This window comes from Pseudomonas sp. TKO26, from assembly GCF_003225665.1.
Taxonomy (GTDB): Bacteria; Pseudomonadota; Gammaproteobacteria; order Pseudomonadales; family Pseudomonadaceae; genus Aquipseudomonas; species Aquipseudomonas saponiphila.
Map to the genome: position 1 here is coordinate 1 of NZ_QKLN01000010.1, position 53632 is coordinate 53632.

General features: G+C 65.0%; 62 protein-coding genes and 1 pseudogene (1 of these 63 cut by a window edge). 32 read left to right on the forward strand and 31 right to left on the reverse strand.

From position 1 onward, the window contains the following. On the reverse strand, positions 1 to 789 hold a 789-nt coding region (locus DNK59_RS15950), incomplete at its 3' end, for a hypothetical protein (RefSeq protein ID WP_256596404.1). A 207-nt stretch (positions 790 to 996) separates the two neighbouring features. On the opposite strand from DNK59_RS15950, the gene DNK59_RS15955 reads away from it, so the two are divergent. Then, positions 997 to 1371: a DUF2784 domain-containing protein gene (locus DNK59_RS15955; RefSeq protein ID WP_092315625.1), complete on the forward strand. Its 375-nt coding sequence runs from the start codon at positions 997 to 999 to the stop codon at positions 1369 to 1371. A gap of 14 nt (positions 1372 to 1385) precedes the next feature. Here DNK59_RS15955 and DNK59_RS15960 read toward each other — a convergent pair whose 3' ends face one another. Together DNK59_RS15960 and DNK59_RS32115 are read right to left on the reverse strand one after the other, a co-directional pair. Next, positions 1386 to 2231 carry a helix-turn-helix domain-containing protein gene (locus tag DNK59_RS15960; protein WP_110723816.1) on the reverse strand — a complete coding sequence of 282 codons (846 nt, stop codon included), beginning with the start codon at positions 2229 to 2231 and terminating at the stop codon, positions 1386 to 1388. A 49-nt stretch (positions 2232 to 2280) separates the two neighbouring features. Continuing rightward, a complete protein-coding gene (locus DNK59_RS32115) occupies positions 2281 to 2457 on the reverse strand; it encodes a hypothetical protein (RefSeq protein WP_256596407.1) in 177 nt (58 codons plus the stop codon). 148 nt (positions 2458 to 2605) lie between these two features. Between DNK59_RS32115 and DNK59_RS15970 the strand changes: the two genes are divergently transcribed. Beyond that, a complete protein-coding gene (locus DNK59_RS15970) occupies positions 2606 to 2995 on the forward strand; it encodes a DUF6713 family protein (RefSeq protein WP_110723817.1) in 390 nt (129 codons plus the stop codon). 26 nt (positions 2996 to 3021) lie between these two features. Next, positions 3022 to 3342 carry a DUF2834 domain-containing protein gene (locus DNK59_RS15975; protein ID WP_092315631.1) on the forward strand — a complete coding sequence of 107 codons (321 nt, stop codon included), beginning with the start codon at positions 3022 to 3024 and terminating at the stop codon, positions 3340 to 3342. A 12-nt stretch (positions 3343 to 3354) separates the two neighbouring features. Here the strand turns inward: DNK59_RS15975 and DNK59_RS15980 are convergent, their stop codons facing one another. Continuing rightward, positions 3355 to 4710, reverse strand: coding sequence for an MATE family efflux transporter (locus DNK59_RS15980; protein WP_110723818.1), 1356 nt, complete (start codon positions 4708 to 4710; stop codon positions 3355 to 3357). Between the two features lie 294 nt (positions 4711 to 5004). On the opposite strand from DNK59_RS15980, the gene DNK59_RS15985 reads away from it, so the two are divergent. The 3 genes from DNK59_RS15985 to DNK59_RS15990 all read left to right on the forward strand — a co-directional run bounded on the left by DNK59_RS15985 (position 5005) and on the right by DNK59_RS15990 (position 7170). Further along, positions 5005 to 5940 (forward strand): ankyrin repeat domain-containing protein, encoded by a 936-nt coding sequence (locus DNK59_RS15985; RefSeq protein WP_110723819.1) that lies wholly within the window; start codon positions 5005 to 5007, stop codon positions 5938 to 5940. 83 nt (positions 5941 to 6023) lie between these two features. Continuing rightward, positions 6024 to 6146, forward strand: a complete 123-nt coding sequence (locus DNK59_RS32120) for a hypothetical protein (RefSeq protein ID WP_256596410.1) — start codon at positions 6024 to 6026, stop codon at positions 6144 to 6146. 82 nt (positions 6147 to 6228) lie between these two features. Next, on the forward strand, positions 6229 to 7170 hold the full coding sequence (locus DNK59_RS15990) for a class I SAM-dependent methyltransferase (protein ID WP_110723820.1): 942 nt from the start codon (positions 6229 to 6231) through the stop codon (positions 7168 to 7170). Positions 7171 to 7331: 161 nt separating this feature from the next. Here DNK59_RS15990 and DNK59_RS15995 read toward each other — a convergent pair whose 3' ends face one another. The 5 genes from DNK59_RS15995 to DNK59_RS16015 all read right to left on the reverse strand — a co-directional run bounded on the left by DNK59_RS15995 (position 7332) and on the right by DNK59_RS16015 (position 12249). Further along, entirely contained in the window at positions 7332 to 7790 is a 459-nt protein-coding gene (locus tag DNK59_RS15995) for a GNAT family N-acetyltransferase (protein ID WP_110723821.1), read from the reverse strand. A gap of 129 nt (positions 7791 to 7919) precedes the next feature. Continuing rightward, positions 7920 to 9038 (reverse strand): agmatine/peptidylarginine deiminase, encoded by a 1119-nt coding sequence (locus tag DNK59_RS16000; protein ID WP_110723822.1) that lies wholly within the window; start codon positions 9036 to 9038, stop codon positions 7920 to 7922. Positions 9039 to 9162: 124 nt separating this feature from the next. Then, a complete protein-coding gene (locus DNK59_RS16005; RefSeq protein ID WP_110723823.1) occupies positions 9163 to 10284 on the reverse strand; it encodes an extracellular solute-binding protein in 1122 nt (373 codons plus the stop codon). A gap of 1 nt (position 10285) precedes the next feature. Continuing rightward, positions 10286 to 11194 (reverse strand): N-carbamoylputrescine amidase, encoded by a 909-nt coding sequence (gene aguB, locus DNK59_RS16010; RefSeq protein ID WP_092315643.1) that lies wholly within the window; start codon positions 11192 to 11194, stop codon positions 10286 to 10288. Beyond that, a complete protein-coding gene (locus DNK59_RS16015; protein WP_110723824.1) occupies positions 11191 to 12249 on the reverse strand; it encodes an agmatine/peptidylarginine deiminase in 1059 nt (352 codons plus the stop codon). The genes aguB and DNK59_RS16015 overlap by 4 nt, the downstream gene beginning before the upstream one ends. A gap of 136 nt (positions 12250 to 12385) precedes the next feature. On the opposite strand from DNK59_RS16015, the gene DNK59_RS16020 reads away from it, so the two are divergent. Both DNK59_RS16020 and DNK59_RS16025 read left to right on the forward strand, forming a co-directional pair. Then, on the forward strand, positions 12386 to 13255 hold the full coding sequence (locus tag DNK59_RS16020; RefSeq protein ID WP_110723825.1) for a LysR family transcriptional regulator: 870 nt from the start codon (positions 12386 to 12388) through the stop codon (positions 13253 to 13255). 103 nt (positions 13256 to 13358) lie between these two features. Then, complete coding sequence (locus DNK59_RS16025; RefSeq protein ID WP_110723826.1) at positions 13359 to 13973, forward strand: LysE family translocator; 615 nt, start codon at positions 13359 to 13361, stop codon at positions 13971 to 13973. A gap of 11 nt (positions 13974 to 13984) precedes the next feature. Here the strand turns inward: DNK59_RS16025 and DNK59_RS16030 are convergent, their stop codons facing one another. After that, a complete protein-coding gene (locus DNK59_RS16030; protein WP_110723827.1) occupies positions 13985 to 14866 on the reverse strand; it encodes a LysR family transcriptional regulator in 882 nt (293 codons plus the stop codon). A gap of 124 nt (positions 14867 to 14990) precedes the next feature. Here DNK59_RS16030 and DNK59_RS16035 point away from each other — a divergent pair, with 124 nt between their 5' ends. The 4 genes from DNK59_RS16035 to DNK59_RS16050 all read left to right on the forward strand — a co-directional run bounded on the left by DNK59_RS16035 (position 14991) and on the right by DNK59_RS16050 (position 19096). Beyond that, the gene (locus DNK59_RS16035) at positions 14991 to 15518 is read left to right on the forward strand and encodes a GNAT family N-acetyltransferase (protein WP_110723828.1); all 528 of its coding nucleotides are present in this window, start codon (positions 14991 to 14993) and stop codon (positions 15516 to 15518) included. A gap of 109 nt (positions 15519 to 15627) precedes the next feature. Further along, entirely contained in the window at positions 15628 to 16338 is a 711-nt protein-coding gene (locus DNK59_RS16040; RefSeq protein ID WP_047303688.1) for a FadR/GntR family transcriptional regulator, read from the forward strand. A 115-nt stretch (positions 16339 to 16453) separates the two neighbouring features. Further along, a complete protein-coding gene (lhgO, locus tag DNK59_RS16045; RefSeq protein ID WP_092315655.1) occupies positions 16454 to 17647 on the forward strand; it encodes an L-2-hydroxyglutarate oxidase in 1194 nt (397 codons plus the stop codon). Positions 17648 to 17767: 120 nt separating this feature from the next. Then, positions 17768 to 19096, forward strand: a complete 1329-nt coding sequence (locus DNK59_RS16050) for an MFS transporter (protein WP_110723829.1) — start codon at positions 17768 to 17770, stop codon at positions 19094 to 19096. A gap of 106 nt (positions 19097 to 19202) precedes the next feature. Here the strand turns inward: DNK59_RS16050 and DNK59_RS16055 are convergent, their stop codons facing one another. The 4 genes from DNK59_RS16055 to mqo form a co-directional block, all read right to left on the reverse strand. Beyond that, the gene (locus DNK59_RS16055; RefSeq protein ID WP_110723830.1) at positions 19203 to 19985 is read right to left on the reverse strand and encodes a DeoR/GlpR family DNA-binding transcription regulator; all 783 of its coding nucleotides are present in this window, start codon (positions 19983 to 19985) and stop codon (positions 19203 to 19205) included. A gap of 215 nt (positions 19986 to 20200) precedes the next feature. Further along, a complete protein-coding gene (locus tag DNK59_RS16060; RefSeq protein ID WP_110723831.1) occupies positions 20201 to 21454 on the reverse strand; it encodes an MFS transporter in 1254 nt (417 codons plus the stop codon). 427 nt (positions 21455 to 21881) lie between these two features. Further along, complete coding sequence (locus DNK59_RS16065; RefSeq protein ID WP_110723979.1) at positions 21882 to 22604, reverse strand: GNAT family N-acetyltransferase; 723 nt, start codon at positions 22602 to 22604, stop codon at positions 21882 to 21884. Positions 22605 to 22873: 269 nt separating this feature from the next. Beyond that, a complete protein-coding gene (gene mqo / locus DNK59_RS16070; protein ID WP_092315665.1) occupies positions 22874 to 24511 on the reverse strand; it encodes a malate dehydrogenase (quinone) in 1638 nt (545 codons plus the stop codon). A 725-nt stretch (positions 24512 to 25236) separates the two neighbouring features. Between mqo and DNK59_RS16080 the strand changes: the two genes are divergently transcribed. Then, positions 25237 to 25731 carry a PaaI family thioesterase gene (locus tag DNK59_RS16080; RefSeq protein ID WP_110723833.1) on the forward strand — a complete coding sequence of 165 codons (495 nt, stop codon included), beginning with the start codon at positions 25237 to 25239 and terminating at the stop codon, positions 25729 to 25731. Positions 25732 to 25751: 20 nt separating this feature from the next. Here DNK59_RS16080 and DNK59_RS16085 read toward each other — a convergent pair whose 3' ends face one another. Then, the gene (locus DNK59_RS16085) at positions 25752 to 26207 is read right to left on the reverse strand and encodes a tautomerase family protein (RefSeq protein WP_177431258.1); all 456 of its coding nucleotides are present in this window, start codon (positions 26205 to 26207) and stop codon (positions 25752 to 25754) included. Between the two features lie 98 nt (positions 26208 to 26305). Here DNK59_RS16085 and DNK59_RS16090 point away from each other — a divergent pair, with 98 nt between their 5' ends. The 3 genes from DNK59_RS16090 to DNK59_RS16100 all read left to right on the forward strand — a co-directional run bounded on the left by DNK59_RS16090 (position 26306) and on the right by DNK59_RS16100 (position 28982). Next, positions 26306 to 27265, forward strand: a complete 960-nt coding sequence (locus DNK59_RS16090) for a GlxA family transcriptional regulator (protein WP_110723834.1) — start codon at positions 26306 to 26308, stop codon at positions 27263 to 27265. A 78-nt stretch (positions 27266 to 27343) separates the two neighbouring features. Continuing rightward, a complete protein-coding gene (locus tag DNK59_RS16095; RefSeq protein ID WP_110723835.1) occupies positions 27344 to 28039 on the forward strand; it encodes a DUF1963 domain-containing protein in 696 nt (231 codons plus the stop codon). A 94-nt stretch (positions 28040 to 28133) separates the two neighbouring features. Further along, complete coding sequence (locus DNK59_RS16100; protein ID WP_110723836.1) at positions 28134 to 28982, forward strand: CAP domain-containing protein; 849 nt, start codon at positions 28134 to 28136, stop codon at positions 28980 to 28982. A 117-nt stretch (positions 28983 to 29099) separates the two neighbouring features. Here the strand turns inward: DNK59_RS16100 and DNK59_RS16105 are convergent, their stop codons facing one another. After that, entirely contained in the window at positions 29100 to 29774 is a 675-nt protein-coding gene (locus DNK59_RS16105) for an ATPase (protein WP_110723837.1), read from the reverse strand. Positions 29775 to 30020: 246 nt separating this feature from the next. Here DNK59_RS16105 and DNK59_RS16110 point away from each other — a divergent pair, with 246 nt between their 5' ends. Continuing rightward, complete coding sequence (locus DNK59_RS16110) at positions 30021 to 30662, forward strand: LysE family translocator (protein WP_110723838.1); 642 nt, start codon at positions 30021 to 30023, stop codon at positions 30660 to 30662. Positions 30663 to 30713: 51 nt separating this feature from the next. Here the strand turns inward: DNK59_RS16110 and DNK59_RS16115 are convergent, their stop codons facing one another. Together DNK59_RS16115 and DNK59_RS16120 are read right to left on the reverse strand one after the other, a co-directional pair. Continuing rightward, positions 30714 to 30896: a DUF1289 domain-containing protein gene (locus DNK59_RS16115; protein WP_060838734.1), complete on the reverse strand. Its 183-nt coding sequence runs from the start codon at positions 30894 to 30896 to the stop codon at positions 30714 to 30716. Positions 30897 to 30899: 3 nt separating this feature from the next. Beyond that, positions 30900 to 31271: a hypothetical protein gene (locus DNK59_RS16120; RefSeq protein ID WP_110723839.1), complete on the reverse strand. Its 372-nt coding sequence runs from the start codon at positions 31269 to 31271 to the stop codon at positions 30900 to 30902. A 113-nt stretch (positions 31272 to 31384) separates the two neighbouring features. Here DNK59_RS16120 and DNK59_RS16125 point away from each other — a divergent pair, with 113 nt between their 5' ends. Next, a complete protein-coding gene (locus DNK59_RS16125) occupies positions 31385 to 33268 on the forward strand; it encodes an amidohydrolase (RefSeq protein ID WP_110723840.1) in 1884 nt (627 codons plus the stop codon). A gap of 181 nt (positions 33269 to 33449) precedes the next feature. Here DNK59_RS16125 and DNK59_RS16130 read toward each other — a convergent pair whose 3' ends face one another. After that, complete coding sequence (locus DNK59_RS16130) at positions 33450 to 35018, reverse strand: murein L,D-transpeptidase (protein WP_110723841.1); 1569 nt, start codon at positions 35016 to 35018, stop codon at positions 33450 to 33452. 153 nt (positions 35019 to 35171) lie between these two features. On the opposite strand from DNK59_RS16130, the gene DNK59_RS16135 reads away from it, so the two are divergent. The 6 genes and pseudogenes from DNK59_RS16135 (at position 35172) to DNK59_RS32510 (ending at position 39731) form a co-directional block, all read left to right on the forward strand. Then, entirely contained in the window at positions 35172 to 35897 is a 726-nt protein-coding gene (locus DNK59_RS16135) for a murein L,D-transpeptidase catalytic domain family protein (RefSeq protein ID WP_110723842.1), read from the forward strand. Positions 35898 to 36003: 106 nt separating this feature from the next. Continuing rightward, on the forward strand, positions 36004 to 36321 hold the full coding sequence (locus DNK59_RS16140; RefSeq protein ID WP_110723843.1) for a hypothetical protein: 318 nt from the start codon (positions 36004 to 36006) through the stop codon (positions 36319 to 36321). A gap of 43 nt (positions 36322 to 36364) precedes the next feature. Further along, positions 36365 to 36886: an alpha-ketoglutarate-dependent dioxygenase AlkB gene (locus DNK59_RS16145; protein WP_092315702.1), complete on the forward strand. Its 522-nt coding sequence runs from the start codon at positions 36365 to 36367 to the stop codon at positions 36884 to 36886. Positions 36887 to 36973: 87 nt separating this feature from the next. Next, positions 36974 to 37855 (forward strand): alpha/beta fold hydrolase, encoded by an 882-nt coding sequence (locus tag DNK59_RS16150; protein WP_110723844.1) that lies wholly within the window; start codon positions 36974 to 36976, stop codon positions 37853 to 37855. Positions 37856 to 38117: 262 nt separating this feature from the next. Further along, positions 38118 to 38873, forward strand: a pseudogene (locus DNK59_RS32505) (MCP four helix bundle domain-containing protein); the annotation flags it as partial. Continuing rightward, positions 38868 to 39731 carry a methyl-accepting chemotaxis protein gene (locus tag DNK59_RS32510; RefSeq protein WP_371920294.1) on the forward strand — a complete coding sequence of 288 codons (864 nt, stop codon included), beginning with the start codon at positions 38868 to 38870 and terminating at the stop codon, positions 39729 to 39731. The pseudogene DNK59_RS32505 and the gene DNK59_RS32510, both read left to right, overlap by 6 nt. Positions 39732 to 39797: 66 nt before the next feature. Here DNK59_RS32510 and DNK59_RS16160 read toward each other — a convergent pair whose 3' ends face one another. Further along, positions 39798 to 41132, reverse strand: coding sequence for a PLP-dependent aminotransferase family protein (locus DNK59_RS16160; RefSeq protein WP_110723846.1), 1335 nt, complete (start codon positions 41130 to 41132; stop codon positions 39798 to 39800). A 108-nt stretch (positions 41133 to 41240) separates the two neighbouring features. Between DNK59_RS16160 and DNK59_RS16165 the strand changes: the two genes are divergently transcribed. Further along, positions 41241 to 42137, forward strand: coding sequence for a DMT family transporter (locus DNK59_RS16165; RefSeq protein ID WP_110723847.1), 897 nt, complete (start codon positions 41241 to 41243; stop codon positions 42135 to 42137). 344 nt (positions 42138 to 42481) lie between these two features. Here the strand turns inward: DNK59_RS16165 and DNK59_RS16170 are convergent, their stop codons facing one another. After that, the gene (locus DNK59_RS16170; RefSeq protein ID WP_110723848.1) at positions 42482 to 42811 is read right to left on the reverse strand and encodes a hypothetical protein; all 330 of its coding nucleotides are present in this window, start codon (positions 42809 to 42811) and stop codon (positions 42482 to 42484) included. A 322-nt stretch (positions 42812 to 43133) separates the two neighbouring features. Between DNK59_RS16170 and yfcF the strand changes: the two genes are divergently transcribed. Next, positions 43134 to 43766, forward strand: a complete 633-nt coding sequence (gene yfcF, locus DNK59_RS16175; protein ID WP_110723849.1) for a glutathione transferase — start codon at positions 43134 to 43136, stop codon at positions 43764 to 43766. A gap of 87 nt (positions 43767 to 43853) precedes the next feature. On the opposite strand, the gene DNK59_RS16180 is transcribed toward yfcF, so the two are convergent. Beyond that, positions 43854 to 44201: a darcynin family protein gene (locus DNK59_RS16180; protein WP_256596414.1), complete on the reverse strand. Its 348-nt coding sequence runs from the start codon at positions 44199 to 44201 to the stop codon at positions 43854 to 43856. 93 nt (positions 44202 to 44294) lie between these two features. On the opposite strand from DNK59_RS16180, the gene DNK59_RS16185 reads away from it, so the two are divergent. Continuing rightward, positions 44295 to 44915 carry a TetR/AcrR family transcriptional regulator gene (locus DNK59_RS16185; RefSeq protein WP_110723982.1) on the forward strand — a complete coding sequence of 207 codons (621 nt, stop codon included), beginning with the start codon at positions 44295 to 44297 and terminating at the stop codon, positions 44913 to 44915. Between the two features lie 22 nt (positions 44916 to 44937). On the opposite strand, the gene DNK59_RS16190 is transcribed toward DNK59_RS16185, so the two are convergent. After that, complete coding sequence (locus tag DNK59_RS16190; protein WP_110723850.1) at positions 44938 to 45459, reverse strand: DUF1993 family protein; 522 nt, start codon at positions 45457 to 45459, stop codon at positions 44938 to 44940. Between the two features lie 210 nt (positions 45460 to 45669). On the opposite strand from DNK59_RS16190, the gene DNK59_RS16195 reads away from it, so the two are divergent. Together DNK59_RS16195 and DNK59_RS16200 are read left to right on the forward strand one after the other, a co-directional pair. Next, positions 45670 to 46083, forward strand: coding sequence for a hypothetical protein (locus DNK59_RS16195; RefSeq protein ID WP_371920295.1), 414 nt, complete (start codon positions 45670 to 45672; stop codon positions 46081 to 46083). A gap of 110 nt (positions 46084 to 46193) precedes the next feature. Then, positions 46194 to 47363, forward strand: coding sequence for a hypothetical protein (locus DNK59_RS16200; RefSeq protein WP_110723851.1), 1170 nt, complete (start codon positions 46194 to 46196; stop codon positions 47361 to 47363). Between the two features lie 38 nt (positions 47364 to 47401). On the opposite strand, the gene DNK59_RS16205 is transcribed toward DNK59_RS16200, so the two are convergent. Together DNK59_RS16205 and DNK59_RS16210 are read right to left on the reverse strand one after the other, a co-directional pair. Beyond that, positions 47402 to 47641 carry a hypothetical protein gene (locus tag DNK59_RS16205; protein ID WP_177431257.1) on the reverse strand — a complete coding sequence of 80 codons (240 nt, stop codon included), beginning with the start codon at positions 47639 to 47641 and terminating at the stop codon, positions 47402 to 47404. Between the two features lie 127 nt (positions 47642 to 47768). Then, entirely contained in the window at positions 47769 to 48230 is a 462-nt protein-coding gene (locus DNK59_RS16210; RefSeq protein ID WP_110723853.1) for an isoprenylcysteine carboxylmethyltransferase family protein, read from the reverse strand. A 288-nt stretch (positions 48231 to 48518) separates the two neighbouring features. On the opposite strand from DNK59_RS16210, the gene DNK59_RS16215 reads away from it, so the two are divergent. Then, on the forward strand, positions 48519 to 48920 hold the full coding sequence (locus DNK59_RS16215) for a GFA family protein (RefSeq protein ID WP_110723854.1): 402 nt from the start codon (positions 48519 to 48521) through the stop codon (positions 48918 to 48920). A gap of 43 nt (positions 48921 to 48963) precedes the next feature. Further along, positions 48964 to 49305 (forward strand): hypothetical protein, encoded by a 342-nt coding sequence (locus DNK59_RS16220; protein WP_110723855.1) that lies wholly within the window; start codon positions 48964 to 48966, stop codon positions 49303 to 49305. Positions 49306 to 49326: 21 nt separating this feature from the next. On the opposite strand, the gene DNK59_RS16225 is transcribed toward DNK59_RS16220, so the two are convergent. The 5 genes from DNK59_RS16225 to DNK59_RS16245 form a co-directional block, all read right to left on the reverse strand. Then, on the reverse strand, positions 49327 to 49950 hold the full coding sequence (locus tag DNK59_RS16225) for a cell wall hydrolase (protein ID WP_110723856.1): 624 nt from the start codon (positions 49948 to 49950) through the stop codon (positions 49327 to 49329). Positions 49951 to 50172: 222 nt separating this feature from the next. Next, a complete protein-coding gene (locus DNK59_RS16230) occupies positions 50173 to 50868 on the reverse strand; it encodes an OmpW family protein (protein ID WP_092315726.1) in 696 nt (231 codons plus the stop codon). Between the two features lie 198 nt (positions 50869 to 51066). Then, positions 51067 to 51513 carry an NUDIX hydrolase gene (locus tag DNK59_RS16235; RefSeq protein WP_177431259.1) on the reverse strand — a complete coding sequence of 149 codons (447 nt, stop codon included), beginning with the start codon at positions 51511 to 51513 and terminating at the stop codon, positions 51067 to 51069. A gap of 57 nt (positions 51514 to 51570) precedes the next feature. Next, positions 51571 to 52200, reverse strand: coding sequence for a DUF4375 domain-containing protein (locus DNK59_RS16240; protein ID WP_110723858.1), 630 nt, complete (start codon positions 52198 to 52200; stop codon positions 51571 to 51573). A 47-nt stretch (positions 52201 to 52247) separates the two neighbouring features. Then, positions 52248 to 53036, reverse strand: a complete 789-nt coding sequence (locus tag DNK59_RS16245; RefSeq protein ID WP_110723859.1) for a hypothetical protein — start codon at positions 53034 to 53036, stop codon at positions 52248 to 52250. A 106-nt stretch (positions 53037 to 53142) separates the two neighbouring features. On the opposite strand from DNK59_RS16245, the gene DNK59_RS16250 reads away from it, so the two are divergent. Further along, positions 53143 to 53454 (forward strand): cyclic-phosphate processing receiver domain-containing protein, encoded by a 312-nt coding sequence (locus DNK59_RS16250; RefSeq protein ID WP_256596434.1) that lies wholly within the window; start codon positions 53143 to 53145, stop codon positions 53452 to 53454. Between the two features lie 36 nt (positions 53455 to 53490). Here DNK59_RS16250 and DNK59_RS16255 read toward each other — a convergent pair whose 3' ends face one another. Beyond that, positions 53491 to 53632: the 3' end of a GNAT family N-acetyltransferase gene (locus tag DNK59_RS16255; RefSeq protein WP_110723861.1), read on the reverse strand. The gene runs 434 nt beyond the window's last position; only the last 142 of its 576 coding nucleotides appear in the window; its start codon lies off the right edge, out of view; the stop codon is at positions 53491 to 53493.

Sequence of the window (53632 nt, forward strand, 5' to 3'; positions counted from 1 at the left end):
GTTCGCTACCCGCGGTGTCGCCGCCGCCACCGCACCGGCGACACCGCGGGTAGCGAACTGGGCCTGGAGTTTGTCGCTGGTCACCTGCGCCACCTGGGCCACCCCGGGGGCCGGCGAGTCCCGCTCGGTCGCCGCTGCTCCACGAAGCTGCTGCAACAGCGGCCCGTAGGCGGGCAAGCGGGCAATGGGCTCGACCCGCAGCAGTTGGGCCAAAGAGGCGCGCTGTTCGGCGGCCGGCCCCAGGTCGATGGCCTGGACTTGCCCCAGGTGCTGGTCCAACTGCGGCGCCGGCAGCTGGTAGCGGTTGCCGATCTGCACCAGTTGCTGGCGCAGCAACTGCACATAGAACTCCATGGCCTCGCCGGCGATCTCGTCGGCATCGATCTCCAGCGCCACCGGCGCCAGCACCCGCTCCTGATACTGCTCCTGCAGGTATTCGGCCAGACGCCGGGAGGACTGCCCGGCATCGCCCCGATTGTTCAGTGAATACCAGCCGACCTTCAGCGACAGCCATTCCTGGGTCCAGTAACCGCTGAACCAGGGAATGAATTGCTCGTCGGTCTGCTGGTAGACCCGGGTGCGCCAGTGCTCCATGGAGCCCTGGGCGTAGACTTCGGCCTGTCGCGTGGCGCTGCGGGAAGCATCGAGCAACTGGTTGTCGACCTGACGCCAAGTGGCCGGGCTGACCGGCGCCACTGCGACAGGCGCGGGGGCCCGGTGGACGCAGCCGGCGAACACCAGCAGCACGGCCAGCAGCCAATGGCGACAGCAGAGCATCGATGGCCGCAAGACAGATCCCTCCCGCAGAAGCTGCATCGGGCCCAACAGACTGCCCCGACGTTCCAGCAGTATAGGTAGCGCCGCTGCCGCGGCCGCGGGCCAAAGCATCACCGCGCACCGGGCTGTTTCCCGCGCCCGCAAGAAACCACTGCCCGTGCCCGCTGGCCCCGGGTATATTGCCCGCGCCACGGACCAGCCCCTGAACAAGGAACCCCCATGCTCTACCGCATCGCCGCCGACAGCCTGGTGCTGTTTCACCTGACATTCATCGTCTTCGTGCTACTGGGCGGCCTGCTGGTGCTGCGCCACCCACGGCTGATGCTGCTGCACCTGCCCGCCGCGGCCTGGGGCGTGGCGGTGGAAGTGCTGCACCTGGAATGCCCACTGACCCGCTGGGAAAACCTGCTGCGCCACGCCGCCGGCCAGGACGGCTACGGCGCCGGGTTCATCGAGCACTACCTGATCCCGCTGATCTACCCCGCCGGCCTGACCCCGGGCATCCAGCTGTGGCTGGGCAGCCTGGTGCTGCTGATCAACCTTTCGGTCTACGGCTATCTGGCACGGCGCTGGATCCGCACTCGCCACGCCTGAAGCCTCTGCCCTGATTACCCCTGCGGCCCGTCGGCCCCTGGCTTGGCGATCCGGGACGGCTCGGCCTCGCAGGCCTGGGTCAGCGCCTGCCAGGTGGCCTGATCAGCGGGGATCAGATGCTCGATGCGCAATGACGCCACAGTGATGTCCTGGGGCATGCCGAAAGTGGTGAAGGTGGAAAGAAAACGCAGCTCGCCCGCAGGCCCGCGCACCCGGGTCAGCAGCAACGGCGCGTTCAGGCTGGCGCCACCCGCTGACTCGCCGGGGCACGGCAGGCTCGCCAGCAGTGCCGCCAGCCCTGGCTGTTCCGTCGCTTCCCGGGCCGCTCGCTGCCATGCCACCTGACGGATCTCCTCGGCGTTGATCAGGCAATCGCCAAAACCGCCGGGCAGCAGCAAGCTCGCCAACAGATTGAATCCTTGCTCAACCGCCGCCAGCGGCAGCCCCAAGAGCCCGAACAAGGCGACGGTGGCGCGGTTGGCGGCCAGTACCTGCCAGCCGCTGTCGATGACAATCGCCGGCGCCGGGTTGTTGGCCTGGAGCAGGTGCAGCAGCGCCGCGCGCACCGGTTCCAGGCCCGGATCGTGCAATGGCAAGGCGGCATAACGGGGGGCGTAGCCGGCGGCGAGATACACCCGGTTACGTGTTTCCAAGGGGGTATCCAGGGTACTCAGCACGCTGTGCAGCAGCGCCGGGCTGGGCTGCGCCCGCCCCGTCTCGACACAGCTCAAGTGGCGCTGCGACATGCCCGCCTGCAACGCCAGGTCCAACTGGCTCAAGCGCGCCTGGCGCCGCAACTGGCGTAGCTGCGCACCGACCGACAGCGTTGGTGCCGGAACGCGTTCAAGGGGCTCGACCATCGGTTTTTGTCGTCCTCTGGGGGTGTAGGTGGAGGAGCTGGCGCGCCGCTCAGCGCACAGGCTTGAAAAAGATCAGTTCGGGGTCGCCCTCGTCCAGGTTCTCGACCACCCCGCTGGGCTGAAAGCCGGCTTTGGCCAGCAACCCCCGGGCCGGCACATCGTCGGGCCGAGCCTCACGAATCAACCGCGGGATACCTGGCGGGGGAAGCTGTTGCCGGTCGCTCATTGCTACTCATTCCTTGAAGCTGATTGTCGTCCTGCGCCGCCTAGCTGAGCGCTTGTGCCCCACGCCTGTCTATGACCTGAGAGGTCATTGAGTGGCCCAGGGGGTGCCACTTAGCCTGTTCGCTCCGCGTAGTTCAAGGAGTTTAACGATGAGCAATATCCTCTGGCGCCTATGCCTGGCGTTGTTTGCCGGCCATGAACTGGACGCCGTGGCCCAGGCCGAGTGGCGCCTGCTGTATGGCTTGCGCGACCTCGATCCGACGCTGGGCCCGCCGTGGTTCATTGCCCTGCATGTGCCCCTGTGCGTCGCCCTGATGTGGCTGGCCGGACACCCGCGCCAGGCCATACGCCGCACCAGCCGGCAGCTGTTCGCGGCCTTTGCCGTGGTTCACGCCGGGCTGCACTACAACCTTCAGCAGCACCCGCTGTACCTCTTCGACTCGCTGCTGTCGCAAACGCTGATCTTCGCCTGCGGCGCCACCGGCCTGCTCTACCTGATGCCGGGCCTGGGTCGGCAACGCCCAACATGCAGCGCCTGATCCCCTCCCCGCTCAAGGAACCCGCCATGTCCCGTCCCTACCTGGCCCTGATGGCCCTGCTGACCTTCAGTGCCTACACCCTGTTCACCCTGCTCCAGGCCGAGCAGTCGCTGCTGCAATTTGGCCTGCAACTGCTGGCGCAACCGGACACCGCACAGGTGGTCATCGACCTGTACCTGATGGCATGGCTGGCGGGGCTGTGGATGCTGCAAGACGCCCGAGCCCGCGGCCGTTCGGCGCGGTCGGTGCTGCCCTACCTGCTGCTCACGGCGGTCTTCGTGTCCATCGGCCCGTTGCTCTATCTGGTGGTCAACGGCTTTGGCCGAGGCGCGCCGCAGCGCGCCTGAGCGGCGACGGTTTCAAATCAGCCGCTGGATCTGCTTGTGCCGCCAGACCAGCTTGAAGTAGCCAACCTGCAGCACCAGCATGCTCAGGTAGGCCACCGGGAACGCCATCCACACCCCTTGCAGGCCGAAGTGCGCATCCAGCAGATAGGCCATCGGCACCTGCACCCCAAGGATGCAGAAAATCGAGATCGCCACCGGCATCAGCACCGTACCGCTGGCGCGCATGATGCCGCCCACCACCGCCTGGAAGCCGAACACCAGGATGCTCCAGAGCATGATGTGCAGCAGGTGTTCGGCCTGCATCAGGGCCGCCGGATCAATGATGAACAGCCCCAGCAGCCAATGGGAAATCAGGTAGCCGAGCAGCACCAGGGCTCCGGTCAGGCACAGGTTGATCGCCAGCCCCGTGCGCAGGATCGGGGTGATGCGTTCCAGGCGCCCGGCGCCGATGGCCTGGGCCCCGAGGATCGAGGCGGTGATGGCGATCGACAGTGCCGGGAACTGCACATAGTTGACGATCTGGGTCACCGCGCCATAGGCCGCCGTGGCCTGGGAGCCGTGGCGATTGACCAGGGCCAGGATCACCAGCTCGGACAGCGAGATCACCACCATCTGCACCCCGGTGGGCAAGCCGATGCGCAGCACCTTGCCGAGGATCGCCCGGTCCAGCTTCATTGCAGCGAACAGCGCCCGGTCCGGCGCCAGCGGGTGCGCCCGGCCGCTAAGGCGCCAGACCAGAAAGCCCATGGCCAGGACATTGCCCGCCAGCCCGGCGAATGCCGCACTCTGGATGCCCATCGGCGGCAACCCCAGCCAGCCGCGAATCAGCGCCGGGGTCAGGAGCAGGCCCGCCAGGGTCGAGACAATCAGCGCCAGCAGCGGCGACAGGGTATCGCTGACGCCACGCAGCAGCTGGGTATAGAGCACGAACACCAGCAGCAACGGCATGATCAGCATCATCACCCGGGCATAGCCCACGGCGGCGTCCAGCACATCCAGGGGCGTCCCCAACCCCTGCAAGGCCGGCCGCGCAAACAGCGTGCCCAGCACCGCCCCCAGCAACCCGATCAACGCCCCGAGCAACAGGCTACTGCCGGCCACCGCCTTGACCGTGCCCAGCTCCCGAGCGCCCCAGGCCTGGCCGATCAGCACCGAGGCGCCGGCCCCCAGGCCGATCACTAGGGCAATGAAGAAGAACACGATGGGAAACATCCCCGACACCGCGGCCAACGCCTGGGTCCCCAGCATCTGGCCGATGTAGATGCCGTTGAGGGTGCCGGAAAACGACTGCAGGAAGTTCGACAGCACCATGGGCAAGAGGAAGATCAGGTACACCTGCCAGAGTGGACGCTGAGCGGGAATGGACATGGGAACAGGCAACCTCGGATCAAGACGACAAAATGCCGCGACGCCCCCTGCAGCGCGGAGCTCGCGTCGGTCATGGACAGTACCGCGAAGAAGGCCGCCCGGGGTATTCCGGCTGTGCGGCGGCCTGAGGGTTATATCAGCGGTTGACGTCGACTACCACCTGCCCGCGCACCTTGCCTTCAAGCAGCTCGGCGGCCCAGGCGTGCCCTGGCATGTACCCGCTCAGGGTGCAGCCCCTGCCCTGCAGCGTTACCATTGGCCGCCGTTCCACCCTCACCGAATGGATTCCCGACCGTGTCCCACCTCCTGGAAAAAGCTGCCGCACGTGGCGATCTCATTGCACTCAAGCGCCTGCTGGACGCTGGCGCGGACCTTGAATGGCAGCACAAGGGCACCGGGCGCACCGCCCTGCTGGCCGCTACTATCGCCGGGCACCCGGCCGCCGTGGCACTGCTGCTGGAGCGCGGCGCGAATGTGCTGCAACAGTGCAAGGCCCTGGGTTACAGCTCGCTGGCCTGGGCCGCGAGCAATGGCGACCTGGCCTGTGCCGAGCTGCTGATTGCCCATGGCGCCGAGCTCGAACAAGCCTCCCCCGACCTGCGACGCACGGCCCTGATGCACGCCGCCCAAGCCGGCCACGAGGCGATGGTGGCCTTGCTGCTGAACGCTGGCGCCGATCCCCGGCCGCTGGACTTTCAGCAGCGCAACGCCTGGTCCCTGGCCCAAGAGCGGTTCCATGCCAGGGTCATGCAACTGCTCGAACAAGCCGGTGCCGGAGCACCACCGACCTCCACCCCAGCCCCTGGCCTGGCCTGGCCGGAGCCGCCGGAGGGAGGCGACTGCAGTGTCGACCCGGTCACCCAGGTGCGCGCCTATACCCTGGCCGTGGCCGCCTGGGAACAACGTGGCAACGCGGCGGGCCATGAGGCGCTCGATGCCGGCTTCTGGGCCGAACCGCAACAGCTCATCGAACGTTTCTGCACCCGGCGCCCACGAGCCTATCCGCGCGCGTCCTATGGTTTTCCCACGACCTATTCACCAGACGATGAGCTGCTCGGCAGCGAACGGCTCAAGCCCGCCCAGGCGCAAGTGCTGATGCGCGACCCGGCCGTTCGGGCACTGTGCTACGAGCACCGCTTCCTGCTCAAGCGGGTCGCCGGACAATGGCGGATCGACAGCGTCAAACGCCGCCTGGCCGGTACCCAGAAATGGGCCAGCGCCATCCTCTGACGAAAAACTCAGTGACCAGGACTGCAACGACCAAGGCAACACCTTTGCCCTGGCCTGCTACCAGGGCCGGGACGACAGCCGCTTTGCCTGCGAACGCCGTCTACCGGGTGGAAAACCGCTGGCACAACCATGACCGGACGGCCGCGTTGCTGATCCTGCGGCTGGCGATTTGGCGCGCCGCGGGCCAGCCGCAGGACATCGACTGAGCACGAAGGGCCGGGCCCGTGGTTGGCGAATACTGCCCCGCCCGTGGTTAAATGCCGCCCCGAAAAATGACCGGCCCTGCTGATGACACCTCTCGCCCTTGCCACCCTCAACCAGCACTTGCTGACCGCCCTGGCCGCCGCGCCCACCGAGACCCGGCGCCTGTTCCATGGCCGCGGCCGCTGCTGGCCGGGCCTGGAACAACTGACCGTGGACTGGTTGCAGGGCGTTCTGCTGGTGTCGCTGTTCAAGGAACCCGAGGCCGAGCAACTGGCCGCCTTGCGGCAACTGCTGACAGACCTGGGCTCGACCCCGCAGTGGGCCGCCAGTGGCGCCCGCAGCCTGATGCTGCAACACCGCTACCTGCCCGACAGCCATGGCGAGTGGCTGCTGGGCCAGCCGGTGGATTCCTGCACCATCACCGAGGAGGGCCTGCGCTACCAGGTGGACCTGGGCAGCAAGCAGAACAACGGGCTGTTTCTCGACATGCGCTATGGACGCAACTGGGTACGGGCCAACGCTCGGGGCAAGAACATCCTGAACCTGTTTGCCTACACCTGCGGTTTTTCCGTGGCGGCGATCGCTGGCGGTGCCGAACGCGTGGTGAACCTCGACATGTCCCGGGCGGCCCTGAGCCGTGGCCGCGACAACCACCGGCTCAATGGCCATGACACCAGTCGGGTAAGTTTCCTCGGGCATGACCTGTTCAAGTCCTGGAGCAAGGTCAAGCAAGGCGGGCCTTACGACCTGGTGATCATCGATCCGCCGTCGTTCCAGAAAGGCAGTTTTGTCCTCGGCAAGGACTATGCGCGGGTGCTGCGGCGCCTGCCGGAACTGCTGACGACCAATGGCTGCGTATTGGCGTGCATGAATGACCCGGCGTTCAGCGTGGACTTTCTTTTGCAAGGGGTGACGCAGGAGGCGCCGGGGCTGCGCTTTGAACAGCGCTTGGAGAATCCGCCGGAGTTTCCGGATGCCGATCCGCAGTGTGGGTTGAAGGCTTTGGTGTTTCGGCAGGGGGATTAGGGTTGGATTGGGCGCATGCCCCTGCGTAGGAGCTGGCTTGCCAGCGAAGACGTCCGCCCAAGCGCTGCATGCCTCGCGGGCCTCTTCGCCGGCAAGCCGGCTCCTACGAACAGCGCGTAAACGCGCTTGGCTTTGTGCAGGGGGCAGTCACCACTCCCGCCTTACAACTCCATCCGATACTCGATAACCCCCGGCTTGTACGCCACCCAGTCATACAGCCGCTGCGCCCGCTCGTTGCTTTCCTGGGTGTGCCAATACAAGCGCCCGCAGCGCCGTTCCCTGGCCTGCGCCTGCACCCACTCGATCAACAGCTTCCCCGCTCCGCTGCCGCGAATCGATGGGGCCACGTACAGGTCTTCCAGGTAGCAGAAGTCGCTGACGGCCCAGGTCGAACGGTGCAGCACCAGGTTGACGAAGCCGATCACTTCATCGCCCTGCACCGCCACCGCCGAATACATCGGTTCCTGGGCATCAAGGAAACGCTGGAACGTGGTGCGACTGATCTCTTCGCTCAACGTCACCTGATAGAAATCCTGATAGGCCAGCCACAGCGGCAGCCATTGCTGGTAATCCCCTGGCTGAATCGCCCGTACCGTCACCGCAGGTTGTTGATCGCTCATTGCGCGCTCCTCTTGATCATCCACACCGGGATCAGCCCCGGTCTTTGAAGAGCGCGCAGGTTAGCCCCAGAGTGGCTGGCTGTATCAGGCCAATTCAATGATCATCGCCAGACCACTTAATGGGCTGCCTCAAACCTCGGGCAGTTGATGGGTCACGCAATGAATCCCGCCGCCACCTGCGGCGATCGCATCGATGTCCAGCGCGATGACCTGCCGCCCGGGGTACAGGCCGGCGAGCAGGCTGTGGGCCTTGGCGTCGGCTGCCCGGTCGCCGAACTGTGGAGCGATCACCGCGCCATTGATCACGAAGTAGTTGATGTAGCCGGCGGCGAAATCCGGGTTGTCGCGGCTGAAGCGGTTCTGCCGCGGGTTCAGTGGTGGCGACAGGGTGTGCACCTGCAGCGCGCGGCCATCGGCGTCGCGGGCGGAACGGAGGATCTCCAGGTGCTTGAGGGTCACTTGGTGGTCGTAGGATTCAGGATCGTTGTCCAGGTTGGCCACGACCACCCCCGGTTTGACGAAGCGCGCGTAGAAGTCGACGTGGGCGTCGGTGATGTCGTGGCCCTTGATCCCCGGTAGCCAGATGATCTTGCGCAGGCCGAGGCAAGCCTTGAGTTCCTCTTCGACCTCGGCCTTGCTCCAGCCAGGATTGCGGTTGTCGTTGATCCAGCTGCTTTCGGTCATGATCCCGGTGCCGCGCCCGTCGACCTCGATGCCGCCACCCTCGCCCACCAGTTCGCTGCGCCAGTAGCGGGCACCGGCGGCGTCGGCCATCTGCCGCGCCAGCCGGGCGTCCTTGGCGTGGCGCTGTTTGTTGCCCCAGCCATTGAAGTTGAAATCCACCGCGCCCAATCCACCTTGCGCATCAACGATGAAGTTGGCGCCGATGTCGCGCATCCAGATGTCGTCCAGTTCGGTGCTGACAAAGGTGATGTTGTGCGAGCCGCAGAGTTGCTCCGCCAGGCCCCGCTCCTGCGCCCGGCAGAACAAGGTCAAGGGTTGATAGGCGGCAATCGCCCGGGCAATGCGCCCCTGGGCTTGCTGCACGTCGCCGGTGAAGTCCTCCCAGATGGCGTCCTGGGCACCGAAGGCCATGAAGGCCCGCTGCTGGGGCTCGCCTTCATCGGGCAGGTAACCGTTGTCCTGCTCGCGGGCCCGGGCATTGCGCGGTCCCAGGCCGAGGGTGGTCATGGCGGCGACACCGGCCAGCAGCGAGGCCTGTTTGATCAGTTGACGTCGGGTGGGCATGGGGCGGTTCTCTTGTCGAAGGCGTTGCTGGAAAAGATTCGGGGTGGCGCGGGCCTTCGCCGGCAAGCCGGCTCCTACGTGGCAGTGTAGGGGCCGGCTGGCCGGCGAACCGCATCGCGCGCGGTCAGTGGCGGGCGGCGGTGGCGGTCTTGAACTGGGTCCAGGTGCGCATGCGCGCGCGCATGTCGGCCTGGGGGATATCGCGGCCGGGAATCAGGCGTTCGAAGGTGGCGTCATCCGGGTAGATATCCGGGTTGTTGCGCATCTGCGGATCGACCGCCGGCCGCGCCTTGGCATTGGCCGTGGGGTAGCCGGTGAAGTTGCTGATGGCCGCCATGTTCTCTGGCCGCGTGACAAAGTTGATGAAGGCATAGGCGTATTCCGGGTGCCGGGCATCCTTGGGGATCGCCAGGGTGTCCATCCACACCGTGGTGCCCTCACGGGGAATGCGGTACTGGAACTCGACCTGCTTGCCCGCGGCATCGGCCGCGCGCTGGGCCTGGGTCATGTCGCCGCTGTAGCCCAGGGACAGGCACAGGTTGCCATTGACCAGGTCGGTCACCGGCTGCGACTGGAACTTGCGGATGTACGGCCGCAACTTGCCCAGCAGTTGGCTGGCCGCCTGCAGGTCCTCGGGCCTGGCGCTGCGCGGATCGCGTCCCAGGTAGTTGAGCGCCACCGCCAGCACTTCGTCCGGCGAATCGATCAGCGAGATCCCGCAATCGGCAAAGCGCGCCGCCAGCTCCGGCTTGAACAGCAGGTCCAGGCTGTTGACCGGCGCATCGGGCAGGCGCTCGGCGATCTGCCGGGCGTTGTAGGTCAGGCCGATGGTGCCCCAGGTATAGGGCACCGTGGCCTGGCTGGCGCGCGGGTACTGGGCCCGCAGGCGCTTGAGGCCGGGCTCGATGTCGTCCTGCCCGGTCAGCTTGCTTGGGTCCAGTTGCTGCAGGCTGCCAGCACGCATCAGGCGCTCGGCCACGGTATCGCCGGGGAAGATCAGGTCGTAGCCGCTGCCGCCGGTCATCAGCTTGGCCTCCAGCACCTCGCTGCCCTCCATCACGTCGTAGATCACCTTGATCCCGGTTTCGGCGGTGAAGCGCGCCAGGGTGTCTGCGGCGAAATAGTCGGCCCAGTTGTACAGGCGCAGGGTCTGGTCCTCGGGTTCGGCCTGGGCCTGGAGCGCGACCAGGGCCAGGGCCAGCCAGCTGGCGCAATGGCGTTTCCAGCGTTTGCCTATGATTCGCATGTCATGCCTCCCGGCCGTTCCAGCGTGAATGAAGGTGTTGCCCGTCAAGACTCAGCAGCGGCCCGTACATCTCGGGCCGCCGGTCGCGGAAGATGCCCCAGGTGCGGCGCTCTTCGGCCATGGCGGCCAGATCCAGAGACTGCAACAGGACCCCGCTGCTGTCGCGGTCGGCCTCGGCCAAGAGCCGGCCCTTGTGGTCGCAGATGAACGACGAGCCATAGAAATCCATGTGCAGGGCCGGGTCGCTGGTAGCCACTTCATGGCCGACGCGGTTGGCCGCCACCACCGGCAGCAGGTTGGCCGCGGCATGCCCGCGCATGGTCATCTGCCAGTGATCCCGCGAGTCCAGATCGGCACTGCCCGGTTCACTGCCGATGGCGGTGGGGAACAGCAACACTTCGGCGCCCTGCAAGGCCAGGCAGCGGGCAGTCTCGGGGAACCACTGGTCCCAGCAGATGCCAATGCCCAGGCGGCCGAAGGCCGTGTCCCAGACCCGGAAACCGGTGTCGCCGGGGCTGAAGTATTCCTTCTCCTGATAGCCCACGGCGTTGGGAATATGGGTCTTGCGGTACACCCCCAGCAGGCGGCCGTCGGCATCGGCGACGCTCAGGGAGTTGAAATAGGCGGTGCCGGCCCGTTCGAACCAGCTCAGGGGCAGAACCACCCCCAGCTCCCCGGCCAGGGCGGCGAAGCGCTGGAGCACCCGGCTCTGGGCATACTCCTCGGCCAGGGCCAGGTGCTGGTGCTGCTGCTCGATGCAGAAGTACGGGGTAGCGAACAGCTCCTGCAGCAGGATCACCTGGGCGCCGCGGGCCGCTGCTTCGCGCACCAGCTGTTCGGCGCGTTCCAGGTTGCCGGGCAGGTCCCAGGTGCAGGGCATCTGGGTGGTGGCGACGATCAACCGGCTCATGCCTGCACCTCCAGCGGCCAGCGCGGCTGCTGCTGGGTGATGCAATGCACACCGCCGCCGCCATGGGCCAGGTGGTTGATCCGCACCGGCACCACTTGCCGCCCGGGGAAGGCCCGGGCCAGCACCTGGGCCGCTTCCTGGTCGGCGGCGATGCCATAGGCCGGCATGATCACCGCGCCATTGGCCAGGTAGAAGTTGGTGTAGGAGGCGCAGAACACCTCGGCCTGGCTGTCCACCGCGGCGCTGGCCTCGAACAGCTCGATCAGCTCGAAACGACGGCCCTGGGCATCCCGGGCCAGCTCCAGCGCACGGCGGTTCTCGCGCACCACTTCGGCGTAGGCCGAGCCCTGGTCGTGGGTCGCGTCCACCAGCAAGACACCCGGGCGGGCAAAGGCGCAGATCCCGTCGACATGGCCATCCGTCATGTCGCCGGTGACATGGTCCGGGTCCCCGGGCAGCCAGATGGTCTTGCGCACCCCCAGCAGGCGCTGGAAGATCGCCTCGATCTCGGCCTTGCTCAGGCCCGGGTTGCGATTGCGGTTGAGCAGCACCGATTCGGTGGTGATCAGGGTGCCCTCGCCGTCCACATGGATGGCCCCGCCTTCATTGGCCAGGGGCGTGCCGAAACAGTCCAGCCCCAGGTCGTCGAGCAGGCGTCGGGCCAGGCTGCGGTCCAGGTCGTGGGCCGATTTGTCGCCCCAGGCGTTGAAGCGCCAGCTGACACCGGCCAGCCCATGCTGCGGATGGCCGATGAAGGTCGGGCCGGAGTCGCGGCACCAGCTGTCGTTCACCGGCTGCACCAGCAAATGCACAGCCTCGGTGCACAGCGCCCGGGCGCTGTCCAGGGCCGAGGGGTCCACCACCAGCTTTACCGGTTCGAAGCGCGCAATGGCATTGGCCACCCGGGCGAAATCCGCTTGCACCTCGGCCAGGGTCACGCCCCAGACCGACTCCCACAACCCCTGGTTGTGCGGCCAGACCATCCAGGTCGCGGCGTGGGCAACCCACTCGGCGGGCATCTTCCAACCCGGGTATTGACTGTCATTGCTAAGCATGGCGCTGCACCTCTGAAGTAAGGTTTTGTTATCAATCGACCGAGCCGGCCGAACCATGGCGCCCATGCTATGGCTTTGAAAAAACCGCAACAAACGATAGATTTAGCCCATTTCTGATTAGCTGGACTTATCAATCATGTTGAAACACTGGCCTCCCCTGAATGCCCTGCGCGGCTTCGAAGCCGCCGCGCGCCTGGGCAGCTTTCACCAGGCGGCGCAGGAACTGCACCTCACGCAATCGGCCATCAGCCAGCAGATCCGCAGCCTGGAAAACTTTCTCGAACAACCGCTGTTCTACCGCAGCGGGCGCAGCGTGACCCTGACCGACGCCGGCCACGATCTGCGCAGCACCACCCAGTCGCTGCTGCAGCAACTGGCGGTGGGCATCCGCCGCCTGGAGCAGTACCGCAAGCCCAACCAACTGGTGGTCAACACCAGCCCGGCCTTCGCCCGCCACTGGCTGCTGCCGCGCCTGGGGGAGTTCCATCGCCTGCACCCGGAAGTCGACCTGTGGCTGTTCACCAGCTTCGAGCCGCCAGACATGAGCACCCAGACCATCGACCTGACCCTGCGCGACGACCTGAGCGCCCAGGCCGAATGCAGCTACCTGGAGCTGTACAGCGATCGCCTGTACCCGGCCTGCCACCCCAGCGTGCTGGAGCAGCCCGAAGCGCTGCGCACCACCTTGCATGGCGAACGGGAGATGGACTGGAGCCATTGGCTGGTGGAAGGCGGCGCGGACATTGGCCAGCGCAACAACGGCCTGAACTTCTCCGACCCGGGCCTGTTGCTGGACGCCGCCTGCGCGGGCCACGGCATTGCCCTGGTCAGCCAGTTGCTGACCCAGCAGGCCCGGGCCCAGGGCTTGCTGGCCCCGTTGTGTGAACAGAGCGTGCGCGGCCCGACCTGGGCCTGGCTGATTCACCGCGACAGCGAAGGCAGCCCGCTGACCCGCAGCTTCTGCGAGTGGTTGCTGGGCGCCTTGCAAGTCCCGGCCGAGCCATGAGCGGCGGGCGCAAAACCGTTTTCCATTCCTGGTGGTAACCCCGCGCAAGGCGGCGCCTTAAGCTGGCGCCGGTGCAATCCGCATCGCCTTCCAGGAGCCGCCCGTGCCCCCGACCCACGACATCAACTGGCCGTTGTGGCTGTCCACCATGCTGCCCATGGCCCTGAGCGCCGGGCCCGGCAACCTGATGGTGGCCAGCTCCGGCGCCCGCAGCGGCGTGCGCCGCTCGCTGCGCTTCATCCTCGGCCTCGATGTGACTTACTGGCTGCTGGCCCTGCTGGTGGGGCTGGGGCTGTATCACAACCTGGCGGCGCAACCGCAATGGCTCTGGGGCCTGCGGCTGGCCGGCAGCCTGTACATTTTCTGGCGCGGCCTGCGCCTGTTGCTGCGCTCGCGGGGCTTGTCCGCCGTGCCGGACGCGCCCCTGGGCTTTCGCGATGGCGTGCTGCTGCAATTGGGCAATGTGCAGGGCCTGGTGATGTTGCTGGTGATGTTCTCGACCTTCAGCCCCGGCACCGACGCCGGCAGCGCCGTGGTGCTGGTGCTCAGCGCCGCACTGATCGCGGTCAATCTGTTCGGCCACCTGCTCTGGGCCGGCCTGGGCTCCAGCCTGCAGGTGTTGATGCGCGACCGACCGGGGTTGCTGGTGGCGCAGAACGCCCTGTTCGGCTTGCTGTTGATGGCGGTGGCCGTGTGGATCTTCCTGCGCGGCGCCTAGCTCGCCCCCCCTCACCCGCCCTGCAGCCCGTGACGCGCCAGCAGCTCACAGAGAAACGCCACCACCCGGTCGACCCGCTCCTGACCCTGGGTCGCCTGGTTGCGCAACAGCCAGATATCGGCACGGTGAACCGGGGTCTGGGGCAACACCCGGAGCAGGCCCAAAGGCTCGGCAATATAGACCGGCAAGGCGGCGATCCCCAGCCCCGCCTGCACCGCCTTGAGCTGCGCTTCCAGGTTGCCGGTGCGCATCCACAGCGGCTGGCCGCCGCTGAGCTGGTCCAGCCAGCGAGCCAGGGGCAGGTGCTCCAGTGTCTGGTTCCAGCCAATCAGCGAATGCTGGCCCAGGTCCGCCGGTTGCTCGGGGCAACCCTGGGCCGAGGCATAACCTGGGGAACAGAACAGGGCCTGGGTCAGCTCGCCAACCCGACGCAGGGTGAAGTTTCCGGCCTCCGGCCGCTGCAGGCGCAGCAGCAGATCACTGTGGCTCTGAGTGAGCTTGACCGAGCGCGCGGCATTGACGAAATCGAAGCTGATCTGCGGGTGCTGCAGGCGAAACTGCGCCAGCGCGGGAATGATCAGGTGGCTGCCCATCAGCTCCGGGCAGTCAATGCGCACCACGCCCGCCATGCGCGCACCGGGCTGGGACATCTGCCGTGCCATCAGCTGGAAACGCTCTTGCGCCTCCAGGGCCATGGGCAACAAGGCCTGGCCGGCCTCGGTGAGGAAATAGCCCTGGGTGGTCTTCATGAACAACAGCACGTTCAAGGCCTGCTCCAGCACCAGGATCTTGCGTGAAACCGTCGACGCGGACACCTTCAGCGCCTGCCCGGCGTCGGTGATGTTGCTGGCATTGGCCACAGCGATGAAAAACCGCAGATCGTCCCAGTTCACCTTTACCTGCCCTGTCCCTGAAAACCCTGGCCCGGGATCTTATGCGATATTGCCGGGACGGCGTTCAGACTTTTCTCCGTTAAAGTACGCCAGATCTTTACTGCCCATGGATCAGGGACCTCTCATGCTGGAACTGCACACCACCCGCCTGCACCTGCGCCCCTTGAGCGCCCATGACTGGGAGCTGTTTCTGAGCCTGCACAGCGACCCGGACAACCTGCGCTATGTCTGCGACCCGCTGTCCCGTGACCAGATCGAGGAACGCTTCACCTCGCGCCTGCCGCGCTGGGACTTCGACTCGACACACTGGCTGTGCCTGGTGATCCGCGACCGCCAGAGCGGCGAGGACCTGGGCCTCACCGGCCTGCGAATCAGCGACCGAGACGCCGCCGAAGCCGAGGTCGGCTACCTCCTGGCCCGCCATCACCAAGGCCGGGGCGTGGCCGCGGAGTCGCTGCGCGGGCTGATGGAACACGCCCGCCAGCACCTGGGCATCAAGCGCCTGGTGGCCACCGTCACCGACGGCAATGCCGCCTCCTGCCAGGTCCTGGAAAAGTGCGGTTTCGTCTTCCTGCGCCGCGACGAGCGGGCCTTCCGCCAGGGCGGCGAAGACTTCGACGACCTGATTTTCAGCTGCCACCTGACGGCCTGAACCCGGATTGGCCACGACGGCACCACCCTTGCACCGTGGTTTTTTCTTGACAGCAAAAAATCTCAACGGCTATTGTCTGACAACCTGACTGCCACGGTTTTTCCTTCCCATGCTCGAACTCCAGCGACCTGACTCCCTCGTTGTCCGCGTGGTCAATGCGATCCGCAGCGAGATCGATTCCGGCCGCTTGGCCCCCGAATCACGCCTGCCGACCGAGCAGCAACTGGCCGAGCAGTTGAACGTCAGCCGCTCGGTGATTCGCGAAGCCATCGCCCAGCTCAAGGCCGACGGTGTGCTGATCGCCCGGCGGGGCCTGGGTTCGTATATTTCCAAGACCCCGGCTGGCACCGTGTTCCGTTTTCCCCAGGGCAACGGGCGCTTGCCGGACCTGGCGCAGATGTTCGAGATGCGCTTGTGGATCGAAACCCAGGCGGCGTCGATCGCCGCCCAGCGCCGTGACGCCGCCGACCTGCAACGGATGCAGCAGGCCCTGCAGGAAATGCACGACAAGCGCAGTGATTTCGAAGCCGCGGGGCTGGCCGACGTGGAGTTTCACCGGGCCATCGCCGAGGCCAGCAAGAACGACTATTTCGTGGCCTTCCATGATTTTCTGCGCAGCCAGCTAACCAGTGCCCGCAAGGCCGCCTGGGAGAACTCGGCGCTGCGCATGGTCGGCGGTTCCGCCGATGCCACCCAGGAACACCAGGCGCTGTACCAGGCGATTGCCGCCGGCGACCGCCAGGCCGCGGCCGGCTGCGCCGATGCCCACTTGCGCGCCGCGGCCAAGCGCCTGGGCCTGGAGCTGCCCACTATCGATTAAGCACAGCGGCACGCTTGAGGCTTCAAGCGCTGCAGCGCGGGATTTTGTCGGATTAGTTAGTCTGACAACCTGATAACCAGACCTAAACAGATCAGAGCCAAGGTATCCAAGAACAATGACTTACGACTTTTGCATCATCGGCGGCGGCATCGTCGGCCTGGCCACGGCGATGGAGATCCTCAAGCGCCAGCCCGGCGCTTCGCTGGTGATCCTGGAAAAGGAAAACGTCCTGGCCAGGCACCAGACCGGGCACAACAGCGGGGTGATCCACGCCGGCATCTACTACGCGCCGGGCAGCCTCAAGGCCGACCTGTGCAAGCGCGGGGCCGAGGCCACCAAGCAGTTCTGCCGCGAACACGGGATCAAGTTCGAGGTCTGCGGCAAGGTGCTGGTGGCGTCCAATGCCTTGGAAATGGAACGCATGGAGGCCTTGTACCAGCGCTCGCAACAGAACGGCCTGAAGGTCGAGCGCCTGGATGCCGAGCAACTGCGCCAGCGCGAACCGAACATCGTCGGCCTCGGCGGGCTGTTCCTCGACGCCACCGGCATCGTCGACTACCGCGAAGTCTGCGAAACCATGGCCCGGGTGATCCGCCGCGAGGGCGGCGAGATCTGCCTCAGCCAGACCGTCACCGCCATCCAGGAAAGCGCCGACAGCGTCACGGTCAGCAGCCATGGCGGCAGCTGGCGGGCGAAGAAACTGGTGGCCTGCGCCGGCCTGCAATCGGACCGCCTGGCGGTGATGGCCGGGGTGAAGATCGACCACCAGATCATCCCCTTCCGTGGCGAGTACTTCCGTCTGCCGGCGGCGAAGAACAACATCGTCAATCACCTGATCTACCCGATCCCCGACCCGGAGCTGCCGTTCCTCGGCGTGCACCTGACCCGCATGATCGACGGCAGCGTCACCGTCGGCCCCAACGCGGTACTGGGCCTGGGCCGGGAGAACTACCGCAAGTTCTCCATCAACTGGCGCGACGTGGCGCAGTACGCCAGCTTCCCCGGGTTCTGGAAAACCATCTGGCAGAACCTGGGCTCCGGCACCACCGAGATGAAGAACTCGCTGTTCAAGTCCGGCTACCTGGAGCAGTGCCGCAAGTACTGCCCGTCCCTGCAGATCGAGGACCTGCTGCCCTATGAGGCAGGCATTCGCGCCCAGGCGGTGATGCGTGACGGCAGCCTGGTGCACGATTTCCTGTTCGCCCAGACCCCGCGCATGTTGCACGTGTGCAACGCGCCCTCGCCCGCCGCCACCTCGGCGATTCCCATTGGCTCGATGATCGCCGACAAGATTTTCCAGGCCGACTGAAACACAGGCGCGGCACGCCTTGTGCCGCCCGGATTTACCTCGACATGCCCTTTTGGGCGCGCCGAGCACGACTCGCGTCAACTCGACAATAAATACAATGATTCATGAGGAAGTACGGAAATGACCGCAGTTGAAACCAGCAGTACTGCAGCGCAAACCCCACAACAAACCCAGAAACGCCTGCGCAAGGTCGCGGCGGCCACCATCTTCGGCTCAATGCTGGAGTGGTACGACTTCTACCTCTACGCCACCATGGCGGCCATCGTCTTCTCGAAGATCTTCTTCGATAACAGCAACCCGAAAAACGCCACGCTGATGGCCTTCTCGACCTTTGCCATCGGTTTCATTGCCCGGCCCTTCGGCGGCATCCTGTTCGGCTACCTGGGCGACACGTTCGGCCGCAAGCAGGTGCTGGTGCTGACCTTCTGCCTGATGGGCGTATGCACCGCGCTGATCGGCCTGATCCCCAGCTACGCCTCGATCGGCATCTGGGCGCCGATCCTGCTGGTGGCGATCCGCATCATCCAGGGCCTGGGCGCCGGTGCCGAACTGTCCGGCGCGGCGGTCACCTCCTACGAACACGCCAGCGAAGGCAAGCGCGGCAGCCAGGGCGCCTGGCCGGCACTGGGGCTGAACCTGGGCCTTTTGCTGTCGTCGCTGACCATCTACCTGCTGACCATCAACGGCAACGAGTTCCTGCTGGCCGGCGGGTGGCGCATTCCGTTCGTCTGCAGCATCGTCCTGGTGGCGGTCGGCCTGTGGGTGCGCAACAGCATTCCGGAAACCCCGGAGTTCAAGGAGCTGAGCAAAGAGAGTCAGAAAGCCAAGGTCTCGCCGCTCAAGGCACTGTTCAAGAACGACCTCAAGGGCCTGGCCGTGGTGTTCTTCGTCGCCATTGGCTACAACGCCCTGAGCTACATCTTCAAGACCTTCTCCCTGGCCTACCTGACCCAGTACAAGAACGTCGATGTGCACGTCACTTCGCTGTCGGTGACCATCGCCAGCCTGATCGCCATCGTCGCCGTACCGTTCTTCGGCTGGCTGTGCGACAAGTGGAGCAGCAAAACCGTACTGATCCTCGGCGGGGTGTTCTCGGTGCTGTTCGCCTACCCGTTCCTGGCCCTGCTCAACACCGGTGAAAGCCTGATGATCTACATCGCCATCGGCGTCGGCACCGGCATCCTGGCGCCGATGATGTTCGCGCCACAAGGCTCGTTCCTCAGCCGCCAGTTCCCTACCGCCACCCGCTCCTCGGGCTTTGGCACCGGGCGCGAAATCGGCACCGCGATTGCCGGCGGCCTGGCGCCGCTGGGGGCTCTGTCCCTGGTCACCGCCTCGGCCACTCACTCCACCGACGGCGTGGTGATCATCCTCGCGGTCGCCGCCGTGCTGGTGGTGGTGTTCGCCCTGTGCGACCAGGGCCACAAGCACTCGGCGTTCAAGAACTGACGCGGTGTTGAACCCTCCACAGCGCCGCTGGCGGCCTGTGGAGCCCCGCCAGAGTTGCCGTCACATTCGATGAGGCCAGCGCACCAACCTGATGCGGCCATCCTCCTCAGGCCAGCAGCACCTCGATCCCCAACTGCCGATAGCCCTGGATATCCGCCTCAGGCACTTCATGCTCGGTGACCAGTCGCCGCAAGCGCTGGCACGGCACCACCACAAAGGGCTCCATGGCGCCGAGCTTGTCGGCGGTGGTCACGGCAATCACCTCGGCGGCACTGTCGAACATCGCCTGCTTGATCGGCACCTCATCAAAATGCAGGGAGCTGAGGCCGATCTCCGGGTGAATCGCACAGACCCCGGTGAACATAAGGTCGGCCTTGATCCCCTGGATCATCCGCAGTGCTTCATGGCCACTGGCGGACAGGGTGGCCGGATTGAGCTGGCCGCCCACCAGAATCACCTTGATCCCGGGGTATTCGGCCAGGGCCACGGCAATCATCGGCGCGGCGGTGACCGCGGTCAGGCGGATGTCGGCCGGCAGGGACTGGGCGATATGCAAGGTGGTGGAACCGGAGTCGAACAGCACCGTCTGGCCGTCCTGCACCCATTGCACGGCATATTGCGCCAGACGCAGTTTCGCCTCGTTGACTTCACCCACCCGGGTGAAATAGTCCTTGCCGCTGTCCTTGGGCCTTGGCAGCGCGCCGCCGTGGACCCGCTGCACCAGCCCGGCAGCATCCAGTTCGGCGAGGTCGCGGCGGATGGTGTCTTCGGACACCGCGAAGTGCCGGCTCAGCTCGGCGGCCATGACCTTGCCGTCACGTTCCAGGAGCAGGAGGATCTTTTGCCGACGCAGGGATGGCAGCTCGGCTGCCGGGTGCTGGTTTTGCATGTTTATGCCCGATCTTGCAGGTTTGTGCGAGATTAACCAGGCCATGGGGCAAAAACAAGCTTGCCCAGCGCTTTGGCGCGGGCTCTCGCCGGGCAGCTCAGCCTGTGCTTGGTCAACAGGCAGGCACTGCCAAGAAGCATTGCCAGCAGCTCATCCGCGGCCTGGACAACGATGCCGAAGACCGACTGGCGCGCGCCAGGGACCGCGCTGCAGGCTCAGGAGCGCGACGAGGCGGCCGCTGCGGGCAACTGCACACCCTGGCGACCGGCAATCAGGATCAGGACCACCGACAGCAACGCACAGGCCGCCCCCAGCAGGATCGACGCGGCATACCCCTGATACAGGTCGAACAGCAGCCCCCCCAGGCTGCCGCCCACCAGCGCGGCAATACCTACCGAGACGTACAGCGCACCCAGGATCGCCCCCAGGTGCCTGGTGCCAAACCAGGTGGCGGCAACCGAGGGGTAGAGCGCAATGCATCCGCCATTCGCCACGCCAAAGAGCACGGCAAACAGCGCAAGCGTCACGAAACCCTGGGCACCGACCCAGAACAGGTTGAGAGCGACCAGAGCGCCGGTCAGTAGCAACAGCAGGCGGCGCGCGCCCAGGCGGTCGCCGAGGGTGCCGAGAAAAAGCCGGCCGGCCACGTTGCCCGCGCCGATCAAGCCGATCAGCAGGTTGGCCTGGGTGGTGGAGATGGCGAATTGCTGGGCATAGGGATTGATGTGCACCAAGGCGATGAACAGCCCCACCGAACCGCAGAAGATCGCCCCGAAGTACCACCAGAACCGCGCGCTTGCGAGGGCTTCGGCTAGGCGCATCCCGCCCTGCTGGCTGGTTTGCGGCCCCGCCGAACTAGCACTTGGTTGATCACCATCGGGAAGCAGGCCGAGTTCCTGCGGTTGGCCTCTGACCAGCATCGCCACCCACAGTCCGCTCACCAGGATCACCAGCGCAAAGAGGCGCATGGTGGTTTCCCAGGAGAAATGCTGCATCAACAGGCCGGCCGCCAGTGGCCCGATAAAGGTCCCCACGCCGGTTCCCGCAAGAGCGATCCCCGAGGCCTGGCTGCGGTTCCGGACAAACCAGCGCTGGACCGCAGTGACCGTGGGCACATAGACCAGGCCGACGCCCAAACCGACCAACGAACAGAAGGAAGCGATAAACAGCTGCAACGACCCTGAGGCCTTGCTACTGACGAAAAAGCCCAGGGCCAGCAGCATGACCCCTGCGCTCACCACTGCCCGTGTGGAAAAACGATCAGCCAGCGAACCTGAAACCACGCCAATGGCGTAGTAGATGAACGCGGTGAGGGAAAACACCGAAGCCACGGAAAACCGCCCGGCATCGAAGTTGGCCTGCAGGTGAGAGAAAAAGGCCCCGAAGGAATAGGCCGCACCAAAGATCAGCGCCAGCAAGACGTGCGCCGCAAACACCAGATACCAGCCCGGGAATACCTTGGTTTTCATCTCTGCCTCCTTTCTGATCCGGTTGCAGGAACCCGGCTGCGACTAAGGCCGGCTCAGGGTGGCGGCGTGGACGCGCTCGACACTGGCGCCCCGCTCCCAATGCCATGCACTTGGACCGCGACGCCCCGCGCCATGACTAGTGCACTTCTGTATATACATGTAAATGCAAAATCGTGACCATCTTTCGCGGCAGGTCGTTGAGAAAGCTGCCGAACCCGCCTTCTGTCAGGTGAAATGCTTTGCGCGACAAGCTGTTAGGCGCGTTCAAGAAAAATGTCCGACGCCAAGGATGCAGACCAGCCGAACCCGGCCCGCCCAAATTCATGAGAAGCCCTGTAACAAGCTGCCGGGAAGTTGTGTGCGGTAACACCGCCAGTGACAGGCGCGGACAAGCCTGCCGGCACTGGCAGCGTCTACTGCCATGGGGTCAGACCAGGCGGAGTCCGCGGGCGGGGGCCTGCAATGCCTCTTCCCCCAGGCGCTCGCGTACCAGCGCCTGGGCTTGCCGGGTCATCTGGTCCAGCTGCCGGTCGCGCTTCTTTTCCGCTTCCAGCATGGCCTTGCGCCCGTGCTGGGTCAGCAGGTAGGTGTGGATCTGCCGCACTTCCACTGACTGGTAGATCGGCGCCACGTCGAGTACCGCCAGCAGGCCGTCGCTGCCTTGGTCTTGGGTATTCATCAGCACCTGCGGACCGCGAGCGCCCAGCAGTTGAAAGCCCAGGGCCTCGAAGCACGCCACCTTGGCCACGTGGCAGGCCAGCTCGGCATGGGGGTAACGCCCACGCATGGCCTCCAGCATCTGCCGGGCAATGCCCTGGCGCCGATGGCTTTGCAGCACCGCCATGTAGGCCACGGCGCAGGCCTGGGGATCGTCCTTGAGCGGCAGGTACAGGGTGAAACCCAGCACCTTTTCAGGGTCCTGAGTGTCGGTGGCCACCACCAGTTCCACCGCAATCCCCCGGGAGCCGTCCATGGCCTGCAGGTACAGGTGCACCTCGTAGCCGACGCCGTACTGGTACAGGTTGTACAGCGGGTTGCTGGGGGTGATGGCCACCGCGCTGATGTCGCTGATGTAGTCCACCACCATCTGCTGGATCTGGCTCTGGATGGCTTCAGGCGGCGGGGCTTGGAACAGAGTGATGCTGGACATCGAGGCGGTGACTCCGAGGATGGGGGCATGCCCGGGCATGGCGGGCGGCGCCATGATAACCCGCCGTAGGCCGCCCGGGCGCAGCAGCACGCCAGCGCGACGGGCAGGCTGGGTCGGCGGACAAGCAGGAAATGGATTGAGGAAGTTGCAGATGCCGGCCGGACCGGCAGGTGGCGAGCCCTCTTGCAGGGCCTCGCAACCGGCACAGGAGACGGCGGCACGCTGGCCGCCGCAGTGCCCCGCCCGACGAACGCGGGCGGGGCCGAGGCTTACAGCGCCATGTCGGCCGCTGGGTTGCTCTCGGGCTTGGCCATGCTGGCCGGAGCCTGGGGTGCTGCACCTTTCACCGCAGGCGGCGGAGTCAGTTGCAGCACTTCGGCGGTGTAGGCCCACTCTTTGGCCACACGCTCGGGGCTGTCGTTCAGGGCGGTGCCGTAGCTCGGTACGATCTGCTTCAGCTTCTCTTGCCAGGCCGGGGTCGCGACCTGGTCCTTGAAGACTTTCTGCAGCACGCTGAGCATGATCGGCGCGGCGGTCGAGGCACCTGGGGAGGCGCCCAGCAGGCCGGCGATGCTGCCGTCCTGGGACGCGACGATCTCGGTGCCGAGTTTCAGCACGCCGCCCTTCTCTTCGTCACGCTTGATGATCTGCACGCGCTGACCGGCCTGCCACAGGCGCCAGTCTTCTTTCTTGGCGTTGGGGAAGTATTCCTTCAGGGCGTTGAAGCGGTCGTCATCCGACAGCATCAGCTGGCCGGCCAGGTATTCCACCAACGGGTACTGTTCGATGCCGACTTTGGTCATCGGCCAGAAGTTGTGGGTGGTGGTGCTGGTCAGCAGGTCGAAGTACGAACCTTCCTTGAGGAACTTGGTGGAGAAGGTGGCGAATGGGCCAAACAGGATCACTCGCTTGCCGTCCAGCACGCGGGTGTCCAGGTGCGGAACCGACATCGGCGGTGCGCCCACCGAAGCCTTGCCGTAGGCCTTGGCCAGGTGCTGCTCGGCCACAGTAGCGTTGTCGGTCACCAGGAACGAGCCACCCACTGGGAAGCCGGCGTATTCGTTGGCCTCGGGAATGCCCGACTTCTGCAGCAGGTGCAGGGCACCGCCACCGGCGCCGATGAACACGAACTTGGCGTCGGTCTCGGTTTTCGAACCGTCCTTGAGGTTCTTGTAGGTCACGCGCCACGAGCCGTCTTTATTGCGCTCGATGTCCTGCACTTCGCTGGACAGCTTGAGGGCAAAGTTCGGCTGGGCCTGCAGGTGGGCGACGAACTGGCGAGTGATCTCGCCGAAGTTGACGTCGGTGCCGATCGGGGTCCAGGTCGCGGCGATCTTCTGCGCCGGATCACGACCTTCCATCATCAGTGGCACCCACTTCTTGATCTGCTCGGCGTCTTCGGAGTACTGCATGCCGCTGAACAGCGGGCTGGCCTGCAGGGCCTCGTAGCGAGCCTTCAAGAACTTGATGTTGTCATCGCCCCAGACGAAGCTCATGTGCGGCGTGGAGTTGATGAACGAACGCGGGTTCTTCAGCACGCCGTTCTTGACCTGCCAGGACCAGAACTGCCGGGAAATCTGGAACGCTTCGTTGATCTCGATGGCCTTGGCGATCTCGATCTTGCCGTCCTTGCCTTCCGGGGTGTAGTTCAGCTCGGCCAAAGCGGAGTGACCGGTGCCGGCGTTGTTCCAGCCGTTGGAGCTTTCTTCTGCCACGCCGTCCAGGCGCTCGACCATCTCCATCGACCAATCCGGCTGCAGCTCATTGAGCCAGACCCCGAGGGTCGAACTCATGATGCCGCCACCGATCAGCAGCACATCCACTTTCTTCGGCTCAGCCGCGTGCGCGGTCGTGAGGCCTATCGACATCGCCAGCCCGATCAGGGCCGTGTTCACTTTCTTCAACATTCTGTAGTACCTACGATAGAACGCCATCCGCCGCCCCATCCTCGATCCTGCGCACTCGGCACCTGGCGAAACAGGCATTTCGCAGGCCCTGGACACACGCATTCATAAAGAACTGGAGGGTGGGCACACAAGGCCGACGAGACTGGCTCGACCTCAGTTTTATATCGCTCGGGCGCTGACTTCTTGTCGTTTTTGGCTTCAGCTACTTGAGTGACACTTGTTTCTCAGGACACATCACGGGGCACCGCCTGCCGGCTGCGCAGCCCCACTCCTTTCACCGGCACCGGCCTGGGCACGACGCACAATGCCGGCACCCATCTGCACGGGGCCAGCAGGAAAAGAAGGGTCGGGTTCAACCAAAGAAGGTCAACGAACACTGCCTGATATTGCATTCGGCAGGTTTGCCCGGACACTCCCGCCCATTTGCAAGGACCCGATCAGGCCACTTGAAGCAAAGCACGGGGGAGGTATTTGCGCACAAACGATGAACCGATTCAGCGCAAGAATATCATTACGGCATCAGCCTGTCTTGGCCGGAGCGGCTGCCCTGGGCTCCGGACAAACCGCGACCCACTACGACACCCGCCGCAATCAATGCGTCACAACGACGCTGGCCGATCAGCGCATCACAGCTCTGCATTGCGCCTTGGCGGGCAGCGATGGGGCGGGCATCATGAGCCCCCGCATCACCTGCCAGACCATCGTCAAGGACAAGAAGAACAACCATGCACCAGACATCCCTGCAAGACACCACCGCCCCCGAGGGCGTGTGCTTCGGCTGCGGCAGCAGCAACCACCACGGCCTGCACATCAAGAGCCACTGGCATGAAGACGGCGTGCATGTGGTCGCCGAGCACCTGCCCGACGCCAAGTACTGCGGCTGGCCGGACCTGGTCTATGGCGGTCTGATCGCCATGCTGGTGGACTGCCATTCCAACTGGACCGCCATGGCCTACCACTATCGCCACGAGCAGCGCGAACCGGGCAGCCTGCCGCGCATCGACTGCGTGACCGGCAACCTGGGCATCAAGTTCATCAAGCCCACGCCCATGGGCGTGCCGCTGACCCTGCGGGCCCGGGTCGACGGCGAGGTGGGCCGCAAGAGCCGGGTGATCTGCGAGGTGTACGCCGGCGATGTGCTGACCGCCATTGGCGATTCGATTTTCGTCCGGGTCGATACCTCGCAGCTCGCGGCGGCGGCCCACGGCCGCGACGCCTGAGGCTAGGCCGGGAACCCGAGCTACTGGCCGTTGCCCAGGGACAAGTGCCGATACCCCGCCGCCCGGGTGAAATCCGCCAGATGCCATAGCGTGCCGTTGGCGCCCCAGGTGCCATCGGGCACCTCGTCCAGCAGGATCGAAGTCATCAGCACTCGCCCGTCCTCCGCCGACCGGCACGCGGCCAGGGCCTGATGCAAGCCGGCCACATAGGCCTGGCGCCGGGCACTATCGAGCACGCCGGCGGGCACCTTGACCTGGACCAGGCAAGGCAGCGCCTGGGCCCCGAGATCGACGCCGCCACAGCGCCAGGTGCCCGGGGCCAGTTCCTCCAGCAAGACCCAGCACAGCGCCCGCTGACGCGGGTCCGCGCCCACCTGCTCCACGTCCAGCGCCACTTGCGTCACCTCATGCAGGAGCTGCTCGCGCTGCTGGGCATTGAAGGCGCCTTGGGGAATCTTGATCAGGATGTTGGGCATCGCTATCACCACTCGAAGAAAAAATGAGCCGCTATTGAGCGCCCTGCCCGGCTTGGCCAACAGCGACCGATTCGACATCTTTCATGCATAATCGGCCAATGAACGATTTCACTGTCCTGCTGCTCCCCGATGCCTTTGCCTCCAGCGTCGCCCTGACCCTGGACATGCTGTCCTGCGCCGCCCTGCTGGCTCCGCGCCTGGGGCTGGGTGCCCCGCGCTGGCGGGTCTGCGCACTGCAGGCTGGCCAGGTGCGCCTGGGGCAAGGCTTGTTGCTGGAAGTCGAGGCCCTGGATGCCACGGCCGACGACCGCTCCTGCTGGATTCTGCCGGGGCTGGGCCTGGACTCCCCGGAGGCCATTGCCCAGCGCCTGCAGCAAGCGGACGTGGCGCCCGTGCTCCAGGCCCTGCGCCATCACGTGCAGAACGGCTCAGAAGTTGCGGCCTCCTGTTCCGCCGTATTCCTGCTGCAGGCCGCCGGGCTGCTGCACGGGCGCCGGGTGACCACCTCCTGGTGGCTGGCGCCACTGCTGCAGGAGTGGGTCGCCGACTGCCACGTGGACCCGGACCAGATGGTCATCGTCGATCCGCCGCTGACCACCGCCGGTGCCGCCCTGGGCCAATCCGACCTGGTGCTGCACTTGCTGCGCAGGCGCTTCTCTCCGGCCCTGGCGGACGCCGTGGGACAGGTGCTGTTGATTGATCGGCGCCAGTTGCAAGCGCCTTGTACGGTTCCGGCGATGATGGCTCAGGGCAGTGCCCTGATCGCTCGTCTCACCGCCCATATCGAATCCTGCCTGCCCAGGCTGCCCAGCGTCGGCGAGCTGGCGGCGCAGTTCGGCATGTCCGAACGCACCCTGGGCCGTCAGGTGCGCAAGGCCACCGGCCACAGCAGCCTGCGCCTGATCCAGCGCGTGCAATTGAACCGCGCCCGGGCGCTGCTGCAGAACAGCAAGTACTCGGTGGAAAGCGTCGCCGAACAGGTGGGCTATCAGGACGCCACCGCCCTGCGCCGGCTGATGCGCAAGCTGCTCAACGCCACGCCGCGACAGCTGCGTTGAACACAACGCGCTACTGCCTGCGCGCCGCCTTTGTTACATTGCCCGCCCCCTTCCCCTGACAGGAAATCAACCCTGACCATGGACATTCAGGAAATCCAGCGCCAGTTGGCCAAGCCGGCATTGCAACTGACCCCCGGCGGCTTTCGCCCCACCCACAGCGACGAGGAAAGCTGGCTGGGCCGGGTCTTTCTGTTTCGTGAAGATGAAGAGCTGCCACGCAACAGTGCCGGGGAAACCCTGCTGCCGTTCGCCCAGTTCCACCTGCCTGCCCTGCCCTGGCACAGCCCGCTGCTGGAAGGCGTGCGGGTGCTCACGGTGTTCGTCGCCAATCCTTTCCCCGAGCCCCTGGAACCCATGGGCGAACGCTGGCTGATTCGCGAATACCGCGCCGAGGATGTGCTGGTGCGCAAGGAGCTGAGCGCCCCGGGCGCCTTTCTCAAACCCTTCCCGGTCAAGGCCGAAACCGTGGCCGCAGACTATCCGCTGTGGGACGGCGGTGGCGTGCCGGAAGACCTGGAGCGGGAAATCCTCGAACTGGAGCGTTCCGGGCAGATCGAGTGCTACTACGACCTGGTGAGCCATTGCTACCAGCACAAGCTCGGGGGCTACCCATCGTTCTGCCAGTCCGGGATCGATGCCGGCGACGGCTTCGAGTTCGTGATGCAGATTTCCTCCGACGCCAAGATCAACCTCAACGTGGTGCACAGCGGCAGCCTGATGTTCTGGAAGCACCCTGGCAGCGGCGAATGGGCGCTGTACTACGACTTCTACTGAAGCGCGGCGGTTAACACCAAATTCATCCGCCAGCGGATGAAATGCCCCGGCGCCGGGTGCATCATGGGCGCTGTCCATTTTCCGGGAGACTTGCATGCCCATGCGCTCACTGCTCTTGCCCGCCGCCCTGTCGCTGGGCGTGCTGGCGGCCACAGGCGCCGCCGCCGATGATCAGTCGCAACTGATCGAGTCGATCAACGCCTACCGCAGCCAGCCACAACGCTGCGCCAACCAGGCCTCCTCGGAGCTGCCACCCCTGACCGGCGACCCGCGGCTGATCCTGCCGGTGGAAAATGTCGGCGACCTGCAGCAGACCCTGGCACGGGCGGCCTACCCCATGGTCAACGTGCAGGCCATCAGCCTTTCCGGGCCACGGGACGCCCAGGCGGCGATGCAAGCGGTGCGCGAGAGCTTCTGCCAAGTGGTGCTGGACCCGCAATTCGTCGATATCGGCGTCAATCGCCAGGCCAACCAGTGGCGCATCGTCCTTGCCCGGCCGCTGCTGTCGGCGCGCCTCGGCGATTGGCAGGCCGAAGGCCAGCAACTACTGGGACAGATCAACAGCGCGCGCAGTCAGCCCCGGCAATGTGGCGACCAGCGTTTTGCGGCGACCGCGCCCCTGGCCTGGAATGCCACCTTGGGCACCACCGCCATGGAACACAGCCGGGCCATGGCCAACCAGAACTACTTCGACCACAAGGACCATGACGGCCGTACCCCGGGCGACCGCGCGGAACTGGCAGGCTACTCCGGCCAGCAGGTGGGCGAGAACATCGCCGCCGGCCAGGACACCGTGCGCAAGGTGCTGGACGGTTGGCTGGCCAGCCCCGGGCATTGCGCCAACCTGATGAACCCGGCCTACCGCGAACTGGGCGCGGCCTATGCGGTGGACCCGAAAAGCGATGCCGGGATCTACTGGACCGCGATGTTCGGCGCGCCTTGAGTCCTCAGGCGCGGCGCACGGCCTGCAGACACTGGCCGTCGACCGCGCTCACACCGCCCCCCAAAAATGCAAACGCCCCGATCGATCGGGGCGTTTCAGCTTGCGGCAAGCACCTGGCTAGCGATTGGTCGCCACCTGCCCGGCCTCACCCTGGGTCACCAGGGCCTTGAGCGATGCATCGAACTGCTTCAGCGCGTCGACCTGCAGTTCGGTCTGCTGATTGATCTGCGCCGCGATCTCCGGCGCCGCCTTGCCGCGAACCCAGACCGACGGCAGCACCTTGGACTGGATGCCTTCGGCCTGGCCGATGTATTGCAGGTTGGCGTCATAGAACTTGGCGATAAACCGCGCTTCCACTTTGCTGTTGCCCTTGGTCACCAGCTGGTTGTAGGTGTCGAGCATCACCACGGCATCGGGGCGGGCCTGGACCAGCGCGTCGAGGCTGTCATACACCGTCACGCTGGCGAAGTGTTTCTGCAACGACGCCATCAGCCAGTTGATCGCCCGCTGCGGGTCGGAGCTGTCGACAAAGGCGGCGCTGATGCGCGGGTCGAGCCCGGCATTTTTCGCCCCGTTCAGCGCCACCGAGTGGTAGTGCTCCAGGTATTGCAGGGTATTGAGGGTGTTTTCGCTGTACAGCACCCCTACCGACTGGGCGTGCCGCAGATCGGCACTGCTGTCGGCCATGGGCAGGAAGTGGCAGGAGGCGTCGTCAGCAGCAAGGGTGGTAGCAGAAGCCCCGGTTCCCGCGATCAAAAGCACCACAAGGGTCACTAAAGTCGAGATTTTCATCGGGTATTTCCTTCTGCGGCAAGCACGGTGTAAGCGCTATCTTCCTCCTTTGTCAGAAAAACGGAACCTGCACTTTTTGATGATAACTATCGATTGCAGCAATGGTTGACAATAGACCCCGATGCGCCTCCGAAGGTGCGACCCGGATCAACCGCCACGACCTGCTCAACCCTCATCTTCTGGCTTACAGCTCGCCACCACCGCTATAGAATCAAGCCCCCTTTTTCTGCAAGACGAGTCCGGTCCATGGATGCACACTCGATACTGACCTACACCCTGGTGGCGGCGATCGCCATTGCCAGCCCCGGCCCTGCCACCCTGGTGGCGTTGCACAACAGCGTGGCCTACGGCGCCAAGTCGACCCTGTGGTCATCCCTGGGCAATATCAGCGGGCTGTTCTGCATGTCCGCCGCCGCCATGCTCGGCCTGGGCGCGTTGATCGCCAGTTCCGAGTGGGTGTTCAACGCGGTGAAAATCGTCGGCGCCGGCTATCTGTTCTACCTAGGTGCCAAGCAGCTGTTCAGCAAAAGCCAACTGCTGAGCGCGAGCAGCGCCGACAATGGCAAGCTCGCCCCACCACCACGGCTCAAGCTGTTCAAGTCGGCCTTCCTGACCGCCGCCACCAACCCCAAGGCGACGATCTTCTTCACCGCGCTGTTTCCCCAGTTCATCGACCAGCACGCGGCGCTGCTGCCGCAGTTCTTCATCCTGACCCTGATCTTCATGGCCTTGTCGCTGATCTCTCTCAGCGTCTATGCCGTGCTCGCTTCCCGGGCCAAGGGCGTGCTGACCCGGCCGGCACTGTCCAAGTGGGTCAATCGCGTGGTGGGCTCGACCTTCATTTTCTTCGGCAGCACCATCCTGGCCATGCGTCGGCAGACGGTTTGATCAGGCGCCTGACCGGGAACCTGATCTGCCTTGCGGAGAGTGAAGCAGCCTTCAACCCTTCTTTTTCTGCAAGGCCTTGAGCCGCGCACTGGCGCGCTGCACAGCGGCCATCTTTTCCGGGCGCTTCATGCGCTTCCATTTGCGGATATCGTCCTTGGTCCGTCCGCAACTCAGGCACAGGTCGCCACTGAGCTGGCACAGGGCGATGCACGGATTGTCGATTTCCTTGGCCATGGCTCAACCCCGTCCCGGGCGCAGGCGCTTCAGGCGTTGCGCCCAATCGCCGCCATTGATCCGCTGGCATTGTTCCTCGCTGTCGAAGAACACATGGGCCGCCAACGACTCAAGGTGCACATCGGCTTCGCCCAGGGCCCGGGCCGTCAGCTCGATCATCCGCGAGCCCTGGCCCGCCGCCAGGGCCTGCTCCTTGTGGGCCTGGGTGTCGAAGATCCAGGCCACCACCAGGCTCGCCGGAAAGGCGGCGTAACTCACCTCGTGGGTCAACCAGGAAAAACCGACGATCTCCGCCTTGGCGGCCTCGCAGGCTTCGGTCAGGGTGGCGGCCAGCTGGCGTTCCATGGCGGCTTGCCGGCGTTTGTCGAGTGGCATGCAGGACCTTGAGCAAGGAAAAAAGGCCGCACAAGATACCTCAAACAAGCCACCTGCGGCGGCGCTTTGCGTCTAGGCTAGAGCCCTCCTGCCCGCTTCAAGGAAGAACCGACATGCACAAGACCTCCCTCGCGCTGCTCGTGGCGGCGCTGCAGCTCGCCAGCGCCAGCGCCCTGGCTGCCAGCCCGCCGCCAGTGGCGGACGCCATCTGGTTCAACGGCCCGATCATCACCCTCGACGACCAGCAGCCCAATGCCCAGGCCGTGGCGGTGAAGGACGGCAAGATCCTCGCCGTGGGCGACAAGCAGCGAGTCCTGAAGAGCCAGGGCCCGGCCACGCAGATGCTCGACCTCAAAGGTGCCACCCTGTTGCCGGGTTTCATCGATCCCCACGGCCATGTGTCGATGGTGGGCTTCCAGGCCGCCAGCGCCAACCTGCTGCCACCGCCGGATGGTGCCAACGACAGCATCCCCAAGCTTCAGGAAACCCTGCGCAACTTCGAGCAGCAATCGCCGATCCCCAAGCAGTTCGGCGTGCTGTTCGGCTTTGGCTATGACGATTCCCAACTCCAGGAACAGCGTCATCCGACCAAGGACGACCTGGACGCGGTGTCCAAAGACGTCCCTATTGCCATCGTCCACCAGTCGTCGCACCTGGGGGTGCTCAACAGCAAGGCCCTGGAGCTGGCAAAGATCGACGCCTCCACCGCCAACCCGGAAGGCGGGGTGATCCGCCGCGTCGACGGCAGCCAGGAACCCAACGGCGTGCTGGAGGAAAACGCCTTCTTCAACGCCCTGATCAAGATCTTCCCCAAGCTCACCGCCGACCAGGCCGTGGACATGCTCAGCGCCGGGCAGAAGCTGTACATCAGCTATGGCTACACCACGGTCCAGGACGGCCGCTCTTCGCCGGATCAGGTGCGGACCGCGATCAAGGCCGCGGGCGACGGCAAGCTGCTGGCGGATATTGTGTCCTACCCGGATATCCTCACCCCCGGCACCAAGGAACTGCTGGTCGCGCCCTGGTATCACCCGAGCAACCAGCCGGTGGTGTACAACCGGCACTTTCGCATCGGCGGGGTCAAGCTGACCCTGGACGGCTCGCCCCAGGGCAAGACCGCCTGGCTGACCCAACCCTACTTCAAGCCCCCGCAAGGCCAGGACGCCAGCTATGCCGGCTATGGCGTGATCAAGGACGCCGATGCCCAGGCCCTTTACAAGGAGGCATTGGCCAACCGCTGGCAGATCCTTTCCCACACCAACGGCGACCGTGCCATCGACCAGTTGCTGAGCGCGATGCGCGCCGCGGAACAAGCCTACCCCGGGGTCGATGTGCGACCGGTGATGATCCACGGCCAGACGCTGCGCAAGGACCAGGTGACCGAGCTCAAGCAGCTGAAGATCTTCCCGTCGCTGTTCCCCATGCACACTTACTACTGGGGCGACTGGCACCGCGAGTCGGTACTCGGGCCTGAGCGTGCGCAGAACATCTCGCCGACCCAGTGGGTGCTCAAGGCCGGGATGAAATTCACCACCCACCACGACGCGCCGGTGGCCCTGCCCGACTCGATGCGAGTGCTGGCGGCCACGGTCAACCGCACCACACGCAGCGGCTACGTGCTCGGCCCGGAGCAACGGGTGACGCCACTGCAGGCGTTGAAGGCCATGACCCTGTGGTCGGCCTACCAGCACTTCGAGGAGGACCGCAAAGGCTCCATCACCTCAGGCAAGCTGGCGGACTTTGCCGTGCTCTCGGCCAACCCGCTGACCGTCAAACCCGAGACCCTGAGCGAAATCAAGGTGCTCAAGACCGTCAAGGAAGGCCGGGTGATCTATGAGCGACCGGCGCAGGTGGCTGGGTTGCCGCCGCCATTGGGCATGCACGGCGATCCGTCATTGCCGATGCCCAAAGGCATCAAGGCGGTGGCCCAGGGCGACGGCGATCTGGGCCCGGCGCTGGATGTGATCTACGACCGGCTGGCCCCCGCGCAACCTTGAGCGCCGCGACAAAAAACGCCGCGTGCCATCCAGGCACCGCGGCGTTTTTTCTGCTGGCGAGACGACGCGGGTGGCGAGCGAGGCAGCCCCCGCTGGAGCGCCATGCGGGCCTCGCGGCGGCTACGCCACCCAGCGCGAGCCGCTTGCCTCGTCACGCGTTGCCTTGGCCCACGCAGCCGCGTCAGATCTTGCTGCCCAGCGCCGTCGACAGCAGTTGGTCATGCCCGTAGATGTCCGGGGCGTACAGCAATTGTCCATGGCTGTCGGCCTGCACCGTCCAGTAGCTGAGCAGGATCGGCACCGGCTTGGCCAGGCGGAATTCATGGGTCAGGCCAGTGGCCAAGAGGTCGTTGGTGCGCAGCCGCTCCGCAGGGGTCAGCAGCCAGTCGCGCAGTTGCAGGGCCTGTTCGACCCGCACGCAACCCGAACTGAAGGCCCGCGGTCCCTTGCTGAACAGGGCCTGGCTCGGGGTGTCGTGCAGGTACACCGAGAACGGGTTGGGGAAACGGATGGCGATGCGCCCCAGGGGGTTGCGCGGCCCCGCCCCCTGACGCAGGAGGATGTTGCCCGGGCGCTCCCAGTCGATGTCCTCGACGGCCAGGGGCTGGCCATTGGCGTCCAGTACCTGCAGGTTCTGGCGGTCGAGGAAGCTCTGGTCGCGGCGGATCTCCGGCAGCTTGTCTTCCTTGAGGATGGTCGGTGGCACGGTCCAGGTGGGGTTCAGGGTCAGGCGCGTGACCTGGGATTTCAACAACGGGGTCTGGCGCTCGGCGCGGCCGACCTGGGTGCGGGTCTGCCACACCACCGCGTCGTCCTTGTAGAAGGTCAACTGCGCCGCGGCGACATTGACCAGCACGATGTTCGGCTCGAAATCCTGGGCCAGCCAGCGCAGGCGTTCCAGGTTGATGCGCAGTTGCTCGCGGCGCTCGGCCGGGCTGACGTTGAGCTCCTTGAGGGTGCCCGCGCCGATCACGCCATCGGCCTGCAGCGAGTGACTGAGCTGGAAGTTTTTCACTGCGCTCACCAGCTCACTGCCGTAGGTATTATCCGCACTGACCTCTGGGCTCGGCAGCAGGCCACCGCGGTACAGGCGCAGGGCCAGGTCGGGGACGCGCTTGTCCTGCATGTCCGGACGCAGCAACGGGCCGCCGGCCACCGCCGGCCATTGTGGCAAGGGTTGCTGGCGGCGCTGGGCATAGGCCTGGCGCAGGTTGCGGTACTGCTCAAGGTTGGGTCGCGCCCGTTCGAAGGCGGTGGCCAGGTGCTCGATGCCCGGCACGGCCATCGCCAGCAGCGCCGCCTGGCGATCCTCCGGCAGCGGCTGGGCTCGCCACAACGGCTCGAAGCGGGCCTGCGACAGGCGTCCGTAATGCAGGTCCTGCAAGGCTTGCAGGTACTGCTGGCTGATTTCGATGTCGTGACACAGGTCGCCCGCCGGGCTGCTCGACGGCAGGCGGTAACGGCCAGGGTCGAGGCCGTCGTCCACCAATTGCGCCAGCTGTGCCTGCAGGCCGGACAAGCGACCTTCGACGCCCCAAACAGGCTGCTCGCCCTGCTGCCGATAGAAGCCCTGCAACAGCTGTTGCTGGGCCGGATTCACCCGCGTGGCCAGGGCCGGACAAGCCACCGCCAGTTGGGTCAGCGCCAATTGCATCGGGCTCACAGGCAGCGGCGCCTGCTCCCCGGCCAGCGCGACCAATGGCGCAGCGAGCAAGCACAGGCTCAAGTAACATGCGTGTTTTTTGAACAACTGCTTTACTCCAATCCGTGGCCGCCAGCTTGACGGCCAATCGTTACCGCAGATGGGGAAGTCAATCAGGCCCGGGCCTTGAATATATAGACCAGCCTGCCGGGGGAACGACAGGACGTCAGGAGCCAAAGTGACCATGGGGATGCACTATACATGTTGACCTTCTTGTGCCGATTCTGCCTGGCGGCCATTGCCCTGGGCGCCATTTGCAGTCCTTCTTTCGCCGCCAACAAACCCCACCCCGCCGCCAGCCCCGCGCTGTACGCCAGCCTCGCCCACGCCGCACCGGAACTCAATCCCCAGGCCCTGAAAAGCGCCCTCAGCGCCATGCAATGCGCCGTCGCCAGCGGCGCCCGCCAGGCCCGGCACCTGGCGGTGATCGACTACTCGCAACCGTCCACCGCGCGCCGCCTGTGGATCTTCGACCTGCGCAGCAAGAAACTGGTGCTGCGCGACCTGGTGGCCCACGGACAGAAGTCCGGGGAAAACTTCGCCACCCAGTTCTCCAACCGCCTGGGCAGCTATCAGTCCAGCCTGGGCCTGTTCCGCACCCAGGAAAGCTACGAAGGCAGCCACGGCTACTCGCTGCGCATGGATGGCCTGGAGCCCGGTTTCAACGACCGGGCCCGGGACCGCGACATCGTGATCCATGCCGCCGACTACGTGAACCCTTTGTGGAGCCAGCGCCAGGGCCGCATCGGCCGCAGCCAGGGCTGCCCGGCGGTGCGCCCTCAAGTGGCGCGCCAGGTGATAGACAAGCTCAAGGATGGCCAGTTCATGTTCTCCTGGTATCCGGACCAGCGCTGGCTGAAATCCTCGGCCTACCTCAACTGCCAGCCGCGCCAGGTGGCGAGCATCCTCAGTGCCAATGGCGGCTGAGCAAACGCGCTGAGCGCAGCGGCCAGCCCGCTGCCGGGTTGCGCCGAGCGCCGGCAACAAGATACCGTTGCCGACCTGGAACGCCACCTCGCCCGAGCCGGACCTCATGCCTTCAGCGCACAGCCTGCTTCTCCAACATCCCGGACCACGCCCGGCGTTCTATCGAGTCGCCGAACACCTGTGGGGCGCCGGTTGCAATGTGGACTCCGATGGCGACAGCAGAACCCCCGACGATCAGCAGTGGACCGAGCTGACCCTGATACTGCGCGACTCCAGCGGGCAACGCCTGGACATCGACCCGCTGTCCATGGAACCCCTGGTCTTGCTGATCCGCGCTTCTCAGGCGGATCTGGGCGCCAGGGCCGCGCACTTCATCCAGTCGGTGGCAGGCGGCACCCTCCAGGCACACATCACGGACCGATAAGGAGCGGGCCCCGCCCTCTCCTTCCCCTACTGGCAGCGCTTTCATGAATCCACCCGAGATCGATTTTTTCCCCGGCTTCATCGCCGACCCGCAGCGGCTGTTCGACCATCTCAAGAATGGCGTGCAGTGGGACGAGCGCATGCGTGCGCGCAAGACCGCCAGCTTCGGCGCGCCCTATGACTACTCGCAGATCACCTACCCGGCGGTGCCGATGCCCGAGGCCCTGGCACAGCTGTGCGGGCCGATCGAGCAACGGCTGGGCTTTCGCCCCAACAATTGCCTGCTCAACTTCTACCCCGACGGGCAGTCCTCCATGGGCTTTCACTCCGACGCCAACGAACAACTGGTGGAAGGCACCGGGGTGGTGATCGTCTCCCTGGGTCACGCGCGGGCCATGGTGTTCCGGCACAAGCAAAGCGGCGCCACCTTCGACTACACGCTGGCCAGCGGCTCACTGCTGCACATGTCCGACGAACTACAGAAACACTGGCTGCACGCGATTCCCAAGGCGCCGGATGCGGGCGAACGCATCAGCCTGTCGTTTCGCCTGCTCAAGACCGCGTAGTGATGGACTCGATCAGGATCGGCCCTTGACTCAAGGGCCGCGCCATCGACAATGCCCCGCTGTGATCACCGCTCGAATAGAGGCCCCATGCAGTTGCTTCCCTGGTCCTACGCCTGCCCCGAAGGCTTCACCCTGCGCGGCCTGCGCTCCGCACCTTCGGGCAAACCCTTGCTGCACTTTCTCCACGGCAACGGCTTCTGCTCCATGGCCTATCGTCCGCTGCTGGCCCTGCTGGCCGAGTCCTTCGACTTGTGGCTCAGCGATGTCCAGGGCCATGGCGACAGTGACCATGGCGGCCCGTTCCGCGGCTGGAACCGCACCGCGCAACTGGCCGCCGAGGCGTTCGAAGCCGGGCGCGGGGCCTACGCCAACGTGCCGTGCTACGCCGTCGGCCACAGTTTTGGCGGGGTGCTCACCAGCCTGATCCTGGCCGAACGCCCGCAGCTGTTTCGCAAGGCCGTGCTGCTGGATCCGGTGATCTTCAGCCCGTCGATGATCAGTTCCCTAAGGCTGCTGTCGGCCCTGGGTCTCAATCGCCGCCACAGCCTGGCGCGCAAGGCCGCCGCCCGGCGCCAGCACTGGCCGGACCGCGCTGCGGCCAGGGCCAGCCTGGTCAACCGGGGGATCTTCAAGGGCTGGAGCGAAGACGCCCTGAACGCCTATGTCGAGTACGCGCTGAAGGACGACGGCCAGGGCGTGGCGCTCAAATGTGCTCCCGAACGCGAGGTGGACATCTTCAGCAGCTTCCCCCGGCACCTGTGGCGCTCCCTGCGTCAGGTGCAGACCCCGAGCCTGGTGATACACGGCCGCGACAGCTACCCCTACGTGGCCCGTTCGGTGAAACGCTGGGCAGCCCTCAATCGTCACCTGAGCACCCAGGTGATCGAGGGTCAGCACTGCTTCATGCAAGTCGACCCGGCAGCCAGCGCGCGGGCCATCCTGGGGTTTGTGCACCCCGAAGGCCGCTGAAAACCCCGCCGCAGGCCCCCAGAATAGATGTCACCGTGATATCATTGCCCGGTTTCCCAGACCGGGCCGTGCATCCCGATCACCCCGGAACCCCTGGACAAGGCGCCGCCCAGACGCGCCTGCCACCCCCCGCCTTGTGTGCAAAAGACCGACGGCGCCATGGAGCCTGCTCCAGCGCGCGCCGCATTGATGCAAACCGCGATGCCTGTCGCCGGTTGTACTTTTTGCCGCCACAAGGAACACAGTCATGCTCTTGAGAACGATGAACATTTCCCGCCGTGCAGGGTTGAGCTTCGCCCTGATCGCCCTGCTGGCACTGGGCCTGGGGGGCTTCTCATTGCTGGAAATGCAGCGCATGAACCAGCAATCCCTTGAGGTCGACCAGAACTGGCAGCCATCCATCGTTGCCGCCAACGCCCTGGCCCTGACCAGCACCCAGATCCGCACCATCACCCTGCGCATGCTGGTAGTGCGTGACAGTAACGATGTACAGGCGCTGCTCAAGCGCGTCGGCGAGCTCGACGAGCAACTCGCCCACCAGCAAGGCGTCTACGAAAAACTGATCACCGAAGCCGAGGAGCGCACAGCCTATGAAGGCTTTCTCAGCGCCAAGGCGGCCTACAGCAAGGATCAGCATCAAGTGGTGGAACTGGTGCGCCAGGGGCAGAAGCAAGCCGCCATCGATATCGTCGACGCCGGCCCGTACCTGGCCAACGCCGACACCATGCTCAAGGAGCTGCTGAAGATCATCGACACCAACACCCGCGGTGGCGTCGCCGCGGCCGAACACAGCAACGAGGTGTTCCAGGGTGCGATCAGCACGGTCGCGCTGATCATGCTGGTGGTGGTGACCCTGACCATCGCCCTGGCCCTGCTGCTGACCCGCAGCATCGTGCGCCCCCTGGGCCAGGCCGTGGCCGTGGCGGAAACCATCGCCAACGGTGACCTCGGCCAGAGCATCACGCTCAGCGGCAAGGACGAACCGGCGCGCCTGCTGCAAGCCCTGCAGACCATGCAGGCGAGCCTGCGCGGCACCCTGCAGCGGATTGCCGACTCCTCCAACCAACTGGCCTCGGCCGCCGAAGAACTGCACGCGGTCACCGAGCACTCCAGCCAGACCCTGCACCAGCAGAGCAATGAAGTGGAACAGGCCGCCACCGCCGTCAACGAAATGACCGCGGCCGTGGAGGAAGTGGCGCGCAACGCCGTGAGCACCTCGCAAGCCTCCCAGGAAACCGACCGCACCGCCCATCACGGCCGCGAGCAGGTGCAGCACACCGTGGACTCCATCGGCCAACTGGCGACGGACGTGACCCAGACCTGTGAACAGGTCGAGCACCTGGCGGCGGACGTGCGCAATATCGGTCAGGTGCTGGAAGTGATCCGCTCGATTGCCGAGCAGACCAACCTGCTGGCCCTCAATGCCGCCATCGAAGCCGCCCGGGCCGGGGACGCCGGACGCGGCTTTGCCGTGGTCGCCGACGAAGTGCGGGCCCTGGCCCATCGCACCCAGCAGTCGACCCAGGAGATCGAAAGCATGATCAACACCATCGAGGAAGGCACCGAGGGCGCGGTCAGCGCCATGCGCAACAGCAACGAGCGGGCGCACCTGACCCTGGAGGCAGCACGCGCTTCGGGGCTGGCCCTGGACCAGATCACCCAGGCCATCACCATGATCAACGAACGCAACCTGGTGATCGCCAGCGCCAGCGAAGAGCAGGCCCAGGTGGCCCGGGAAGTGGACCGTAACCTGGTCAATATCCGCGACCTCTCGACCCAGACCTCGGCCGGGGCCAACCAGAGCAATGCCGCCAGCCAGGAACTGTCGCGCCTGGCAGTGGACCTGAACGCCCTGGTGAGTCAGTTCAAGCTGTAAGCCAGCAGCGGCAAGCTTCAAGCTTCAAACTTGCCGCTTGCCGCTTGCTGCTTGCTGCTTGCCGCTTCAGAACGCGTAACGCTTAATCACTTGCCGGACCTTGGCCAGGGCCACGCCCAGATCGGCCATGTCCACCGAACCCAGCGCCAGGCGAATGGCGTGAGGCACCGGCCCGGCGCCGACAAAGGGCTCGGCGGTGGACACCGAGATCTGCTCGCGCAACAGGGCCATGGCCACCTGATCGGCCCGCACTTCCTCGGGCAACGGCAGCCAGAGGAAGTAGGAATGGGGATGGCCGACACTGGCCAGCCCGGCCAGGGCCGCACCAGCCAGGGCCTGGCGGGCCCTGGCATCCTCGCGCTTTTCCTGCTCCAGCCGTGCCACGGTGCCATCCTCGATCCAGGCGCACGCCAGGGCGGTCATCACCCCAGGCGTGTTCCAGGTGGTGGCACGGATCGCGCGCTCGATCGGCGGCACCCACTTCAAGGGCGCCACCACGTATCCAACCCGCAGGCCGGTGGCCACGTTCTTCGAAAACCCCGAGACGTAAACCGTGAGTTCCGGCGCCAGGGCGGCCAGGGGCGGCGGCGGGTCCGGCGCCAGGAAGGCGTAGGCGGCGTCTTCGATGAGCAGCAGTCCATGGGCCCGGGCAATCGCCACCAGCCGCTGGCGCCAGGCCAGGTCCAGCACCCAGCCCATGGGGTTGTGCAGGGTCGGCATGGCGTACACCGCCCGCACCCTTCGCCTTCGGCACAGCGCCTCGAGAGCGTCGAGGTCCGGCCCCTGATCGCCCAGGGGAATGGCCACCAGCTCCAGCCCGTGGGCCTCGGCCACCACCTTGAACCCGGGGTAGGTCAAGGCATCCACCGCCACCACATCGCCGGGTTTGAGCAGTGCCATCACCGTGGTCGCCAGGCCGTGCTGGGCGCCACTGACCATCAACACCTGCTCGCCGGCAACCGCCAGCCCGCAACCGGCCAGGTAGCGTGCCAGCGTCGCCCGTTCATGGGCCCGCCCGGCGTGCGGCTGGTAGCGCAGCAAGGCTTCCAGATCGCCGGCCAAGGCCAGCTGGCGCAAGGCGCTGCGCAGCAGCTCAGCCTGTCCGGGCAGCGCCGGGTAGTTGAAATTGAGGTCCAGCGTGCCCGCGGTGGTGGCCGGCTGATCCACCCCCTGCCCGGGAGGCAGGGCGGTTTCCCGAACATAGGTGCCGCGTCCGGCTTCGCCGCTGACCAGGCCCATGGCTTCCAGCTCGGCATAGACCCGGGACGCGGTGACCAGCGCCAGCCCCTCCCGCGCCGCCAGTTGGCGATGGGTGGGCAGGCGAGTGCCCGGGGCCAGCACCCCGGCGCGGATGTCGGCGGCAAAGGCGTCCACCAGTTGCTTGTAGCGAGCACGGGCCATAGGGCGTTGTATCCATGACAATTTTTTGATTGTGCTGATCTTCAATCCTAGGATGCCTGCAACACAAGCCCCGCCATGGCGGCCCCTGAACTCTTGAGCACTCCCTCAATGACACGAACATCGAACCTGCAATCACCCGCCCTGGAATCCTCCGCCAGCGGCTGGCTCAACGGCTTTATCGGGGTGCTGATCTTCAGCGGCTCGCTGCCGGCCACCCGGGTCGCGGTGCTGGAGTTCGAGCCATTGTTCCTCACTGTGCTCCGGGCCAGCCTCGCCGGGCTTCTGGCCCTGTGCCTCCTGCTGCTGTTCAAGGAAAGGCGCCCGAACCCGGCACAACTGCTGCCCCTGGGTGTCGTCGCCCTGGGGGTGGTCCTGGGCTTTCCGCTGCTGACCGCCCTGGCCCTGCAATACGTGACCTCGGCCCACTCCATCGTGTTTCTTGGCCTGCTGCCTCTGGCCACCGCGGTGTTTGGCGTGTTGCGTGGCGGCGAGCGACCGCGCCCGGTGTTCTGGCTGTTTTCACTGCTGGGCAGCCTGTTGGTGGTGGGCTACGCGCTGTCCCAGGGCCTCACGGCCTCGCCACGTGGTGATGCGCTGATGCTCCTGGCGGTGCTGGTCTGCGGCCTGGGTTATGCCGAAGGCGCCAAGCTGTCGCGGACCCTGGGTGGCTGGCAGGTGATCTGCTGGGCCCTGGTGCTGTCGTTGCCGATCATGGCCGCACTGACCCTGTTCAGCGCCCCGCCCGACTTCAGCGGCATCAGCCTGCCGGCCTGGTTCAGCCTGGGCTACGTCTCGCTGTTCAGCATGCTGATCGGGTTCGTCTTCTGGTATCGCGGCCTGGCTCAGGGCGGGATCGCCGCGGTCGGCCAACTGCAATTGCTGCAGCCGTTTTTTGGTCTGGCCCTGGCCGCCGGCCTGCTGCACGAACAGGTCAGCCTGGGCATGCTCGGGGTCACTCTGGCGGTGATTCTCTGCGTGGCCGGGGCCAAGCGTTGGGCCCGGTGACAGAAACGACAGTGGCAGGCTCAAGAGACCTGCCACTGCTTGCGCCTTACCTGGCGACGGGTGCTGCAAACGGCTTGGGGTCTAGGTCGGAGAGATAGTGGCAAGCGCACCGATCGCGATGGTCAAGGCTAAAAATCCAAACAAGAAAAACGCCATCTTAGTCATCAGGCCTCCTGAACAGTAGGTATGCGGTGCAGCGGGCCCGGTTTCCAGCCGGGAGGCCGGGCGGGCGCGCCATTTTCAAACCTTGGCTGTTCTGATAACAGACGCAGATACGCAAGAAAAATACGGATCAGAAGGATCCGCCGGGGCTCGCTCGCCCATCCCTGAGCGTTTGCATGCCCCTAGCGCCGAGCCAGCTTGTAGCGCACGCAGTCCTCGTAGAAGCTTTTGCGCAGGGCCTCGGGCCTGATCCGCGAGGCACTGTCGTAGGTCTGCTCGGTGATCCCCAGGGCCATCATGCGCATCCAGCCCTTGCTGAACTTGTAGGTCTGGATCTTCTGCCGCGCCGCGTACAGCGACACCCCGGACAATTTCAGCTCCTGGGCCCTGGCGGCCGTTCCCGCGCCCCAACTGCAGACATAGCGATCATTGGCCTGCAGCTCCTTGGCCTGGGTCATCCCGGCACCGCCCAACAGGGCGCACGAAGTCAGCGTAATCAACACATGGCGCATTTATCGGTCACCTAACCACCTGAAAATAAAGTGATTTTGCCGATACATCAGCCAGTGCGGGGCCAGCAGATTGCCTTATCGATCAAGGCAAAGTGCCTGCCACTGCTGGCCCGTCATGCGGTACAGGCGCACCTCAGGTCAATCGTCCCGGGTCAGGGGACGCCTGATCAGGCGCGGGTTTTGGAACAAGGGCACCTTGTGCTCCCTGAGGGGTGCTTGGCCGGCTCAGTATTCCAGAAAGGAATGCACGGATAAAAATCGTGCATTTTCTTTATCGCCCGGGATCTCTTAGCGTGTCCCCTTCCCCATTGGAGATCCCACCGTGACCAACGCCCGCCCGCGCTTGTACGTCGATGCCCAGTTCACCAGCCCCTATGCCCTGTCCGTGTTCGTGGCGCTGCGGGAAAAGGGCATCGACTTCGAACTGCTGCCGATCGACCTGGAGACGGCCCAGAACCGCACAGCGGACTACGCCCGACTGTCCCTGACGCAGCGAGTGCCGACCCTGGTGCATGAAGGCTTTGCCCTGTCCGAATCCTCGGCCATCGCTGAATACCTGGAGCAGCTGTTCCCGCAAAACCCGGTCTATCCCCACACCCCGCGACAACGCGCCAGAGCCCGCCAGGTCCAGGCCTGGTTGCGCAGCGACCTGCTGCCCATCCGCCAGGAGCGCTCGACTCTGGTGGTGTTCTATGGCCACCGCGGCGGACCGCTGTCGCCGGCCGCCGCAGCAGCGGCGAACCAGCTGATCGCGGCGGCCCAGGAGCTGCTGGCGGATGGCGGTCAGTATCTGTTCGAACAATGGTCCATCGCCGATGTCGATCTGGCGCTGATGCTCAACCGGCTGATTCTCAATGGCGACCCGGTGCCGACGCGCCTGGTGGACTATGCCCGGCACCAATGGCAGCACCCGGCGGTGCAGGAATGGCTGCACCTGCCACGTCCGGCGCTGTAGCAGCCAACGGCCGAAGGTGCTGGCAACCGGGCAAACGGCAAAAACCCTCCCGGCCAACCGGGAGGGTGCAACGACGGAACAGGCGCCTCAGGAGGCCAGCAATGGCCGCTGGCCATAGTTCTTGGCATAGGCATTCTCCACTCCGGGGAGAATTTCCACGACCTTGAAGTAGCGATCCCAGAACGGCGTTTCTCGCAGTTCTTCCACCAACAACTCATAAGCGTGATGGCTGCTGGCCTCCCACCACCAAAGATCGGTGACCCGAGCCGAATAGAACTCGATATCAAAAAAGCGCATGGACACCTCTGCCGAGTGTTTCTGCAGAATCGGCTCCATCTGGGTACGCATCAGATCAAAGCGCTCCTCGACGGAGAATCCCAGCCACTCCGGGGTGGTCTTGACCAGCATGAACACGCTGAGCACGGCGACGGACATAGTGTTGACTCCTGATGAACAAAGGGTTGAGAGACAGGGTTGGCCCAAGCAGAATACGAGCCATCGCTCACCTTTCAAACTCGCATTGGCGCCATGTCAAAACACCCTGCCACGCCCCCCTTGAACCCGCGTAAAACCCCGAGCCAGCGCCGTTCGGCCCACACCGTCGAGGCTATTCTGGAAGCCGCTGCTCGCATTCTGGAAACCCAGGGGCTCACCGCCTGCTCCACCAATGCCGTGGCGCAGCGGGCGGGGGTCAGCATCGGGTCGCTGTATCAGTACTTTCCCAATCGTGATGCCCTGACCGTGGCCCTGATCGAACGAGAGACGGCGCAACTGCTGCACGACATCCAGGCGGCTAGCAATCTCACCGACGCCCTGGAGCGCATCCGCGCCATGGTCCAGGCCGCGGTGACCCACCAGTTGCGCCGGCCGGAACTGGCCCGGGTCATCGATTTCGAGGAACGACGGCTGCCGTTGCAGGAACGCCATCAGCGAGTGGCCCAGGTCATTCATCAAACCCTGGTCGAGGCCCTGCAATTGGCCGATGCGCCATGGGTGCTCGATGACGTGACCACCGTGGCCCATGACCTGTTCGCCCTGACCCACGGCATGATCGATGCCGCGGGTGAGCGAGGCGAAACCGACGCCCTGGACCTGGAGCGCCGGGTCATGCGCGCCATCCGCGGCTACCTGACGATCGCCGGAGAATGATCGGCCAGCGCGGCGACGCTCATTACGGCTGACGCAAATAGGCAAACATATGCTGGGCATAATCGGCCTTGCCCAGGGGCACGCCGTTATGCCGCAGAATGTTGTAGGCCGTGACCAGATGGAAATAGAACTGCGGTATCGCCCAGTTGCGGACGAACTCTTCGCCGTTCATGTCGAAGGCGATACCGTCGCGCAGCTCGATGGCAATGGCTCGCGGGCCACTGCGATCAATCACCTCGCGATCCGCGGCCGCCAGGAACGCCAGAGTATCGTCGATCAGTGCCAGGGCCTCGACCATGCTGACCGGCGCCTGCAGCACGCTCAGCGGCTGCCCGCCAAGGCGCTGCAGCGCTTCCCGGGCCTGGGTGCAGGTAAAACGCACCTGGGCCGCCAGATCATGCATGTCCGGCGCCAGCCTCGACTGCAGCAGAACCTGAGGGTCGAACCCCTGCTCCCGGGCACGCTCCTCGCCCTTGCGTAGAAAGCCGCCAAGGGCCAGCAGCATCTGGGTGAAACAGGGCACGGTGATGGCGTAGATGGACATGAGTCATCCTTCGATGAGGTACAGGCACAGTGATTGATCAGGGCTTGTCGGCCCGCCACAGAACCTGATGGATCCTAGCAGAGGGCGTGCCTGGCCAAGCACCGGGCAACGCCGGAAAAGTACCCCTCGACCGATCCGGCTGGTATGGTGCGCCCCTTGGAAATACACCGCCCGACCCTGAGGAACCTGACCTTGAGCAGTGAAGCAAAAATGACCGGTGACCTGTTCGAAGTCGACAAGCGCCTGGCCCTCAAGCCCATCGTCGACTTCAACAGCTACCTGCGCGCCGCCTTCGCCGACGGCCCTTGCACCTGTGGCCGCTGCGTCGCCAGCCAGGGAGACGAAACCGGCTACGAGCACTCGCACAGCTTCAACTTTGCCGGCAAGGTAGCCAACCGCCGCTTCGCCACCACCGCCGGCAGCGACGTGCTGCTGGCCCTGAAGAAAGCCTGGCTGTCCTTCACCAAGGCCGAACTGCCCGGCAGCGGCGACCTCGACCTGGCGACGGTGAAAGAGTTTGTCGAACCCGAGCTGCACAAACGGCTGCTACCCTTGTTCGTCGCCAGCGGCCTGGTCCAGGAGGTGGATGGCCAGTTGCAGATTCAGGCGCAAGTGGCCGCCTGATACCGGCCAGCGCCGATGGCCCGGCCAGCACCGTGTCGGGCCGCCCCGCCGTGCAAAGCGGCGCAAGATGATGCACTGATAGCACAGCCCAGCGTCATCAGGAGCGAGTATTGGATTCCCACCTGCCAGTCACCGATCAAGAGGCCCTGATTCCCGTCTATCAGGGCTGTCTGTACTTCCTGCCCCTGGCCACGGTCCTCGACCTGCTCCACACGCCGACCTTGCAACGGAATCTGTATGAACAGGCGCATCGGCCTGGCTGGCTGACCTGGAAAACCTTCAGCAAATGGTTTACTGGCTGTCAGCTCACAAGGGACATGCGTCCGACCCAGAAGCTCAAGCTGGAAAAGATGCTGCAAAGCCGTCCGGCGCTGACACAGCTGCAGCAAGAGATTCGGCACAAGGATGCGCTATGGCGACCCTACGCAGAATGGTTGGGCTTGATCGGTAGCCCGCTCTTCAACAGCAAGCCCTGTGTGGACTATTGGAAAGACAAGCTCGAGACAGAGTGGCACCTGGCGTGCAAGCTGCTGCCTTGCGCCCCAAGCGGCGCGGCAAAACTGGCAGTGCTGGCCGCGTCCACCTTGGCCGAAGATCTGGGCACGCCCAGTTCAAGGGCGCGGCTCGAGGCATTGCTGGCAAGCAAACTCGATGATCACGCGCTGACCAGCCATGCCGACTTTGTGCATACGAGACTGGCGGATAGCGTCGCCACATTGCTGCGTTTTGCCGCCTGGCTGACCGCCGATGCCGTGGTGTTGAACGAAGCTCTGATGCAGCAAGGCAGCGTGGAGGACTCCCAGCCACTGATACGCTGGCTGCCAAGGCTGACATCTGACCCATCGGAGTGGAGCAACCCCCTCGGCGAGTGCATTGAACATTTCGTCCGGCTAGCGGGATGTTCTGACACGGCCGCCCTTGGCGAACTCTGGGCCCAGCATGAGTACCAACAGGGCAAAGTCCGGGACATCACCTCCAAACAGCGCCTGCTGCGGGATTGGATCAACGGCGGCAAAGGCCGGCCTTCCCTCACCAGCGTGCGCTCACTGGCCGAGGCAGTCGCGATGAGGACTGCCGCATTGCAAGGCATAGCCGATAGCCAGGGAGGTCGTGAAGTCGATGCGCTACGGCAAATGCTGCATTTCGCCGAAACAATACGTTTTCTGCAGAAAGAGATGCTCAGGCTGGGGCTGCCTGCGCAACTGATCGGCGAAGTGTTCTCCACCTATCCACAGGAGTACCGCAAAGCGCTCATGGTTCTGGGGCATCCCCTGCCCTGAAGATTAGGGCCGGCAGAACTCCGGCCCCAAAGCCTTGGTCATTGAGGTTTTGACGGTGACTGATTCGGATTCAGCTGCTTGCCACGATTACCCTGGCCTTTGTCATAGATGGGGTTGGTACCTGGCGTGCCCTTGTTGGAGTTCTGGATATCCCCTCGGGCATCCCGGGGGCGTTTCCCACTGCCCTTAACCGCACTGCCGCCCTCCCGTGAGCTCCAGTAGGCAGGGTTGTTAGGATTCAGTTGATTGGCGCGGTTGTCGCGGTTTTGCTGGTTCATGATGTATGCCCTTGAGTGAGTTGCCCGTTGACCTTGAAGATCGAGCACAGGATCAACCCCAAGCCTGAAAACACCGAGGAATTGGCGAGGAAGAAAGTCGCCAACGCCGTTCGGTCCCGGCAGAGGCCTACAGCCAGCGCCGCACCCGCTGTCGATAGTCCGCAAAATCAGCGCCAAACAGCTGCCCGAGCGCCCGTTCTTCGGGGCTGATCTGAAAGCGGTTCATGTACAGGACAAACCCCAGGACGCCCAGCAGCACCAGGGGCGAGGCCAGGTATAGCCCCCAGGCCAGCAACCACAGGGCAAAGCCGACGTACATCGGGTTGCGGGTGTAGCGGTAGATGCCCGACGTCACCAGGGCCGAGGCGCTGGCGGGTTTGAGCGGGTTGACCGTGGTCCTGGCCCGGCGAAAGGATAGCCCCCCGGCCAGGACAAACAGCAGCCCGGCCAGCAGCAGCGGCAAGGCCAGCAGCAGGCGCGTGTGCAGGTCCGGATCCAGGCCCGGCAACCAGCGCGAAAACAGTCCCATCAAGACCCCGAACAGCACCGCGACCAGCGGTGGCGGAATGCGGTTTTCCAATGCCTGCATGATGCGTTTCTCCTCTGCCCGGCCGTTGGCCAGGGCGCGTTACAGGTTGCCCGGCCCTTTCCTGCCGTTCGGTGCCGGCGCTGCGCGCAGGGCGGCGTCGCCCTGCCCATGGGGCCCTGCATGCGCGAAAAACCGCGAACACAAGTGTTGAGAGAGCAAGGCGATTGACTCACTATGTCGCTCCTTGCGGGCAGCCCCCAGGACCGCGGCCGCGATAAGCCGCCGGCGATTTATAAAGGGTTCGCCCACTTGCGGCAACGCTGACCCGACACTTCGGAAACCCTGACCATGCAAAACCGGTATCAAGGCAGCTGCCTGTGCGGCGCGGTGACTTATCAAGTGTCCGGCGCGCTGAAAGCCGTCACCCACTGCCATTGCCACAAATGCCAGAAGGGCCACGGTGCAGCCTTTGCCTCCTACGCCAGCACGCCGCGCGCGAATCTGCACCTCAGCGACCCCGACACAGCCCTCAAGGGCTATGAGTCCTCCCCCGGCGTATGGCGCCAGTTCTGCTGCCACTGTGGCTCATCGCTGTTCTGGCGAGATGCCCGGGGCGAATACGCCGAGTGGATTTCAATCGCCATCGCCACCCTGGATACGCCATTCACGGCCCCCAAGCAGAAGCACCACTGCGTGGCCATGAAGGCCAGCTGGCATGCCATCACCGATCACTATCCGCAGCTGCCCTGACCCCGGGCGCAGCAGCGCCACTAGATGAAGGATCGACCAACAGATGAGCCAGCACTGGTGCTACGTATGGCTGCTGCCGCTGCTGGAAAGCCCCTACGAGTCGGTAGCGGCCAACCTGCCCGGCGCCCTGGCCGAGCGGGATATCAAGCACCCGCCGCCCCAGGCGATCGACCTGCGCCAGTTACTGCTGACCGCCCTGGAGTCCGACTCGGAATACTGGGCGCAACGTGCCGTGATCTGGCTGGAGTCGGGTTTTCCACTGGATCGCGAGCTGTGCGAAACCCTGCTGCATCAGGTTTCTCGCAAACGCTTCAGCCAATCCATCCGGCACCGGCTGACGCCCCTGGGCAAGCGCTGGCTGCGTCAGCACGGCCCGACAAATTGAACGCCACCGCGCCCGGCGCCGCTAGCGCGCCGCCAGATCCTTGGGTTTGTAGAACAGGAAATGGCCGATTTCAGTGGTCTTGATATAGCTCTTGGCCCACTGCGGTGAAACGCTGCGGTCGTGAAAGTACAGGGCACCGCCGGTGCGGTCCTTGAGCTGCTGATTCAGCGCCTTGCGGGCAATTTCCTTGGCGATGGTGTAGCGCTCTTCCTCTTGCACCTGGTCGGGACGGCCGTCACACCACCAAGAAAACTGGCAGGGACTTTTCTCCGAACCCTGCTTGACCACTTCGCACACGGTAGACGGAAACCCCTCATGGCCCAGGCGGTTCAGGACCACATCGGCCACCGCTTCCATATCGGCAGACTCGCCGCCTTTGGCTTCCCAATACAGGGTCCGCGACAGACAGGTGATGGCATCGTCCACCGGTGCCTGTCCGGCGGGATCCACGGCCTGGACTTCAGTCCTGGTGATGGGGGCCGCCTGGGGCTCGGCCTTGGGGCTCTCTTTGTCCGCGACCTTCTGCTCCAGAACCTGTGCCTTGTCCTTGGCGACTTCCTGAATTGCAGCTTGCGGCTCGGCGGCCAGCAGCTGGGCGACATAGAGCATCAAACCGTAGCAGGCAAGCCTTGTGATGAAGTGCATGATCGACTCTTCCAACAAGTCATGGACCCTGGATCAACGCCAGCCCCGAGCCATTGAGCGACAGAGCAGCGCACCGAGGCCGGCGCACGGGCGCGTAGGCGACAACCGACGGGTCATGAGCGGGCCATATCGAATCGACCATGGCGCCACAAAAACATTCCCTTGAAAAACACTCACCGGGCTGGGGACGCCGGACCTCGGCGCAGCGTCCCGCTCCATGGCCTAGAACTTGTAGCCCAACCCCACCATGTACACGAACGGGTCGACATCCACATTCACCTTGGAACGCACCCCGAGCTGGCTGTTGTTCACATAGGCATCGGTGTTGATGTCGATGTAGCGCATCTGCGCGTTGAGCATCAGCCGGTCGGTGAGCATGTAGTCCATGCCCACTTGTGCCGCCCAGCCCCAGGAGTTGCCAGCGCGAAAATTGTCGAAACCGGCGGCCGAAGCCCGGCTGCCGACCTTTTCATCGTAGATCCAGGTGTAGTTGAGCCCCGCCCCCACATAGGGCTGGAACGCCGATTTGCTGTGCATCGGGTAGTACAGCAGGCTCAGGGTCGGTGGCAGGTGCTTGAGGGAGCCGAGCTTGCCATCGGCGATACCGCCGGCGGTGCCGCTGAGGCTCACGTTGTGTTCAAAGGGGGTCGCCGCCAACAGTTCCACCGCCAGATGGTTGGTCAGCATGTAGGCGAAGTTCAGGCCCAATTGGGTATCGCTGCCCAGGCTCGCCTTGCCCCCCAGGTTGGTGCCGGCCAGGGCGCCACGATCGACCTTGACGCTGGAACTGCTCTCGCGCGGGTCCACCGTCACCGCGCCGGCACGGACAATGATGTCGCCGGCTTCGAAGGCCTGGGCCGTGGAAACGGCCAGGGAAGACAACAGCAGGCTGGTACTCAGAAGGGTCAATTTACGCATGCATCACTCCACTACTCGAACAACGGCCAACCCGCCAGGCGTGATCACGGCGGGCTGTGCCAGGGAGGCTCGAGTATCGAGAAGCGGGTAAAGACGCACATCTGCCGAATGACATAGGCCGCGGCCGATCGGCCTGGGGATGCGTTGCCAGGTGTTTCGTGGCGCCAGGCCAGGAGCGAGCGCCCGGCCTGTTTTCCCTCAGCCGAGCAACCCGGCGTTCTTCAGCAGCTCGCCCAGCCCCTGGGGCACCAGCGGCGTGCCTTCGCTAAAGCTGCGGCTGTCATGCCAGCGGGCAACGAAGGGGGCGCCGTCGCTTTCCCGGGCATCGAGATGGGCGCGCTGGTAAACGCTCGGATCGTCGAAGCGGGCGTCGTAGACCTGGACGATTTCATGGCCGGGTTTGCCGGCGAAGGTGAACAGGCTTTCCAGGGTGCCGATCAGCCGCAGGTGGTTGATCGACTGCCCCAGTTCCTCCTGCACTTCCCGGACAATCGCCCGAGCACTGTGCTCCCCGAAATCGATACCGCCGCCCAGCGGCCGGAACAGCGTCTGTTGCGTGTCGGCATCAACGAACTGATTGACCAGGATCTTGCCCTGGTGGTGGAAGACACACAGCGCCAGCGCGCGAATACGAGGTTCAGACACGGGATAAAGTCCATTTGCCGGTACGGGGCGCGGCATTAGAACACAGCACAGCGAGCATCAACCAAGGTAAAAATACTTCACCGCCAACGCCGGCACCTCCTCCATCGCCGACCACAGCTGCTCGTCCAGCTCGCCGCTGATCAGCTCATGCTGCTCGTCGCTGAGCAAGCCGGGAATGTCCCAGCGTTGCTCCAGTTGCGGATGGCCCTCAAGGTGGGCGATCAACTGCCGCTGGCGGCTGACCAGCCCCCGGGCGTTGCGTGCGCCGATGGCCGCCAGGGTGTCCAGCGCCAGCTCACAGGTCTGCTCGCCCCAGTTGCAGAAGAACTGCAGGAAGCCGCCGTTGTAGCCGTCCGCCTCCAGGCGCCAGAGCGCAACGATGGCTTGATCGTCCGCCGGCAAGCGGTCGAGCTGCCACTCCACCGCCTGCAAGCGCGCCATGGACTCATCGCACAGGTGCTCCCAGATCCAATCGATGGCCTCGACACTGACCCCTGACTCGCCCAACTGCGGCCAGGACACCCAACGCCCTCGGCGCTCGATCTGAAACTGCGCCCGCTGCTCGGGGGTGGCCTCGTGCAGGCATCGGTAGCGGCTCAGCGGCTGACGCAATTGCAGGCCATCGGCCCAGCCGAGGCAGAGCATTTCGGCATCAAAGCTGACATGGGTGATGGGGCTGAGGTTCATCGAGCGGATCCTTGCAAGTAGAGGGTCAATGACGCGGCGCCGGCGGATTACTCGCCGGTGGTCACGGGGCGCCGCGGGCCCAGGCCGTTGAACAGCGATAACAGCATCCCGGCCAGCAGTCCAAGCAGCAGGAACGGAAAGACCCCACGGTTGAACAAGGGGATCCAGTAGTCCAGACCCGAAGCCCCCTTCAGTGATTCGGCGAACAATCCCGGGGCCCCGGACAGCAGCCAGATCAGCAGGCCACTGAGCCCGCCACCGATCACATAGCGCCAGCCGGTGGCGAGGAAGCGCTCCACCAGCCAGAGCATCGGCCAGCAGACCAGCATCGAAATCCACGCACCGATCAGCGCCCCGAGCGAGAAAACCGGCAGGCTTTCCACGCCCTTTGGATAGAGCGTCACTGCCACCCCACCGAGCGTCAGCGCCCCTGACAGCGGCACGGCCAGAATCCGCCACCCTTGCCGCGCCCGCCCATGAAGCGGCACCGGCAAATTGTCGATACCCCGGCTCACCAGACTGTACAGAGCGCCCAGGACCAACCCGCCGGCCAGCGGCAACAACAGCAACTGCATCCACGAGGTGCGCACCAGCAAGGTGGCGACCAGGCTCAGGATCAGGCCGAGCCACAGATAGCGTGTCCTGGCTTGCGGCCAGCGCCGGTCCATCCACAGCAACAGGGGAATGCCCAGGACCATGGCAATCACGCTGCCAAACAGAAACCCGGAAAACAGCTGCGTGCCATTCCAGCCCTTGATCAGGCCCTTGGTCACGGCATAGACCAGACCGGCGCAGGCCGGCAGTGCAAACAATCGCAGTTCGGCATTGGGCCGCATAAGGTTTACCTGGGTTGGCAGCGAGTGCCGGATTGAATAATGGAGCGTTTCTACACAACTGCGGCGGACTAATCCACTGCTGGAAAAATCCTGCGCAAGCTTGAAGGTGGTAGACGAACGCCAGACCCCGCCCGGCTGGATTCGTACCTACTGGCCGGACGAAGTCATCGCGCTGCTCGAAACCGGCGGCGTCGAAGCCGTCAGCCTCGACCACGACCTCGGCGATGACTCACGCGGCACCGGCTACGACGTGATCCTGTGGATCGAAGAGGCGGTGGCGCTGCATGGGTTCTGTCCCCCGCAGATTCATATCCATTCGGTCAATGCCAGCGCCGTGGAAAAGATGCGCGCGGGTGTGCAATCGATCTATCGACTGGCGCGCAACAACGGATGCCGCCCACCAACCGACAACCGCTGAAGCGGCCAGCGCCCGCTTGATTGTCACGCCACGGGGTTACACAAAACGCGCGGCGAGCGGCGGCGGGCTGGGCCAATCGGCCCTCAACAACCCGTACTGCACCAGGTCATGATGCGCCCCCAGCCAATACCCCGCCTGCCGTGACAGCCCTTCGCGAACAAACCCCATCCGCTCCAAC

Excerpts from the sequence above, each read along its gene's own strand:
- DNK59_RS15955 (WP_092315625.1), top strand. The coding sequence starts at position 997 with ATGCTCTACCGCATCGCCGCCGACAGCCTGGTGCTGTTTCACCTGACA.
- DNK59_RS15960 (WP_110723816.1), bottom strand. The coding sequence starts at position 2,231 with ATGGTCGAGCCCCTTGAACGCGTTCCGGCACCAACGCTGTCGGTCGGT.
- DNK59_RS32115 (WP_256596407.1), bottom strand. The coding sequence starts at position 2,457 with ATGAGCGACCGGCAACAGCTTCCCCCGCCAGGTATCCCGCGGTTGATT.
- DNK59_RS15970 (WP_110723817.1), top strand. The coding sequence starts at position 2,606 with ATGAGCAATATCCTCTGGCGCCTATGCCTGGCGTTGTTTGCCGGCCAT.
- DNK59_RS15975 (WP_092315631.1), top strand. The coding sequence starts at position 3,022 with ATGTCCCGTCCCTACCTGGCCCTGATGGCCCTGCTGACCTTCAGTGCC.
- DNK59_RS15980 (WP_110723818.1), bottom strand. The coding sequence starts at position 4,710 with ATGTCCATTCCCGCTCAGCGTCCACTCTGGCAGGTGTACCTGATCTTC.
- DNK59_RS15990 (WP_110723820.1), top strand. The coding sequence starts at position 6,229 with ATGACACCTCTCGCCCTTGCCACCCTCAACCAGCACTTGCTGACCGCC.
- DNK59_RS15995 (WP_110723821.1), bottom strand. The coding sequence starts at position 7,790 with ATGAGCGATCAACAACCTGCGGTGACGGTACGGGCGATTCAGCCAGGG.
- DNK59_RS16000 (WP_110723822.1), bottom strand. The coding sequence starts at position 9,038 with ATGCCCACCCGACGTCAACTGATCAAACAGGCCTCGCTGCTGGCCGGT.
- DNK59_RS16005 (WP_110723823.1), bottom strand. The coding sequence starts at position 10,284 with ATGCGAATCATAGGCAAACGCTGGAAACGCCATTGCGCCAGCTGGCTG.
- aguB (WP_092315643.1), bottom strand. The coding sequence starts at position 11,194 with ATGAGCCGGTTGATCGTCGCCACCACCCAGATGCCCTGCACCTGGGAC.
- DNK59_RS16015 (WP_110723824.1), bottom strand. The coding sequence starts at position 12,249 with ATGCTTAGCAATGACAGTCAATACCCGGGTTGGAAGATGCCCGCCGAG.
- DNK59_RS16020 (WP_110723825.1), top strand. The coding sequence starts at position 12,386 with ATGTTGAAACACTGGCCTCCCCTGAATGCCCTGCGCGGCTTCGAAGCC.
- DNK59_RS16035 (WP_110723828.1), top strand. The coding sequence starts at position 14,991 with ATGCTGGAACTGCACACCACCCGCCTGCACCTGCGCCCCTTGAGCGCC.
- DNK59_RS16040 (WP_047303688.1), top strand. The coding sequence starts at position 15,628 with ATGCTCGAACTCCAGCGACCTGACTCCCTCGTTGTCCGCGTGGTCAAT.
- lhgO (WP_092315655.1), top strand. The coding sequence starts at position 16,454 with ATGACTTACGACTTTTGCATCATCGGCGGCGGCATCGTCGGCCTGGCC.
- DNK59_RS16050 (WP_110723829.1), top strand. The coding sequence starts at position 17,768 with ATGACCGCAGTTGAAACCAGCAGTACTGCAGCGCAAACCCCACAACAA.
- DNK59_RS16055 (WP_110723830.1), bottom strand. The coding sequence starts at position 19,985 with ATGCAAAACCAGCACCCGGCAGCCGAGCTGCCATCCCTGCGTCGGCAA.
- DNK59_RS16060 (WP_110723831.1), bottom strand. The coding sequence starts at position 21,454 with ATGAAAACCAAGGTATTCCCGGGCTGGTATCTGGTGTTTGCGGCGCAC.
- DNK59_RS16065 (WP_110723979.1), bottom strand. The coding sequence starts at position 22,604 with ATGTCCAGCATCACTCTGTTCCAAGCCCCGCCGCCTGAAGCCATCCAG.
- mqo (WP_092315665.1), bottom strand. The coding sequence starts at position 24,511 with ATGTTGAAGAAAGTGAACACGGCCCTGATCGGGCTGGCGATGTCGATA.
- DNK59_RS16080 (WP_110723833.1), top strand. The coding sequence starts at position 25,237 with ATGCACCAGACATCCCTGCAAGACACCACCGCCCCCGAGGGCGTGTGC.
- DNK59_RS16085 (WP_177431258.1), bottom strand. The coding sequence starts at position 26,207 with ATGCCCAACATCCTGATCAAGATTCCCCAAGGCGCCTTCAATGCCCAG.
- DNK59_RS16090 (WP_110723834.1), top strand. The coding sequence starts at position 26,306 with ATGAACGATTTCACTGTCCTGCTGCTCCCCGATGCCTTTGCCTCCAGC.
- DNK59_RS16095 (WP_110723835.1), top strand. The coding sequence starts at position 27,344 with ATGGACATTCAGGAAATCCAGCGCCAGTTGGCCAAGCCGGCATTGCAA.
- DNK59_RS16100 (WP_110723836.1), top strand. The coding sequence starts at position 28,134 with ATGCCCATGCGCTCACTGCTCTTGCCCGCCGCCCTGTCGCTGGGCGTG.
- DNK59_RS16105 (WP_110723837.1), bottom strand. The coding sequence starts at position 29,774 with ATGAAAATCTCGACTTTAGTGACCCTTGTGGTGCTTTTGATCGCGGGA.
- DNK59_RS16110 (WP_110723838.1), top strand. The coding sequence starts at position 30,021 with ATGGATGCACACTCGATACTGACCTACACCCTGGTGGCGGCGATCGCC.
- DNK59_RS16115 (WP_060838734.1), bottom strand. The coding sequence starts at position 30,896 with ATGGCCAAGGAAATCGACAATCCGTGCATCGCCCTGTGCCAGCTCAGT.
- DNK59_RS16120 (WP_110723839.1), bottom strand. The coding sequence starts at position 31,271 with ATGCCACTCGACAAACGCCGGCAAGCCGCCATGGAACGCCAGCTGGCC.
- DNK59_RS16125 (WP_110723840.1), top strand. The coding sequence starts at position 31,385 with ATGCACAAGACCTCCCTCGCGCTGCTCGTGGCGGCGCTGCAGCTCGCC.
- DNK59_RS16135 (WP_110723842.1), top strand. The coding sequence starts at position 35,172 with ATGTTGACCTTCTTGTGCCGATTCTGCCTGGCGGCCATTGCCCTGGGC.
- DNK59_RS16140 (WP_110723843.1), top strand. The coding sequence starts at position 36,004 with ATGCCTTCAGCGCACAGCCTGCTTCTCCAACATCCCGGACCACGCCCG.
- DNK59_RS16145 (WP_092315702.1), top strand. The coding sequence starts at position 36,365 with ATGAATCCACCCGAGATCGATTTTTTCCCCGGCTTCATCGCCGACCCG.
- DNK59_RS16150 (WP_110723844.1), top strand. The coding sequence starts at position 36,974 with ATGCAGTTGCTTCCCTGGTCCTACGCCTGCCCCGAAGGCTTCACCCTG.
- DNK59_RS32510 (WP_371920294.1), top strand. The coding sequence starts at position 38,868 with ATGCAGGCGAGCCTGCGCGGCACCCTGCAGCGGATTGCCGACTCCTCC.
- DNK59_RS16160 (WP_110723846.1), bottom strand. The coding sequence starts at position 41,132 with ATGGCCCGTGCTCGCTACAAGCAACTGGTGGACGCCTTTGCCGCCGAC.
- DNK59_RS16165 (WP_110723847.1), top strand. The coding sequence starts at position 41,241 with ATGACACGAACATCGAACCTGCAATCACCCGCCCTGGAATCCTCCGCC.
- DNK59_RS16170 (WP_110723848.1), bottom strand. The coding sequence starts at position 42,811 with ATGCGCCATGTGTTGATTACGCTGACTTCGTGCGCCCTGTTGGGCGGT.
- DNK59_RS16180 (WP_256596414.1), bottom strand. The coding sequence starts at position 44,201 with ATGTCCGTCGCCGTGCTCAGCGTGTTCATGCTGGTCAAGACCACCCCG.
- DNK59_RS16185 (WP_110723982.1), top strand. The coding sequence starts at position 44,295 with ATGTCAAAACACCCTGCCACGCCCCCCTTGAACCCGCGTAAAACCCCG.
- DNK59_RS16190 (WP_110723850.1), bottom strand. The coding sequence starts at position 45,459 with ATGTCCATCTACGCCATCACCGTGCCCTGTTTCACCCAGATGCTGCTG.
- DNK59_RS16195 (WP_371920295.1), top strand. The coding sequence starts at position 45,670 with ATGACCGGTGACCTGTTCGAAGTCGACAAGCGCCTGGCCCTCAAGCCC.
- DNK59_RS16205 (WP_177431257.1), bottom strand. The coding sequence starts at position 47,641 with ATGAACCAGCAAAACCGCGACAACCGCGCCAATCAACTGAATCCTAAC.
- DNK59_RS16210 (WP_110723853.1), bottom strand. The coding sequence starts at position 48,230 with ATGCAGGCATTGGAAAACCGCATTCCGCCACCGCTGGTCGCGGTGCTG.
- DNK59_RS16215 (WP_110723854.1), top strand. The coding sequence starts at position 48,519 with ATGCAAAACCGGTATCAAGGCAGCTGCCTGTGCGGCGCGGTGACTTAT.
- DNK59_RS16220 (WP_110723855.1), top strand. The coding sequence starts at position 48,964 with ATGAGCCAGCACTGGTGCTACGTATGGCTGCTGCCGCTGCTGGAAAGC.
- DNK59_RS16225 (WP_110723856.1), bottom strand. The coding sequence starts at position 49,950 with ATGCACTTCATCACAAGGCTTGCCTGCTACGGTTTGATGCTCTATGTC.
- DNK59_RS16230 (WP_092315726.1), bottom strand. The coding sequence starts at position 50,868 with ATGCGTAAATTGACCCTTCTGAGTACCAGCCTGCTGTTGTCTTCCCTG.
- DNK59_RS16240 (WP_110723858.1), bottom strand. The coding sequence starts at position 52,200 with ATGAACCTCAGCCCCATCACCCATGTCAGCTTTGATGCCGAAATGCTC.
- DNK59_RS16245 (WP_110723859.1), bottom strand. The coding sequence starts at position 53,036 with ATGCGGCCCAATGCCGAACTGCGATTGTTTGCACTGCCGGCCTGCGCC.